Annotated in this window: 55 protein-coding genes and 1 pseudogene (1 of these 56 running past the window's edge); 28 read left to right on the forward strand and 28 right to left on the reverse strand. The window is 53.6% G+C overall.

Annotated elements, in window-relative coordinates; all coding sequences use genetic code 11:
• Positions 1-200 precede the first annotated feature (200 nt).
• The 5 genes from HMPREF3178_RS25610 to deoC form a co-directional block, all read right to left on the reverse strand.
• Positions 201-1,751, reverse strand: a complete 1,551-nt coding sequence (locus tag HMPREF3178_RS25610; RefSeq protein WP_004115211.1) for a peptide MFS transporter — start codon at positions 1,749-1,751, stop codon at positions 201-203.
• Positions 1,752-2,427: 676 nt separating this feature from the next.
• On the reverse strand, positions 2,428-3,159 hold the full coding sequence (locus HMPREF3178_RS25615; RefSeq protein WP_004105407.1) for an arginine ABC transporter substrate-binding protein: 732 nt from the start codon (positions 3,157-3,159) through the stop codon (positions 2,428-2,430).
• A gap of 407 nt (positions 3,160-3,566) precedes the next feature.
• A complete protein-coding gene (locus tag HMPREF3178_RS25620; protein WP_009654966.1) occupies positions 3,567-4,340 on the reverse strand; it encodes a DeoR/GlpR family DNA-binding transcription regulator in 774 nt (257 codons plus the stop codon).
• A gap of 61 nt (positions 4,341-4,401) precedes the next feature.
• Positions 4,402-5,907 carry a xylulokinase gene (locus tag HMPREF3178_RS25625; RefSeq protein ID WP_023321578.1) on the reverse strand — a complete coding sequence of 502 codons (1,506 nt, stop codon included), beginning with the start codon at positions 5,905-5,907 and terminating at the stop codon, positions 4,402-4,404.
• A gap of 53 nt (positions 5,908-5,960) precedes the next feature.
• Entirely contained in the window at positions 5,961-6,710 is a 750-nt protein-coding gene (gene deoC, locus HMPREF3178_RS25630) for a deoxyribose-phosphate aldolase (RefSeq protein WP_032705146.1), read from the reverse strand.
• 54 nt (positions 6,711-6,764) lie between these two features.
• Between deoC and HMPREF3178_RS30485 the strand changes: the two genes are divergently transcribed.
• From HMPREF3178_RS30485 to HMPREF3178_RS25710, 17 genes are all read left to right on the forward strand, one after another.
• Positions 6,765-7,046, forward strand: coding sequence for a hypothetical protein (locus tag HMPREF3178_RS30485; protein ID WP_162098317.1), 282 nt, complete (start codon positions 6,765-6,767; stop codon positions 7,044-7,046).
• A 27-nt stretch (positions 7,047-7,073) separates the two neighbouring features.
• Complete coding sequence (locus HMPREF3178_RS25635) at positions 7,074-7,874, forward strand: DeoR/GlpR family DNA-binding transcription regulator (RefSeq protein ID WP_004105414.1); 801 nt, start codon at positions 7,074-7,076, stop codon at positions 7,872-7,874.
• A gap of 109 nt (positions 7,875-7,983) precedes the next feature.
• Positions 7,984-8,673 carry a D-allulose 6-phosphate 3-epimerase gene (gene alsE / locus HMPREF3178_RS25640; protein ID WP_004115216.1) on the forward strand — a complete coding sequence of 230 codons (690 nt, stop codon included), beginning with the start codon at positions 7,984-7,986 and terminating at the stop codon, positions 8,671-8,673.
• 11 nt (positions 8,674-8,684) lie between these two features.
• The gene (locus HMPREF3178_RS25645; RefSeq protein ID WP_016809705.1) at positions 8,685-9,626 is read left to right on the forward strand and encodes a ribokinase; all 942 of its coding nucleotides are present in this window, start codon (positions 8,685-8,687) and stop codon (positions 9,624-9,626) included.
• Between the two features lie 36 nt (positions 9,627-9,662).
• The gene (fucP, locus tag HMPREF3178_RS25650; RefSeq protein WP_004105419.1) at positions 9,663-10,997 is read left to right on the forward strand and encodes an L-fucose:H+ symporter permease; all 1,335 of its coding nucleotides are present in this window, start codon (positions 9,663-9,665) and stop codon (positions 10,995-10,997) included.
• A 1-nt stretch (position 10,998) separates the two neighbouring features.
• Complete coding sequence (locus HMPREF3178_RS25655) at positions 10,999-11,388, forward strand: VOC family protein (RefSeq protein WP_004105420.1); 390 nt, start codon at positions 10,999-11,001, stop codon at positions 11,386-11,388.
• Between the two features lie 249 nt (positions 11,389-11,637).
• A complete protein-coding gene (locus HMPREF3178_RS25660; RefSeq protein WP_070585598.1) occupies positions 11,638-13,194 on the forward strand; it encodes a class I adenylate-forming enzyme family protein in 1,557 nt (518 codons plus the stop codon).
• Positions 13,191-14,792, forward strand: a complete 1,602-nt coding sequence (locus HMPREF3178_RS25665; RefSeq protein ID WP_004105422.1) for an acyl CoA:acetate/3-ketoacid CoA transferase — start codon at positions 13,191-13,193, stop codon at positions 14,790-14,792. The genes HMPREF3178_RS25660 and HMPREF3178_RS25665 overlap by 4 nt, the downstream gene beginning before the upstream one ends.
• Before the next feature lie 2 nt (positions 14,793-14,794).
• Positions 14,795-15,529, forward strand: coding sequence for a 3-oxoacyl-ACP reductase FabG (gene fabG / locus HMPREF3178_RS25670; RefSeq protein ID WP_004105424.1), 735 nt, complete (start codon positions 14,795-14,797; stop codon positions 15,527-15,529).
• Between the two features lie 11 nt (positions 15,530-15,540).
• Entirely contained in the window at positions 15,541-16,731 is a 1,191-nt protein-coding gene (locus HMPREF3178_RS25675) for a thiolase family protein (RefSeq protein ID WP_004105426.1), read from the forward strand.
• A 135-nt stretch (positions 16,732-16,866) separates the two neighbouring features.
• The gene (locus HMPREF3178_RS25680) at positions 16,867-18,204 is read left to right on the forward strand and encodes an MFS transporter (RefSeq protein WP_004105428.1); all 1,338 of its coding nucleotides are present in this window, start codon (positions 16,867-16,869) and stop codon (positions 18,202-18,204) included.
• A gap of 13 nt (positions 18,205-18,217) precedes the next feature.
• Positions 18,218-19,096 (forward strand): SMP-30/gluconolactonase/LRE family protein, encoded by an 879-nt coding sequence (locus HMPREF3178_RS25685; protein ID WP_004105431.1) that lies wholly within the window; start codon positions 18,218-18,220, stop codon positions 19,094-19,096.
• A 76-nt stretch (positions 19,097-19,172) separates the two neighbouring features.
• Positions 19,173-20,543, forward strand: a complete 1,371-nt coding sequence (locus tag HMPREF3178_RS25690; RefSeq protein WP_004105439.1) for an MFS transporter — start codon at positions 19,173-19,175, stop codon at positions 20,541-20,543.
• 13 nt (positions 20,544-20,556) lie between these two features.
• Positions 20,557-21,732 carry a glycerate kinase gene (locus HMPREF3178_RS25695; RefSeq protein WP_004105441.1) on the forward strand — a complete coding sequence of 392 codons (1,176 nt, stop codon included), beginning with the start codon at positions 20,557-20,559 and terminating at the stop codon, positions 21,730-21,732.
• Positions 21,729-22,886 (forward strand): CdaR family transcriptional regulator, encoded by a 1,158-nt coding sequence (locus HMPREF3178_RS25700; protein ID WP_004105443.1) that lies wholly within the window; start codon positions 21,729-21,731, stop codon positions 22,884-22,886. Before HMPREF3178_RS25695 ends, HMPREF3178_RS25700 begins: the two co-directional genes overlap by 4 nt.
• A gap of 374 nt (positions 22,887-23,260) precedes the next feature.
• Positions 23,261-24,910 (forward strand): OFA family MFS transporter, encoded by a 1,650-nt coding sequence (locus HMPREF3178_RS25705; RefSeq protein WP_004105444.1) that lies wholly within the window; start codon positions 23,261-23,263, stop codon positions 24,908-24,910.
• A gap of 200 nt (positions 24,911-25,110) precedes the next feature.
• The gene (locus HMPREF3178_RS25710) at positions 25,111-25,551 is read left to right on the forward strand and encodes a nucleoside 2-deoxyribosyltransferase (protein WP_004105447.1); all 441 of its coding nucleotides are present in this window, start codon (positions 25,111-25,113) and stop codon (positions 25,549-25,551) included.
• A 58-nt stretch (positions 25,552-25,609) separates the two neighbouring features.
• Here the strand turns inward: HMPREF3178_RS25710 and HMPREF3178_RS25715 are convergent, their stop codons facing one another.
• Positions 25,610-26,122 carry a P-loop nucleotide/nucleoside kinase family protein gene (locus HMPREF3178_RS25715; RefSeq protein WP_004105449.1) on the reverse strand — a complete coding sequence of 171 codons (513 nt, stop codon included), beginning with the start codon at positions 26,120-26,122 and terminating at the stop codon, positions 25,610-25,612.
• 214 nt (positions 26,123-26,336) lie between these two features.
• Here HMPREF3178_RS25715 and HMPREF3178_RS25720 point away from each other — a divergent pair, with 214 nt between their 5' ends.
• Positions 26,337-27,596 (forward strand): MFS transporter, encoded by a 1,260-nt coding sequence (locus HMPREF3178_RS25720; RefSeq protein WP_004105451.1) that lies wholly within the window; start codon positions 26,337-26,339, stop codon positions 27,594-27,596.
• A gap of 66 nt (positions 27,597-27,662) precedes the next feature.
• Here HMPREF3178_RS25720 and HMPREF3178_RS25725 read toward each other — a convergent pair whose 3' ends face one another.
• From HMPREF3178_RS25725 to HMPREF3178_RS25750, 6 genes are all read right to left on the reverse strand, one after another.
• Positions 27,663-28,283: a helix-turn-helix domain-containing protein gene (locus HMPREF3178_RS25725; protein ID WP_004105453.1), complete on the reverse strand. Its 621-nt coding sequence runs from the start codon at positions 28,281-28,283 to the stop codon at positions 27,663-27,665.
• Positions 28,284-28,515: 232 nt separating this feature from the next.
• Complete coding sequence (locus HMPREF3178_RS25730; RefSeq protein WP_004105455.1) at positions 28,516-29,250, reverse strand: fimbrial biogenesis chaperone; 735 nt, start codon at positions 29,248-29,250, stop codon at positions 28,516-28,518.
• Positions 29,247-30,596: a fimbrial protein gene (locus HMPREF3178_RS25735; protein ID WP_224226424.1), complete on the reverse strand. Its 1,350-nt coding sequence runs from the start codon at positions 30,594-30,596 to the stop codon at positions 29,247-29,249. Before HMPREF3178_RS25735 ends, HMPREF3178_RS25730 begins: the two co-directional genes overlap by 4 nt.
• A gap of 11 nt (positions 30,597-30,607) precedes the next feature.
• The gene (locus HMPREF3178_RS25740) at positions 30,608-33,160 is read right to left on the reverse strand and encodes a fimbria/pilus outer membrane usher protein (protein ID WP_004105459.1); all 2,553 of its coding nucleotides are present in this window, start codon (positions 33,158-33,160) and stop codon (positions 30,608-30,610) included.
• A gap of 26 nt (positions 33,161-33,186) precedes the next feature.
• Positions 33,187-33,882, reverse strand: a complete 696-nt coding sequence (locus tag HMPREF3178_RS25745) for a fimbrial biogenesis chaperone (RefSeq protein ID WP_004105460.1) — start codon at positions 33,880-33,882, stop codon at positions 33,187-33,189.
• Positions 33,883-33,971: 89 nt separating this feature from the next.
• A complete protein-coding gene (locus tag HMPREF3178_RS25750; RefSeq protein ID WP_032704745.1) occupies positions 33,972-34,520 on the reverse strand; it encodes a fimbrial protein in 549 nt (182 codons plus the stop codon).
• Between the two features lie 489 nt (positions 34,521-35,009).
• On the opposite strand from HMPREF3178_RS25750, the gene HMPREF3178_RS25755 reads away from it, so the two are divergent.
• Together HMPREF3178_RS25755 and HMPREF3178_RS25760 are read left to right on the forward strand one after the other, a co-directional pair.
• On the forward strand, positions 35,010-35,852 hold the full coding sequence (locus HMPREF3178_RS25755; protein ID WP_224227627.1) for a winged helix-turn-helix domain-containing protein: 843 nt from the start codon (positions 35,010-35,012) through the stop codon (positions 35,850-35,852).
• Positions 35,839-36,294: a hypothetical protein gene (locus HMPREF3178_RS25760; RefSeq protein ID WP_004105463.1), complete on the forward strand. Its 456-nt coding sequence runs from the start codon at positions 35,839-35,841 to the stop codon at positions 36,292-36,294. Before HMPREF3178_RS25755 ends, HMPREF3178_RS25760 begins: the two co-directional genes overlap by 14 nt.
• Before the next feature lie 264 nt (positions 36,295-36,558).
• Here the strand turns inward: HMPREF3178_RS25760 and arsC are convergent, their stop codons facing one another.
• From arsC to HMPREF3178_RS25800, 8 genes are all read right to left on the reverse strand, one after another.
• Positions 36,559-36,984 carry a glutaredoxin-dependent arsenate reductase gene (gene arsC, locus HMPREF3178_RS25765; RefSeq protein WP_004105466.1) on the reverse strand — a complete coding sequence of 142 codons (426 nt, stop codon included), beginning with the start codon at positions 36,982-36,984 and terminating at the stop codon, positions 36,559-36,561.
• A gap of 13 nt (positions 36,985-36,997) precedes the next feature.
• A complete protein-coding gene (gene arsB / locus HMPREF3178_RS25770) occupies positions 36,998-38,290 on the reverse strand; it encodes an arsenite efflux transporter membrane subunit ArsB (RefSeq protein ID WP_053064409.1) in 1,293 nt (430 codons plus the stop codon).
• A gap of 51 nt (positions 38,291-38,341) precedes the next feature.
• Entirely contained in the window at positions 38,342-38,692 is a 351-nt protein-coding gene (locus tag HMPREF3178_RS25775) for a transcriptional regulator (RefSeq protein ID WP_024274679.1), read from the reverse strand.
• Between the two features lie 253 nt (positions 38,693-38,945).
• Complete coding sequence (locus tag HMPREF3178_RS25780; RefSeq protein ID WP_053064410.1) at positions 38,946-39,683, reverse strand: fimbrial assembly chaperone; 738 nt, start codon at positions 39,681-39,683, stop codon at positions 38,946-38,948.
• Positions 39,649-40,983: a fimbrial usher protein StbD gene (stbD, locus tag HMPREF3178_RS25785; RefSeq protein ID WP_004105471.1), complete on the reverse strand. Its 1,335-nt coding sequence runs from the start codon at positions 40,981-40,983 to the stop codon at positions 39,649-39,651. The genes HMPREF3178_RS25780 and stbD overlap by 35 nt, the downstream gene beginning before the upstream one ends.
• Before the next feature lie 4 nt (positions 40,984-40,987).
• Positions 40,988-43,543: a fimbrial outer membrane usher protein gene (locus HMPREF3178_RS25790; protein WP_053064411.1), complete on the reverse strand. Its 2,556-nt coding sequence runs from the start codon at positions 43,541-43,543 to the stop codon at positions 40,988-40,990.
• Complete coding sequence (locus tag HMPREF3178_RS25795) at positions 43,527-44,285, reverse strand: fimbria/pilus periplasmic chaperone (protein WP_004105474.1); 759 nt, start codon at positions 44,283-44,285, stop codon at positions 43,527-43,529. The genes HMPREF3178_RS25790 and HMPREF3178_RS25795 overlap by 17 nt, the downstream gene beginning before the upstream one ends.
• Before the next feature lie 60 nt (positions 44,286-44,345).
• Positions 44,346-44,882 carry a fimbrial protein gene (locus HMPREF3178_RS25800; RefSeq protein WP_004105475.1) on the reverse strand — a complete coding sequence of 179 codons (537 nt, stop codon included), beginning with the start codon at positions 44,880-44,882 and terminating at the stop codon, positions 44,346-44,348.
• Between the two features lie 483 nt (positions 44,883-45,365).
• On the opposite strand from HMPREF3178_RS25800, the gene HMPREF3178_RS25805 reads away from it, so the two are divergent.
• The 8 genes and pseudogenes from HMPREF3178_RS25805 to HMPREF3178_RS31955 all read left to right on the forward strand — a co-directional run.
• On the forward strand, positions 45,366-46,112 hold the full coding sequence (locus HMPREF3178_RS25805) for a winged helix-turn-helix domain-containing protein (RefSeq protein WP_004105476.1): 747 nt from the start codon (positions 45,366-45,368) through the stop codon (positions 46,110-46,112).
• 32 nt (positions 46,113-46,144) lie between these two features.
• Positions 46,145-46,585 carry a hypothetical protein gene (locus HMPREF3178_RS25810; protein WP_023321600.1) on the forward strand — a complete coding sequence of 147 codons (441 nt, stop codon included), beginning with the start codon at positions 46,145-46,147 and terminating at the stop codon, positions 46,583-46,585.
• Positions 46,586-46,643: 58 nt separating this feature from the next.
• The gene (locus HMPREF3178_RS25815; protein WP_024274686.1) at positions 46,644-48,206 is read left to right on the forward strand and encodes an EAL domain-containing protein; all 1,563 of its coding nucleotides are present in this window, start codon (positions 46,644-46,646) and stop codon (positions 48,204-48,206) included.
• 56 nt (positions 48,207-48,262) lie between these two features.
• A complete protein-coding gene (locus tag HMPREF3178_RS25820; protein ID WP_047720695.1) occupies positions 48,263-49,000 on the forward strand; it encodes a winged helix-turn-helix domain-containing protein in 738 nt (245 codons plus the stop codon).
• Entirely contained in the window at positions 48,973-49,461 is a 489-nt protein-coding gene (locus HMPREF3178_RS25825) for a hypothetical protein (protein WP_004105480.1), read from the forward strand. Before HMPREF3178_RS25820 ends, HMPREF3178_RS25825 begins: the two co-directional genes overlap by 28 nt.
• Before the next feature lie 210 nt (positions 49,462-49,671).
• Positions 49,672-50,208: an Ail/Lom family outer membrane beta-barrel protein gene (locus HMPREF3178_RS25830; RefSeq protein ID WP_047720694.1), complete on the forward strand. Its 537-nt coding sequence runs from the start codon at positions 49,672-49,674 to the stop codon at positions 50,206-50,208.
• A gap of 242 nt (positions 50,209-50,450) precedes the next feature.
• On the forward strand, positions 50,451-50,810 hold the full coding sequence (locus HMPREF3178_RS25835) for a DUF4156 domain-containing protein (protein WP_004105483.1): 360 nt from the start codon (positions 50,451-50,453) through the stop codon (positions 50,808-50,810).
• 275 nt (positions 50,811-51,085) lie between these two features.
• Positions 51,086-51,652: pseudogene (locus HMPREF3178_RS31955) on the forward strand (IS5 family transposase); the annotation flags it as partial.
• 83 nt (positions 51,653-51,735) lie between these two features.
• Here HMPREF3178_RS31955 and HMPREF3178_RS25840 read toward each other — a convergent pair.
• The 8 genes from HMPREF3178_RS25840 to HMPREF3178_RS25875 all read right to left on the reverse strand — a co-directional run.
• A complete protein-coding gene (locus HMPREF3178_RS25840) occupies positions 51,736-52,350 on the reverse strand; it encodes a DUF2913 family protein (RefSeq protein WP_024274688.1) in 615 nt (204 codons plus the stop codon).
• A gap of 66 nt (positions 52,351-52,416) precedes the next feature.
• On the reverse strand, positions 52,417-52,977 hold the full coding sequence (gene hxlB, locus HMPREF3178_RS25845; RefSeq protein ID WP_004105486.1) for a 6-phospho-3-hexuloisomerase: 561 nt from the start codon (positions 52,975-52,977) through the stop codon (positions 52,417-52,419).
• Positions 52,978-52,992: 15 nt separating this feature from the next.
• Complete coding sequence (locus tag HMPREF3178_RS25850; RefSeq protein ID WP_004105488.1) at positions 52,993-53,745, reverse strand: SDR family NAD(P)-dependent oxidoreductase; 753 nt, start codon at positions 53,743-53,745, stop codon at positions 52,993-52,995.
• Between the two features lie 122 nt (positions 53,746-53,867).
• Positions 53,868-54,512, reverse strand: coding sequence for a ribulose-phosphate 3-epimerase (gene rpe, locus HMPREF3178_RS25855; protein ID WP_024274689.1), 645 nt, complete (start codon positions 54,510-54,512; stop codon positions 53,868-53,870).
• Between the two features lie 18 nt (positions 54,513-54,530).
• Positions 54,531-55,784 carry a PTS transporter subunit IIC gene (locus HMPREF3178_RS25860; protein ID WP_004105498.1) on the reverse strand — a complete coding sequence of 418 codons (1,254 nt, stop codon included), beginning with the start codon at positions 55,782-55,784 and terminating at the stop codon, positions 54,531-54,533.
• Positions 55,785-55,811: 27 nt separating this feature from the next.
• The gene (locus HMPREF3178_RS25865) at positions 55,812-56,105 is read right to left on the reverse strand and encodes a PTS sugar transporter subunit IIB (protein WP_004105500.1); all 294 of its coding nucleotides are present in this window, start codon (positions 56,103-56,105) and stop codon (positions 55,812-55,814) included.
• Between the two features lie 21 nt (positions 56,106-56,126).
• Positions 56,127-56,576 carry a PTS galactitol transporter subunit IIA gene (gatA, locus tag HMPREF3178_RS25870; RefSeq protein WP_004105503.1) on the reverse strand — a complete coding sequence of 150 codons (450 nt, stop codon included), beginning with the start codon at positions 56,574-56,576 and terminating at the stop codon, positions 56,127-56,129.
• Positions 56,577-56,933: 357 nt separating this feature from the next.
• A protein-coding gene (locus tag HMPREF3178_RS25875) for a DeoR/GlpR family DNA-binding transcription regulator (protein WP_070585600.1) crosses the window boundary here: on the reverse strand, positions 56,934-57,671 show its 3' portion. It continues 18 nt past the right edge of the window; the window shows 738 of its 756 coding nt (coding positions 19-756); its start codon lies off the right edge, out of view; it ends in the stop codon at positions 56,934-56,936.

A 57,671-nucleotide genomic window follows, 5' to 3' on the forward strand; every position in this document is an offset into this window, starting at 1 on the left:
GCTTAACGCGCCTTGCCCGGGCTACAGGTTCACCACCGTCTGCGGACCGGTAACCCCCACCATTCACCGCCGTCTGCGAGCCCCACTCACCGCCGTCTGCAGGTCTGGTAGCCCGGATAAGGCGCTTCGCGCCGCAATCCGGGGTTTGACCAATAAAAAGCCGGCGCAGAGCGCCGGCTTTTTATTTACCGCTTTCGCCGTCAGGCATTCGCCGCCGGTTTTTGCTCGCTGGATTTGGTGTTTTCCAGCATCCGCCGCACCGGAACAATCAGCAGGCACAGCACCGCGGCGCAGATCAGCAGCGCAATGGAGCAGCGTGCGAACAGGTCAGGCAGCATATCCAGCTGATCGGCCTTCACGTGACCGCCAATCAGACCCGCCGCCAGGTTCCCCAGGGCGCTGGCGCAGAACCACAGCCCCATCATCTGGCCGCGCATTCTTTCCGGCGCCAGCAGAGTCATGGTCGCGAGACCAATCGGACTGAGGCACAGCTCGCCCAGCGTCAGCATCAGAATGCTGCCCACCAGCCACATCGGCGAAACGCCCGCGCCGTTGTTGCTCAGGACATTTTGCGCCGCCAGCATCATCAGGCCAAAGCCCGCCGCCGCGCACAAAATACCGATAACAAACTTGGTGATGCTGCTCGGACGTACGTTTTTGCGCGCCAGCGCAGGCCAGGCCCAGCTAAATACCGGCGCCAGCAGAATGATAAACAGGGCGTTAATCGACTGGAACCACACCGCCGGGATCTCGAACGAGCCGATCGTACGGTTGGTATAGTCGTTAGCGAACAGGTTAAACGAGGTCGGTTTCTGCTCAAACGCTGACCAGAAAAAGGCCGCCGAAATCAGCAGGATAAAGCATACCAGCAGGCGGGCGCGCTCTTTACGGCTCAGCCCGGCGAAGACGAACAGGTAGATAAAATAGAGCACCACCGACGCCGCAATCACGTAGACCAGCACGCTGGCCACCGCCACCGGGTTAATCACGATAACGCCCTGGGCAATCAACGCGACAATAACCGCTACGCCTACCGTCAGCGCCAGTAGCCATGCGCCGACGCCGTTTCGTTTCACTACCGGGCTATTCCAGGTGGAATCGAGGCCGACTTCGCTGTCATAGCGTTTCATCGCCGGGACGGCAAAGACGCGGAAGATTATCAGCGCGACCAGCATCCCGATGCCGCCGATGCCAAAGCCCCAGTGCCAGCCGTGGGATTTGATCAGCCAGCCGGAGATCAGCGGGGCGATAAACGAGCCCATGTTGATGCCCATGTAGAACAGCGAGAAGCCGCCATCGCGGCGCGCATCGCCTTTCTTGTACAGCGTACCAACCATCACCGAAATACAGGTTTTGAACAGGCCGGAACCGAGCACGATAAACATCAGGCCGATAAAGAACAGGCTATCGCCCATCACCGCCGACAGCGCGATGGAGAGATGGCCCAGCGCGATCAGTATCGAACCATACCAGACCGCTTTTTGTTGCCCGAGCCAGTTGTCCGCCAGCCAGCCGCCGGGCAGCGCGGCAAGATACATGGTCCCGGCAAAAATCCCGACGATGGCCGAAGCGTTCTCACGCGCCAGCCCCATCCCGCCGTCATAGACGGTGGCCGCCATAAACAGGATCAGTAATGGACGAATGCCGTAAAACGAGAACCGTTCCCACATTTCGGTGAAAAACAGCGAACCGAGCGGGTAAGGATGACCGAAAAAGGTCCGAGATTCATTTTTATTAACAGAGGAATGCATAACTTCTCCCAAAGATGTCCGCAGCGCTTTAGCGCAGCGGAAAGCGTGTTGGCCTTTTATACACAAGGCCAATCATTCACATTTAATGTGACGTTATTTAACCATTTGATAACCTAATAATGGTCCTGTCTAGTCCCTTCCCCCAACTTTTTAGATGAAAAGTCGACAAACGTCTACTTTTACAGATTTAAAGTTGGCGAGAGAGGAAATGTGATTGACATCATAAAACAGAGCATCTTAGATGATATTTTATTTATAAAACAAACAGTTAAATATAATTATTTTTGTAGCTATCCGTGCCGTTCAGCCGACGCTGTTGTCTACCAATAACCTTAATAAATACATGCCTGAGATGCTCAGCGAGGGGAAAGAGCGATAAAATGCACAATTGTCATTGTGAAAAAAACGTTACCCGCAAGAACGGATAAGCCGCTATCCGCTGCCAGCAAGCGAAGGTGGCGCACCGCCCGTCCCCGCGTGGCGAAGAGAAGAATAAATTCGGCTATAAAGTCGCTATTCCGGGCGCCAGAAAGGCGAAGAAGGGATTACGACGTTTTAAGCGACAGAAAGAGGTTTTACTGGCATATAAAACAAATGCGTCACGAATCGCTCCCGCTCCTGGCGAAGAACGGGCGTGACGCAGAATAGTTAAGACTCCCGGTCGCTATCGGCTGGATTATTTAATCCAGCGATCTTTAATTTCGCTGTATTCAGGGGAAGCCATCACTTTCTCCAGCGCCTGGTTGATCTCCGCCAGCAGCGGATTGCTCTTACGCAGCGCAATGCCCAGCCCTTTGCCGTAATACTCCGGGTCGGTGGCGCGCTCATCCATGATGACGAAATCCGGGTTTTCCTTTAACCAGTTTTTCATCGCCGATACGTCGCCAAACACGCCGTCCAGCCGCCCGTTACGCAGATCGACAAGCGCGTTCAGATAGCTGTCATAGGCCTGCGACGCAATCTCACGATGGCGATCCTGAAGGTAGCGCTGATGGGAAGTGCCGTTCTCCAGACCAAGCTTCTTGCCTTTTAAATCGGCAAAGGTGTGGAAGGTATCTTTGCGCACGACCGCCACCGCCGACAGTTCGTTGAAGTACGGCGTCGAAAAATCCACCTGCTTCTCACGCAGCGGCGTGATATCCATCCCGGCGATCGCCGCATCCATTTTCTTAAAACGCAGTGCCGGAATAAGGCTATCAAAACTCTGATTGGTGAAGCTGCAGGTAGCCTGTAGCTCCTTACATACCGCTCTGGCGATATCAATATCAAAACCCGCCACCTGATTATTGCCGTCGACGAATTCAAACGGCGGATAGGTTGCGCTGGTGCCAAAATGGATCACCCGCTCGGCCGCCAGCGCCGAACCGGTAAATAAACCGAGCGCAAGTGCGAGATAAGCGCCTTTCATAGTCATGCTCCCTGTGATGCCCTCACGATAATTCAGCGTTCTGAAAGATGGTCGGGATTGTTATTTATCGTTGGCGATGAATCATATTCTTCGCCTGAATCATTATCCGCAATGATCGACCGCTCGGCGCGCGGCCGGTGAAAATCAGCGCAGCCGCCCGAACGGGGAGAAAAATCATACATGAAGTGGCGCGGGTTCTGTAGATTACCCCCGGCTTTTCGGAGGAAATTCGTTAATCATATCCGTGGGTTACCGCAGGCATCACAGCAGAATATGCCAGAGAAGAGGCGCTGCCCCCAACCCAGACAGGTCGTTACGCATTTAATAAAGAGAAAAGTTTTACCACAGAGGCAACGCGTAAAATAAAACGTCTTCTCCCGCTAAATTAGCGCCGCCGGAACCGCACGCTAGAGATGCGCCTCTTCATCCAGAGAGATCACCTGAATGCCGGCATTACGATACGCCTGAACGTCATCAGGCAGACGATCCACCACCACGGTATCAATACGATCCGCGGCGGTAAACTGGGCAAGCGAGGTATTATTCAGCTTGCTGTAGTCGCAGACGATAATCACCTGACTGGCGTGTTCAACCATGCCGCGTTTCGTTTCTGCCAGCATGATATCGGCCACGCAGGCGCCGTGTTTCAGCGACAGCGAATTGGCGCCCATAAACGCTTTATCGACGTTCAGGGTATCAAGTATGGAACGTCCGTTGATCGCCACCACGCAGTGGTATCCCTTCTTGACGATCCCACCCAGCAGAATGGTTTGAATAGAGGGGCTGGCTTCCAGCTCGCGGGCGATTTGGTAATCATTGGTGACCACCGTAACGTTCTGTCGGTCGCGAATATTGCGCGCGATATGCAGAGTCGTGGTACCGGTATCCAGCACGATAATGTCGCCATCCTCAACCAGCGCCGCCGCGCGCTGGCCGATCCGCTCTTTCGCGCTGAGGTTAACAATTTCGCGCGCGTCCGACGCCTGTTCAAAGCTCGCCCGCGTCCGAAGAACGGCGCCGCCGTGGGTACGGGTCAGCAGCCCCTCCTCTTCCAGCTGGCGGAGATCGGCACGAATGGTGGCGCCAGATACATTAAAGACGTCACACATCTCAGAAACAGCCACTTTGCGTTTTTCCCTGAGAATACTGAGCAACTTCTCCTGTCTTTCTTCTGCAAACATTCTGCCTCTCTCTTATTTACGGCACGTTACGCGCGATGCGGCGCTGGCTTACCTTTGCGTATCAGTCGGGTCCCACGCTGAGCGCATCCAGCCTGTCGTATAAGGCGGCGGATTGCCGGTACAGCGTATCAAAAAGCTCGCTGCAGGCGTGGTAATAATCCCGCAGACGGGGATCTGGCGAAATCAGTTTGTCGAACTGCACCGTCTGCTTCACGCCGCTGGCAAAATCGGCGTACAGCCCCGCGCCAACCCCGGCGATAATACCGCATCCGGTGACGCCATTCTCCTGATTGCGCGTAGATAATATCGGAAGATTGTACGCCGCGGCTTTGATTTCAAGCCACAGCGGGCTGCGCGCGCCGCCGCCGGAAGCGATCATTTGTTGCGGATATTGCCCGCACGCCTGCAGCTGGCGAAGATTGCGCCAGGACGCAAAGGCCACCCCTTCCAGGACCGCGCGGAATAAATGACCGCGGCGATGCTTACGCTGCAGGCCGAAAAACTGCGCCCGCGAGTTCGTGTGTTCGGCCAGGCGTTCTCCGGTCAGATAGGGAAGAAAGAGCAGCCCTTCCGCGCCCGCCGGCACCGCTGCCGCTTCCTGCAAAAGCTGCGGATGCGTAATCTGGTTATCGGCCAGCGCCAGCCGCGCCCAGCGGACGGCATCGCCGCCGGCGTCGAGAATCGTAAATCCGCCCCAGGCCGCGTTAGCCAGATGAAGGTTATTGACCAACGGATGGCGCAACGGCCGCGGCGATACCACCGTAATCAGCGTCGACGTGCCGGTAGAGTCGGACGCCATCCCCGGTTCATACACTCCCGAACCCAGTAAAGAGGCCGCCATATCCGACGTACCGGCAACCACCGGGATACCCGCCGGCAGGCCCGTCAGGCCGGCTGCGCGTGGGGTCACCTGGCCGATTATGTCGCTGGAAAGTTTAAGATCCGGTAGCTGATCGACCCGCAGACCAAACGTTTCGCAGGCTTGCGAAGACCAGGCGCGGGTTTCGCTGTCCATCAGGAAATAGCAGGACGCCTCGCTATAGTCGGTCGCCAGGGCGCCGGTCAGCATGAAATTAATATAGTCCTTCGGCATTAACACTTTGGCGAGCTGCGGCCAGCGCTCCGGATGATGTTCACGCCACCAGGCTAATTTAAAAGCGGGCCACGCCGCCGCGGGTGGATTATTTAAATGCGCCAGCCACTTCTCCCGCCCTTCGCGCGCGCTAAAGGCATCCACCTGCGGCTGGCTACGCTTATCATTCCACAGCAGCGCCCTGTCCTCCACCAGCTCGCCGCGATCGTCCAGTAGAACGGTACCGTGCATTTGCCCGCAGGCGCCAATAACCGCAATCTGCGCAGCCGTTTCAGGATAGCGGTAAAGCACCTCGCGTATGCAGTCGCAGGCGGCCTGCCACCATAGAGAAGGGGCCTGTTCTGACCAGCCCGCACGCGGCGTGGTTTGCTCATACTCTCTTTGCGCAAAGCCGATCATCGCGCCGTCAATGCGCAAAATAGCGGCGCGGGTGCTGCCAGTGCCAACATCAATCGTGAGTATTTTATCTTTCATCACTGACTCCGGTGACGTCTTAAAGCGGGCCATCAGGCCCGCGGTCTCTCAGTTTAATCGGCGTTCAGCTCGGGAAAACGTTCCGGATGCTGCTCCAGTTCAGCCAGCACCTTTGTTACTGCGCCATGGCTCATGCCAAAGCGGCGGACGCCAAGCTGGTAGAGCGCGCGCACCGTGGCCAGATCGCGAATGCCTCCGGCCCCTTTGATATCGATTCGGCCTTTAAGCTGGTCGGCAATGATGCTGACTTTTTCCACCGTGGCGCCGGTGGGCGCCCAGCCGGTAGAGGTTTTGACCCACTTCATCCCCACCTCTACGGCGATATCGCACACGCGGCGAATCTGCTCCTCATTGAGATAGTGCGTTTCGAGGATCACTTTAGCCGGTACCGGGGCGGCGGCTTCCACCACGCGGCGCAAATCTTCGCGCACATAGTCATAATCGCCGGATAACACTTTGCCGATATTCACCACCATATCCACTTCGCGGGCGCCGTCGGCAATCAGCTGGCGCACCTCCTGAACCTTGGTGTCGGTGGCATGCCCGCCGCCGGGAAAACCGACCGGCCCGCCAATCATCACCTCTCCCGTGCCCTGCTGCGGCAGCAACGTACTGAGAAAACGCGTCCAGCAGGGCAGAACGTGGACGGAAATAATGTTGTATCGGGCAGCCAGCTCGGCGCAGGCGCGAACGTCCGCTTCGGTACTGGTGGCCTGGACTGCGCTCAGGTCAACTAAACGTGCAAAACGACGGGTTGTTTCATTCATGGTCTTATCCTGCTCTTTGTTTTTAATTGCTTTCATTTAATGCTGTTATTCGGCTTGAATCCATTTAAAAACGCATCAAATGAAAATAACGTGATCGATTTAGCATTTTTTTATTTTCATTTGTTTTTAATTAGCAGGCAAGAAATGAACAGTGCCCTGGCAGAGCGGGCGCAAACGGTCATAAACGGGCGCAAAGGCAATATTGCATTTATTTTTGTTTGTTTTTGTTTATGCCTGAATAGCGGGCGAGATAGCAAAAACGCTGGCGGCAGTGCAGCCGAAATGCGTGCGCTATCACACTGTCCGGCAGCGAAAAGCTCGCCTTCGCCGGACATTCCCGAGGTCTCAACGCCCTGCGCAAGGGAAAGGTAATCTGATTATGTACTTCAGGAGAGAGCTATGTTGCCGCTGGAACGTCATCGTTTGATTGTTGAACTGCTGGGCCAACGCGGCGTGATGCGGGTAAATGAGATTGCGCAAGCGACTCGGGTCTCAAGGGAAACGATTCGCCGCGATCTGAGCGAGCTGGAACGGAAAGGGATCTTAAATCGGAGCCACGGCGGAGCGCTGGCGGCGGAAAACCCGCTGCCGACGACCCGAGCGGCAGCGTCCGCCCTGCCGGTCGAAGATAGCCAGGGAAGCTTTCAGCAAAGAACGCTGCTGCACAGCGAAGGCAAAATGCGCGTTGCCCGTAAAGCGCTGCAGTTTCTCCAGCCGGGAAAGACCATCGTCCTGGACGGCAGCAGCACCAGCTGGTTTTTGGCCCGGCAGATGCCGGAGATGGCGTTAACGGTTATTACGCCCTCCATCCGCATCTTACAAACCCTGATGAGCCGACGCTCGTTGCATCTCGTGGGGCTGGGGGGCGACTTCTCCCCGACCGAAGAGTCGTTCTTCGGTGAAACTGCCTCACGAACGCTGCGCGAGTATGCCATCGATACGCTCTTTTTCTCCTGCCAGGGTCTGGAGCGCGATAGCGGCTTATATGCGGGTACGGAAGCCCACGCAGCCCTGCTGAAACAGATGATGCTGGCGGCCCGTCAGACCGTGGCATTGGTCGACGGCAGCAAGCTGGGGCGAACAGGCGTCGCGCGCATCGGCGGATTGGGCGAGCTGGACTGTCTGGTGACCGAAAAGTTTGTCGATCCGCTGCTGGAAAAAGAGATGACCTGGCATAACGTCGGCCTACAAATCGCCTGAGTACGCCGTCATGACGTGACGGTTAATACGCGCAATGTCGAAACGCTGCTTCCCGCGGCAGGGCCAGACTTTGCCTGAAATCAGCCACTACCGGAATAAATGAGGCCTTATGCGTTATTACCTTTCTCCCTCGCTCATGTGTATGGACATGATGAAGCTGACGGAACAGCTGCACTTTTTAAACGGCAAAGCCGACAGGCTGCATGTCGACATAATGGACGGCCACTATGTCAAAAATCTGGCGCTATCGGCCAGCTTTGTGGCGCAAATTCGTCCCTACACATCGCTTCCCATCGATGTCCACCTGATGGTCGAAGAGCCCGCCTCGTTTATCCCGTCGCTGATAGAAGCCGGCGCTGACGCTATTTCACTGCATCCGGAAACCATCTGCCGCGAAGCCTTCCGGCTCATCAATATGCTTCGCCAGGCGGGGAAAGAGGTGGGCGTGGTGCTCAATCCCGCCACGCCGGTTGAGAGCATCCAGCACTATCTGCATCTGCTCGATAAGGTGACGGTGATGACCGTCGATCCAGGCTATGCCGGTCAGCCTTTTATTCCCGAAATGCTCGCCAAAATCGCGCAGCTTCATCAGCTAAAAGAGAGCGGCAACCTCAGCTTCTTGCTGGAAGTCGACGGCTCATGCAATCGCAACACCTACCGCGAGCTGCTGGGAGCCGGAGCGCAGATATTGGTCATGGGCAGCAGCGGTTTATTCCGCCCGGATATGCCGCTTGAGCAGGCCTGGGAAAAAATGTCCCGCGATCTGTCCGCCGCGCTGCACTCCCCCGAGCTCGTATAAAGGAGCGAATGATGTCAGGAAAAGTCTGTGTTTTTGGTTCATTCAATTTCGACATGGTTGCCAGGGTGGAGCGCTTTCCGGTACCGGGCGAGTCGTTAGTGGCCTGCGGGAGTATGACCAGCGCCGGGGGGAAAGGGGCGAACCAGGCCACCGCCGCGCTAAAAGCGGGGGCGAATGTCCACTATATCGGCAAGATTGGCAATGATACCTTCGGCCATTTTGCCCGCCGTCATCTGAAAGGCGTGGGCTTCAATGCCGTGACGCTGCTGGTCGCCGAAGACGTCCCCACCGGCAACGCGCTGATTTATGTGGCCGGCAATGATGCCGAAAACATGATTGCCGTCGACCCCGGCGCGAATATGACGGTGACTGATGATGAAATCGCCGGCTGCATTCCCGCTATCGGCTGCGCGGATGTGGTGCTGGTTCAGCTGGAGAACAATCTTTCCGCCATTGAGCAGGTCGTTGACGCCGGCAAAGAGGCCGGGGCCTTCGTGGTGCTCAATCCTGCGCCCTGGCAGCCCGTTGAGCACGCCTTTCTAAGCAAAGTGGATCTGCTCACGCCGAACGCCACGGAGGCCGGGTTAATGACCGGGCGCCGGGTTGACTCTCTGGCGGCCGCGGCCGAGGCCGCCGATGCGCTGCATGCTCAAGGCGCGCGCAACGTCATTATCACCCTCGGCGCAAAGGGCGCCCTGCTGAGCGAGCAGGGCGTGAAATCCCCTATTCCGTGCTTTCCTTCTCATCCCCGCGATACCACCGGCGCGGGCGATGCCTTCAACGGCGCGCTGGCGGCGCGACTGGCCTGCGGCGAGCCGCTGCATGCCGCAGCCCGATTTGCGGCGGCCTACGCCGCCGTCAGCGTCGAAAAGCAGGGCGCATCATCTTTACCTGAGTACCAGGAGGCACGAGAACGGCTTTTGCGTGCCGCCTCTGATTATGAAATGGCATAAACCCTACTGTATAAAAACCATTAAGAGGATAGCTCAATGAGTACGCTAATCACGGATAAGGTCGATAAAGCGGCGGTCCACAATGAAAAACTGGACACCAGCGCGTATTTACCGCATACCCCCTGGCTGCAATTTTTACTGGTCTGTTGCCTGTTTGCGCTATGGGGGATGGCGGGCAACCTGAATGATATTTTGATCGCCCAGTTTAAAAAGGGCTTCGATTTAACGGATACCCAGACGGCGCTGGTGCAGTCGATTTTTTTCCTCGGCTACTTTTTTGTCGCCCTGCCTGCGGCGGCGCTGATAAAGCGTTATTCCTATAAAGCGGCGATCATTATTGGGCTGTGCCTGTACGCCCTCGGCTGCTTCCTGTTCGTTCCGGCCGCGCAGATCATGACCTACGGCGCGTTCCTCGCCTGCCTGGGGGTGATCGCCTGCGGACTCTCTTTTCTGGAAACATCGGCAAACACCTATTCAAGCCTGCTGGGCCCGATTCAATCGTCCACCCAGCGCATTAACTTTTCGCAGATCTTCAACTCGCTGGGCGTGATTTCCGGCGTGCTGATTGGCCAGGTGATGGTGTTTGGCGAGAACGATCCGAGCCATGAACAGCTGCTGGCGATGCCCGCCGCCGCCGCGGACGCTGCGCGCCATCAAATGGTCGGCCAGGTGGTCGGACCCTATCTGATTATCGGCTCCGTGCTGGTGGTGCTGGCGCTGGTGTTCGTGTTTATTAAATTCCCGTCGTGCAAGGGCACGCCCTCTCAGCAGCAGCAACTCCCGACGGAAAGCATGGGACCTACGCTGAAACGCCTGTTTGCTATCCCGCGCTTTCGCCTCGGGATCCTGTCGCAGTTTTTGTACGTCGGCGCCCAGGTTGGCGTATGGAGCTTCACGATTCGCTTTGTGCAGCTCGTGCAGCAGGGCACCAGCGAGCACTCCGCGACCTACTGGCTGCTGGCTTCTCTGGTGATTTACGCGGTGGGTAAAACCGTGGCCACCTGGTTGATGAACCGCCTGAACCCGGCGCTGCTGCTCGGTAGCTTTGCCCTGGCCGCCACTGTCCTTTTATTGGTTGCCGTATTCAGCAGTTCAATGCTGGCGGTCTATGCGCTCATTCTGGTCAGCTTCTGTATGGCGCCATGCTGGCCGACGAACTTTGGTCTGGTCATCAAAGGGATGGGGAAAGATACCCAGACCGCAGGCTCGATCGTGGTGATGTCGATTATCGGCGGGGCCGTTATTCCGCTGGTGATGGGCATTATCTCGGATATGAACGGCGGCAATATGCAAATCGCCTTTATCGCTCCGCTCCTGTGCTTTGTGTATGTCGCTTTCTACGGTTTCTGGTGCGTGCGTAAGGGGGTATAACATGCGCGAACTTATCAACACGATTGCTCATATTGGCTATCAGGTCAGTGACTTAACGCGTTCGCTTGCCTTCTATGAACCGCTGGGCTTTCAGCGCCAGCAGCGGTTTAGCAAGCCGTCGCCGCAGGGCACTATTGAAGTCGCGTTCCTGGAAATGGCGGGCGCCGTCCTCGAGCTGTATCAGCTTCCCGCAGGAACGCCCTTTGACGCTCCTCGCTGCGGTATCGATCATCTGGCGCTGGAAGTCCGCGACCTGGATGCGGTGCAGCAGCGGCTGGCGGCGCTCGGTTATCCGCTCGATGAAGGGCCGATAGAAGAAGACAACGTGCGCTTCCTGCTTATTCGCGGCCCCGATGGCGAACGGCTCGAGTTCGATGCCTTTAAGCGCTAAGCGGCCGGCCTGATCCCCTTCTCCCTTTTAGGCCCGGTTAATACGGGTCTAAAAGCGGGCTTCCTCAGGCTTTACAAAAGCCTGCCTGATTCCAGATTTTCTCCCCCCCACCCGGCCTCTCCTGCCTATTGTGCAATGTTACAAAATTGCTTCTGTTTTGTTGATTTTCTATTGTGAGCCATTCGGCAATTTCCTCTCCTGAATTTCCCCAGACTACTTCCAGTCAATACGCAATATCAGGAGAGACAAATGAGCAGCACCTCCGCCGACTTCCAGAATCTGTACCAGGCCCTGAGCCACAGCGCCGCCCGTAGCCCGGATGCCCTGGCGCTGGCGTTTGAGGATCGGCGCTATCTGTACCGCGATTTTCACCTGCGGGTACAGCGAGCGATGGCGCAGCTTGACCAGGTCTGGTCGCTGCGCAAAGGCGACCGAATCCTGCTGGCCTGGGGGAATCATCCCGCTTTTTGCGAAGTCCTTTTTGCCGCGCTTGGTCTGGGCATCGAAGTGGTGCCTTTCAGCACTAAGCTTAAGCAGGCCGAGAGCGAGGAGCTGGTGGGCCATATCGCCCCGCGGGTCGTGCTGTTCGATGCGACCGTACAGGACTGGCTGAAACACACCCCCGACGCGCGCGCGGTTTCACTCAGCGAATGGCAGGCGCTCTCACTTCCCGAACCGCTGACCCGCCAGCCGGTCCCGATTAACCGCGACGATACGGCGGTGATGATGTTCACCTCCGGTACCACCGGAGAACCGAAAGGGGCGATTATCACGCACAATAACCTGCTCTGCGCGATTGACGCCTATACGCAAAAACTGAATCTCACCGCCGCGGATAGCACCATTCTGGCGGTACCTATCTATCACATCACCGGCCTGTCGGCGCTGCTGGCGCTGTTTATTAGCCTCGGCGCGAGCATCTGGCTTCAGCACCGGTTCAACGCCCCGCAGGTGATCAACACCCTGCGCGAGAAGAACATTACCTTTCTGCACGGCTCGCCAACCATTTTTATCCTGCTGTGCCAGGCCGCGCGCGAGCAGAGCGCCAGCCATCCGGGCGATTTTCCCGCGCTACGCACGATTGCCTGCGGCGCGGGCCACCTGAGCGACGGACTGATCAACGAGTTAAAAACCCTGTTTCCGCATACGGCGATTCAGCCGATCTACGGTCTCACCGAAACGACCTCGCCCGCGACGATTTTTCCGGGCGACGTCTGGGGCAGCGATAAATGCGGCAGTTCGGGCCAGGCGATCCCCGGCCTCGCCATTACGATCCGCAACGATCGCCAGCAGCCCCTCCCCGCCGGGCAAATCGGGCATATCTGGCTAAAAGGCGATGTGGTGATCCGCGAGTACTGGCAGCACAGCGAACGACGCCCGAGCTGCGATGCGCAGGGCTGGTTTTGTACCGGCGATCTGGGCTATCTCGACGACGAAGGCTGGCTGTACATCAAAGACCGCAGCAAGGACATGATCAATCGCGGCGGAGAGAAGATCTACTCGCTGGAGCTGGAGAACATCCTCTCTACCTATCGGGGAGTGCGGGAAGTTGCCGTGATCCCGACCCCCAGCCCGGTCTATGGCGAAGAGCCGGTGGCGTTTATCGTGCCGGACGGCCAGCACCACCTGACCAGCGAAGAGATCCTCGGCTGGCTAAAGATCAAAATCGCCCGCTTTAAGCTGCCGGCGCGCATTATTTTCACCCGCGTTTTACCGCGTACCCATAACGGAAAAGTGAGCAAACAGCAGCTCAAAACGCGCCTCGCGGAATCCATCATCACGCTATCAACGGAGGATAAAAAGTGAGCAGCAAATTTATCGACGCCCATCAAGCGGCGCAGTGGGTCGCCAGCGGCGACACCGTCTGCACCGTCGGGATGACGCTTATCGGCGCGGCGGAGTCCATTTTAAGCGCTATCGAAGCGCGCTTTCTGACCGCGGGCGAACCGCGCGACCTGACGCTGCTGCATGCCGCTGGGCAAAGCGATCGCCAGCGCGGCATCCAGCACTTCGCCCATCCGGGTATGGTGACGCGGCTTATCGGCTCGCACTGGGGCCTGGCGCCGCGCTGGATGGCGATGATCAACAACAACGAAGTGGAAGCCTGGTGCCTGCCGCAGGGGCAGATCGTCCATCTCTATAGCGCGATGGCCGCCGGGCTTACCGGGCGGCTTTCCCCCGTCGGGCTCGGTACCTTTGTCGATCCGCGCATGGAAGGCGGGCGGATGAACGCCCGCACCCGCGAACGGTCCGATCTGATCGAGCACGTGACGTTTCGCGGCGACGAATATCTGTTCTACCCGGCCATTCCGCTGGACGTGGTTATTGTGCGCGGCACCCATGCTGATGAAGAGGGCAACCTCACGACCGATGAAGAGGTGATGAAGCTGGAAGTTCTGCACGCGGTTCTCGCCGCCAGACGCTATGGGGCGAAGGTGCTGGCGCAGGTGAAATATCGCGTGGCGAAAGGCTCGCTGCATCCGAAAAGCATCACCGTTCCCGGCAACCTGATCGACGCCATTGTGGTGTGCGAAGAGCCGCAAGCGGATCATCGCCAGACCTCCAGCTGGGACTTCGATCCGGCGCTGTGCGGCGATATCCAGCTACCCGCCGCGCAGAACGCGCCGCTGCCGCTCGACCTGCGCAAGCTTATCGGACGAATTGCCTGCCGCTACCTGACGCCAGGCTGCGTCATCAATCTCGGCACCGGCATTCCCAATGATGTTATTGGCGCCATCATTCACGAAGAACGGCTCGGCGAGCAGGTCACCATCACCGTGGAATCAGGGATCTACGGCGGGCAGCAGGCGGGCGGCGTTGATTTCGGCATTGGTCGTAACCTGAGCGCGATGATAAGCCACCAGGATCAAATGCTTTATTACAACGGCGCGGGGGTCGATATCACCTTTATGGGCGCCGGCGAGATGGACCCGCACGGCCACGTCAACGCCACGCGGCTCGGCGCATCCTGCCCCGGCGCGGGCGGTTTTATCGATATCACCCAGAATGCCCGCCACGTCGTGTTCTGCTCCTCTTTTACCGCCAAAGGGCTGGAGATCGCCTGTGAACAAGGGGCCCTGCATATCCGGCACGAAGGCGAGGTACGTAAATTCGTCGCCGGGGTTAATCAGATTTCTTACAACGGCGAGCTGGCCCGCGCCAAAGGACAAACTATGCATTACGTCACTGAGCGGGCAGTTTTCGAACTACGCCCGGAGGGGCCGGTGCTGACGGAAATCGCCCCCGGTATCGATCTTGAGCGCGACATCCTGGCGCATATGGATTTTCGTCCGGCGATCGCCGCGGATCTTCAGGTTATGGACAGTCGCTTGTTCACCCCGCAGCCCTGCGGCCTCGCGGAACATCTGTCCCGGAATTCATCCTCTGACTCACAAGGAAATTAGCTATGAAACTTGCCAGTAAAACCGCCATTGTTACCGGCGCCGCGCGCGGTATCGGCTTTGGCATTGCTCAGGTGCTTGCGCGGGAAGGCGCGCGAGTGATCATCGCCGATCGCGACGCGCACGGCGAAGCCGCCGCCGCGTCCCTGCGCGAATCGGGCGCACAGGCGCTGTTTATCAGCTGCAATATCGGTGAAAAAGCGCAGGTCGAAGCGCTGTTTTCCCAGGCCGAAGAGGCGTTTGGCCCGGTGGATATTGTGGTGAATAACGCCGGAATCAACCGCGACGCCATGCTGCACAAACTCTCCGAAGCGGACTGGGACACGGTGATCGATGTCAATCTGAAGGGCACTTTTCTCTGTATGCAGCAGGCCGCCGTCCGCATGCGCGAGCGCGGCGCGGGCCGCATTATCAATATCGCTTCCGCCAGCTGGCTTGGCAACGTCGGACAAACCAACTATTCGGCGTCAAAAGCCGGCGTGGTGGGAATGACCAAAACCGCCTGCCGCGAACTGGCGAAAAAAGGCGTCACGGTTAACGCCATCTGCCCGGGCTTTATCGATACCGATATGACGCGCGGCGTCCCGGAAAACGTCTGGCAAATCATGATCAACAAAATCCCTGCGGGCTACGCCGGGGAGGCGAAAGACGTTGGCGAGTGCGTGGCGTTTCTGGCGTCTGACGGCGCGCGCTATATCAACGGTGAAGTGATTAACGTCGGCGGCGGCATGGTGCTGTAAGGAGAAAAACGATGACACAGGCTAATGATATTGTGGTTGTCAGCGGCGTCCGTACCGCTATTGGCACGTTTAACGGCAGTCTTAAGCATACCCACCAGCATGACCTCGGAGCAGCGGTCATTCGCGAAGCGATCGCCCGCGCCGGACTTGCGCCGCAGGATATCGACGAAACGATCGTCGGCAACGTCGGGCAAATCGCCGAAAGCGGTTTTATCGCCCGCATCTGCCAGCTGCGGGCGGGGATCCCGCAGGAGAGCACCGCGTATTCGGTTAACCGCCAGTGCGGCTCCGGACTTCAGGCCCTGGCGGACGGCATGATGCAGCTGCAAAGCGGCCAAGCCGAGGTGGTCGTCGCCTGCGGAACAGAAAATATGACCCAGCTGCCCTACTACCTGCGCAAAGCGCGCGATGGCTATCGCATGGGCCACGGCGAGCTGGAAGATGGACTGATCTCCATCCTCACCTGGCCGGAAGGGCCTTATCACAACGGCATCACGGCGGAAAACGTTGCGCAACGCTTCGGTATTACCCGTGAAGCGATGGACGATTTCGCCTGGTCGAGCCAGCAGAAGGCGCTGAAGGCGATCGCTGAGGATCGCTTCCGCGAGCAGATTCTGGCCCTTGAGGTGCCGGACGGCAAAAAAGCGACCCGCCTGTTCGCGACCGATGAACACCCGCGCGACACCCCGCGCGAAAAGCTCGCCGCGCTGCGTCCGGCATTTAAAGCCGACGGCGTGGTGACGGCGGCCAACTCCTCCGGCATTAACGACGGCGCGGCCGCGCTGGTGATGATGACCCGCCAGCAGGCGGAACAGCGCGGCTTAACTCCGCGCATGCGCATTCGCGGCTGGGCGGTCGCCGGCTGCGGCGCGGAGATTATGGGGTTTGGCCCCTCTCCCGCGACCCGACGCCTGATGGATCGTCTCAATATGGATGTTCACGCCATCGATTTAATTGAACTCAATGAGGCCTTCGCCGCCCAGGCGCTGGCGGTGATGAACGATCTGCGTCTCGATCCAGCCCGCGTTAACGTCAACGGCGGCGCGATCGCCCTCGGCCACCCGGTGGGCGCCAGCGGTGCGATCCTGCCGGTCAAACTGATGTATGAAATGGCGCGCAGCGGCGCGCGCACCGGTCTGGTCACCATGTGCATCGGCGGCGGCCAGGGGATTTCTATGCTGTTCGAGCGCGAAGGCGCTTAGGAAAAGACGGCCCGAAGTGGGGCTTCGGGCCGGGCGTCGTTCGGGTCAGCACCCGGCGACAACCTGTGAGCTGACGAACGGGATCGTCTCGATCCCGGCAAGGCTTCTGACCACGAATACGGGGAAATAATAACCATGTCCGCAATAAATGAAAAGGCGGTAAACGGGACGCCGCTACAGCGCACCCATAAAAAGATCTACCGCCATTTGATGCCGCTGCTTATCGTGGCGTACATCATCAGCTTTATTGATCGCACCAATATTGGCATGGCGAAAGCGACCATGTCGGTGGATATCGGCCTTTCCGCAACCGCATTCGGCCTCGGGGCCGGGTTGTTTTTTCTCACCTACGCGGTGCTGGAGATCCCCAGCAACCTGTTTTTAACCCGGATTGGCGCGCGGCGCTGGATCGCCCGCATCATGATCACCTGGGGGATCATCTCCTGCGGTATGGCGTTTGTCACCGGGCCTACGTCCTTTTATGTGATGCGCCTTTTGCTCGGCGCCGCCGAAGCGGGGCTCTATCCGGGCATTATTTACTACCTGACCCTCTGGTTTGGCCGCGAAGAGCGCGCTAAAGCCACCGGTCTGTTCCTGCTGGGGGTCTGCCTGGCCAACATTATCGGCGCGCCGCTGGGCGGTTTGTTATTAAGCCTTGATGGAATGTCCGGCTGGCACGGCTGGCAGTGGATGTTCTTTATCGAAGGGCTGCCCGCGATAGCGCTGGCTTTCGTCGTCTGGCGCAGACTGCCGGATAAACCGGCCGACGCCCGCTGGCTGGACAGCGACGACGTGCAGGCTATCAACGCGGTACTGGAGAAAGAAGCCGAGGAGACGCGCCATACGCCAAGCCGATTTTCCCTGAAAACCGCGCTCACCACCCGGGTGTTTTTGTTACTGGTGCTGATTTACTTTACCCATCAGTTTTCGGTTTACGGCCTGAGTTATTTCCTGCCGGGGATCATCGGTAGCTGGGGCCAGCTTACTCCGCTGCAGATCGGTCTGCTGACCGCCATCCCGTGGATCGCAGCCGCCGCTGGCGGGATCCTGCTGCCGCGTTTCGCCCGGACGGAACAGCGTTCGCGCAGCATGCTGATGGCCGGATATCTGGTCATGGCGACCGGCATGGCGATTGGCGCGATTGCCGGCCACGGCGTGGCGCTGCTTGGCTTCTCGCTGGCCGCCTTCATGTTCTTCGCCATGCAATCCATCATTTTTAACTGGCTCCCCTCGATCATGAGCGGGCATATGCTGGCGGGCAGCTTCGGCCTGCTTAACTGTCTCGGGCTGTGCGGGGGCTTTCTCGGGCCGTTTATTCTCGGCGCGTTTGAGGATCGCACCGGCGCGGCAACGTCCGGCTTATGGTTCGCCGTCGCGCTACTGATCATCGGCGCGCTGGTGTCTCTGTTCATCAAAAGTTCGTCATCCCCTGGCAGAGCATCGGCAAAACAAGCCGGCGGCGAAAAAGCGTAATCAGGAGGTCCTTATGCGCATCGAAGTCTTACTGGATTTAAAAACTCGACTCGGCGAAAGCCCGGTCTGGGATGTCGAACAGCAGCGTCTTTGGTGGGTGGACAGCCTCGACGGGCGCCTGTTCGCCTGTAACGCGCAGGGCGGCGCGATTAAGAGCTGGGACGTGCGGCAGAAAATTGGCTCGTTCGCCCTGCGCCAGAACGGCGAAGGCGCGGTGGTGGCGCTACAGAATGGCGTGCATCTGCTCGACTTCGCCAGCGGCGAGCTGACGCTGCTGCACCACCCGGAAGCGGACCGGCCCTTTAACCGGCTCAACGACGGCAAAGTCGATCGTCAGGGACGTTTTCTGTTCGGATCGATGGATATGCGTGAAGAGGAGCCGAGCGGCGCGCTATATCGCCTGGACGCCGATCTGTCACTACACGTGCTGAAGAAAAATATCATCGTCTCTAACGCCCCCTGCTGGAGCCCCTCCGGCGAGACGTTCTATTTTGCCGATACCTGGACGGGCGAAATCTGCGCCTGGGACTACAACACCGCGACCGGCGATCTCTCCGGAGAACGAGTCTTTTGCCGTGTCGATAGCAGCGAAGGCGGCGCGGCGGATGGCGCCACCGTGGACAGCGAAGGCTATCTGTGGAACGCGCTGGTCTACGCGGGCAAGCTGGTGCGCTACACGCCGGAGGGCAAGATCGATCGCATCATTGAGATGCCGGTGAAAAAAGTGACCAGCGTTATGTTCGGCGGCGAAAACCTCGACGTGCTGTACGTCACCTCAATGGCGCAGCCGCCCCTCCCGCGCTTCCCGGAAGATAATCAGCTGCGCGGCAGCCTGTTCGCCCTGTACGACCTGGGCGTGACCGGCGTAGCGGAGCGGCGTTTTGCCGGCTAAGCGAACCTCCGGCTCGCCGCGATAACAATAATACCCGGCGAACTGACTCTGACCCTGACACCAGGCGGCGCGCATCATGCTGTCGCGACGCCGCGGAGTAAACACGACTATGACAACAATCAATCACACACCTGCCGGCGAACAAGGTGGAAAAAAGCGGCTGATACATCGTTTCTCCTGGGTTTCGCTGCTGGTTTGCTGGCTAATCTGGGTGCTTAACGCCTACGATCGCGAGATGATCCTGCGCCTTGGCCCGGTCATTTCTAAAGAGTTTTCGCTCTCGCCGGAACAGTGGGGCAACGTCGTCGCCCTGATTATGGTTGCCCTCGCGGTGCTGGATATCCCCGGCTCCATCTGGAGCGATCGCTACGGTTCAGGCTGGAAACGAGCGCGCTTTCAGGTACCGCTGGTGCTGGGCTATACCGCCCTCTCTTTTCTTTCCGGTATTAAAGCGATCAGCCACGGGCTGACGGCCTTTGTGCTGCTGCGCGTTGGCGTCAACCTCGGGGCCGGCTGGGGCGAGCCCGTCGGCGTCAGCAACACCGCAGAGTGGTGGCCGAAAGAGAAACGCGGCTTCGCGCTGGGGGTGCATCATACCGGCTATCCGATTGGCGCGCTGCTGAGCGGCGTGGTGGCAAGTCTGGTGCTTTCCGCATTTGGCGAAGGCAGCTGGCGCTACTGCTTCCTGCTGGCGCTGATCGTCGCCATCCCGCTGATGATTTTCTGGGCGAAATATTCCACCGCCGATCGCATCAACACGCTTTATCAGCATATCGATAGCCAGGGGATGACGCGCCCGGCGACCCAGGAAAGCAGCCATGTTGCCAAAGGCGAAGGGATGAAGACCTTTTTACGCACCCTGCGCAACCGCAATATTTCGCTAACGGCGGGCAATACCCTGCTGACGCAAATTGTCTATATGGGCATTAACGTTGTGCTGCCGCCGTATCTTTATCACGTCTCCGGCCTGTCGCTGGCAGCATCCGCCGGGCTAAGTATTATCTTCACGCTTACCGGTACCCTGGGCCAGATAATTTGGCCCTGGCTGTCCGATAGCTTTGGCCGTAAACGTACTCTGATCGTCTGCGGTCTGTGGATGAGTATCGGCATTGCGCTGTTCTATTTCGCCACCAATATGCCGCGTCTTATCGCCATTCAGCTATTTTTTGGCCTGGTGGCCAACGCCGTGTGGCCTATTTACTACGCAATGGCTTCGGACTCCGCCGAAGAACGCGCCACCTCTACCGCCAACGGCATTATCACCACGGCGATGTTTATCGGCGGCGGCATTTCGCCATTGCTTATGGGCTGGCTCATCCAGTTCGGTGGGGGATGGGAAAATCCGGCGGGTTATATCTACGCCTTCTTTACCATGGCGGGATGCGCGCTGCTGGGGATGTTATTGCAGCTCATGACCACCGATAAAACGCCGCGCAAAGCGCATTAACGCAGGAGAACGCATGAAGATTGTTATCGCGCTGGATTCGTTTAAGGGTAGCTGTAGCGCGCAGGCCGCTTGCGCAGCGGTAGCACAGGGGTTGCGCCGGGTTGACGAGGGGCTGGAGCTGGTCGAAATGCCCGTGTCGGACGGCGGAGAGGGGCTGCTCTCGGCCCTTGCGGAAAGTCCGCAGCTGAAGGGCGCAAGGTGGCAGCAGCAGCATTGCACCTCGCCTTACGGTCTCTCCGTAGAGGCCGCGTTTCTGATCCTGCCCGGCGAACGGGCCATTATCGAGATGGCGCAAAGCTGTGGGCTGGAGCTCACGCCGAAAGCGCAGCGGGATGTGCGTCTGGCCAGCAGCTTTGGGCTGGGTGAGCAGGTAAAAGCGGCGCTGGATGCCGGATGTCGGCATTTGATTATCGGGCTGGGCGGCAGCGCGACCAACGATGGCGGTATCGGTTTTGCCCAGGCGCTTGGCGCCCGCTTCTGGCGCGAGGACGGCACGCTGCTGCCGGTTCCCGCGGCGGGTCAGGATCTTGCGCATATTCAGCGCATCGATTTAAGCGCCATGGATCCGCGCTTACGACAGGCCGAAATACAGGCCTCCTGCGACGTCACGAATCCTCTGCTTGGGGAAAATGGCGCCACCTGGGTGTATGGCGCGCAGAAAGGCGCGGACGAGGCCGCGCTCAGGGAACTGGAGGCGGGTATGGCGCACTACAGTCGGCAGCTTACGCAAACGCTCGGCTACGACGTCAGCGAACGGCCCGGCGCCGGGGCCGCGGGCGGTATGGGGGCCGCGCTGATCGCTTATGCGGGCGCCACGCTGCGCCCGGGCATTGACCTGGTGCTGGAACTGCTTAACGCCGACCGCCATCTTAGCGATGCCGCGCTGACCATCGTCGGGGAAGGCTGGCTCGATCGTCAGAGCGCCTTTGGTAAAGCCCCGGTGGGCGTGGCGGGCAAAGCGGCGCGCCACGGCGTACCGGTTGTGGCCCTTTGCGGCGGACGCGATGAGAGCAGTCGGCAATTGTATCAACACCATATTGACGCGATGTGGTCTATTTGCCAGCGCCCTATGCCGCTGGCGGAGTCGATGAACACATGCGAACAGCTCCTCGCCGACGCAGCGGAGAATGTTCTACGAACCTTTCTGAGCGGGCGGCGCGGAGAGGCACATAAGCGGATAACTGTATGATTATTACGACGGCGCTGGCTAATGAAATTGTCGCCCGGGCAATGGCGATAATTCATCATAACGTGAACGTGATTGACCATCATGGACAGATCATTGCCTCAGGTGAACGGCATCGTATCGGCGAGCAGCATGAGATCGCCCGTGAGGTGATACGTACCGGTAAACGCATTTGTATTAACAACACCGCGGAAGCCGCGCGTTTCCAGAATGTGCATCCCGGTATTAATCATCCCATTATCTATGACGATCGCGTGGTGATGGTGGTGGGCATCAGCGGCGATCCCGCAGCGATCAGCCGCTATGCTGAACTGGCGGTACTCACCGCCGAGCTGCTGGTCCGCCAGGCCATAGAGATGCGGGAAACCAACTGGCGACAGCGTCTGCGCGATACCCTGTTTGGTCAATATCTTGATCAAGGCGCTTCGCCCGCCGGACAGGAAGCGCTTCATCGCCTGGTTGAGCTTGGCTTCGCTTTTGATGCGCCGCTGGTGCCGGTCGTGGTGACCGTGCAGGTTGAACAGCATCAGCTAAGCGAAATACTGAGTACGCTGCTGCGAGAATTCTCGCAGTTGGCCGGGGTAAGAGACGTCATTTTGCTGGGCAGCAATGAGATCCTGATCCTCAATACGCTGAGCGAATCCCAGGAAACGCTGCTGCGGGGCATCGAGTTTGTCCTCAGCAATCAGATCAGCCATTACCATATCGGCATTGGCGTGCAGGCTGACAGCGCTCCGGATATTCGCGAGGCCATCCGATTCGCCCGTTCGGTGATTGAGGTGGGGAGCAAAGTGCAGCCGCAGCGGCAGATCTACTACTTTCGCGAAATGGCGATGCTCTGCCTGTTCCGGGTGCTGGAAGACAGCTATATGGTCAATTTTTTTATCAATAACGTACGCCAGCTGCTTGAGCATGATTCCGGCGAAGTGCTGCTGGATACCCTCAGCAGCTTTATTGCCAATAACGCCGAGCCGGGAAAAACGTCGCTGCTGTTGGGGATTCATCGCAATACGCTCACCTACCGGCTGCAGCAGATTAAAAAGCATATTCAGCTCGATCCGATGGTTTTCACCGACCTGACGCAGCTGGCGGTGTCGGTACACTGCTATCGTCGGCAGAACCCGCGCCAGAGCGAATGGATTGATACCTTAAGCTAACGTGCGCCGGGCGAGCAGGCCGGTACGCGCCCTCGCCCGCCCTTCACAGCAAACACCGTGCCGGTCGCGTTCTGCTGGCCAGCAGAGGAGAGCGCTGACGTCAAAGACGCTCAGCGCCGCGCGCCATCGCCACCTCGCACCGCGTATCACTCTGAGATCGACGTTTATCAAAATAATAGCGCGCCCGGCGATTTTATCCCGACAGGCGCCTTCGTTGCCGAGGGCTGGCTTTTCGCCTCATCCCTTCAGCGAAGCTTGCTCGCTTCAGTCGCCATTTTTGTACACAAATTAATCAAATGGCACCTTTCTTGCCTTTTATCTACGTTCCCCGACCGCAGCATTCGTCGGCCAATGTAGATAAAAAGGACAGGAAAATGGCGCAAATGAATGAAAACATCGCGACCGCACCGGTCTCTCCCCTACGCGATTTTTTCGCGAAACCACGTATCATCGCCAGGCCCGGTTTTAACCGCTGGCTGGTGCCACCGGCCGCACTGGCCGTTCATCTCTGCATAGGTATGGCCTATGGGTTTTCCGTTTACTGGCTGCCTATGTCGCAGCTCATAGGAGGAAGCGAGTCCCTTCAATGCCCCGTCAATATGTCGTTCTGGCAGCAGCTGTTTACCCGCGATTGCGACTGGAAAATCTCCATGCTCGGCTGGACCTACACGCTGTTTTTTGTTTTTCTCGGCTGTTCGGCGGCGCTGTGGGGCAGCTGGCTTGAGAAGGTTGGACCGCGGCTGGTGAGCTTTATTGCCACCTTATGCTGGTGCGGCGGCCTGCTGCTATCCAGCGTCGCCATCTATTTCCATCAGCTATGGTTGCTGTGGCTGGGGGCCGGGGTCATCGGCGGAATCGGTCTCGGACTGGGCTATATTTCACCGGTTTCGACGCTGTTGCGCTGGTTCCCTGACAAGCGCGGAATGGCGGCCGGGATGGCGATCATGGGTTTTGGCGGGGGAGCGCTGGTGGGGGCGCCGCTGGCAAATGGTCTGATGAATTACTTCGCCGGTCCGACCGGCAACGGGGTATGGCAAAGCATTCTGGCGCTGGCGGCGATTTATGCGCTATTTATGCTTGCCGGTACCTTTGGCTATCGCCTGCCGCCCATGGGCTGGCACCCTTCGGGCGAGAAGGCGCAAAAAACGATCCGCAATAATCCCACGATCCAGGTGCACGTCCGCGTCGCCTGCCGTACCCCACAGTTCTGGCTGCTGTGGATGGTGCTATGGCTCAACGTCACCGCGGGGATCGGTATTCTCGGTATGGCTTCGCCGATGCTGCAGGAGATCTTTGCCGGAAAACTGCTGTCGCTCGATCTCAGCTGGCATGAGCTGAACGGCGAGCAGCTGAAACGCATTGCTACCATGGCCGCAGGATTTACCGGCCTGCTCAGCCTGTTTAACATCCTGGGACGGTTTTTCTGGGCATCGGTATCCGATCTGTGCGGGCGAAAAATGACCTTTGCGATCATTTTCTGCCTGGGCGCCGTGCTGTACGGGACGTTGCCGCTGGTGAATCACGGCGGCTATATCGCGCTTTATGTCTGCGCGATGTGCATTATCATTTCGATGTACGGCGGAGGTTTTGCCAGTATTCCCGCCTATCTGGCTGATGTCTTTGGCTCACAAATGGTGGGCGCGATTCATGGACGCTTGTTAACCGCCTGGTCGGCGGCGGGGATCAGCGGCCCGGTTCTGGTGAACTATCTGCGCGAGTATCAGTTGACGCACGGGGTCCCGCCCGAGCGCGTCTACGATATAACGCTGATGGTCCTGACCGGCCTGCTGGTGTTGGGTTTTATCTGTAATCAGCTGGTGCGTCCGCTGACGGAAGAGCATGCGATGACCGCGGAACAGCAGCAGCAGGCGAAAGGTCTGTATACCATCAATAAGGATGCTCAGCTCACGTGGGAGGCCCGCCCGTCCACGCTGCTGTTAATCGTAAGCTGGTTAGCGGTGAGCGTGCCGCTTTTATGGGGCGTCGGCACCACCCTCCAGCAGGCCGTGAAGTTCTTTATGTAAAGTCTTGCCGCCGATGCCGGGCGGCATCGGCCAGACGAGAGAAAGCGCACTTTGCAGCACGTAACATAGTCAGCATCCATCGATAAAGTTATTCTAACGACTCAGGTGAATAGACTAACTGCCTATCAGGGAAGAAGACTGTCAGGCGAACTTTTACCGGTCGACTGCAGCTTTCAATGAATCTTCAGGAGAATCGATTGATGGTAAATATTTATATTGCGAGTCCTTTTTTCAGCGACGACCAGATTGATCGCGTCCAGCGCGTCGAACAGGCGCTGACCGCCAATAAAACGGTAGATAAATTTTTCTCACCGCGCCTGGCCGATGCGGAGAATCTGGAATACGGCACTTTACCCTGGCGCGATTTCATCTTTAAGAACGATATCAAGCATCTCGACGAAGCCACGGTGGTGGTTGCCGTTGTTGATTTCTTTGACGATCACGTCGATAGCGGTACGGCGTACGAAATCGGCTATGCCCACGCGTTTAAAAAGCCGTTGATTATCGTTCAGGAAAAAGGGAATAAGCTAAACCTGATGATTTCAGAAAGTCTGACTTACTATACCCAAAGCGCTGAAGAGCTGGCGACTTACGACTTTACTCAACTGAAAAAGAATATCTTTACCGGCGACGTTTTCTGATACCACGCGGTCGTCTGAGCGACCGCTTTTTTCCCTCGCCTGGGGAGTGTTCATAGGCTTACCGGCGGTGCGACCCAATATGCGCAACGATCCGCTCTACCGCCTCTTCGGCGCTCAGTACTGAGGTATCCAGCACCAGGCTGGCAGAATGCCAGGGTTCGTAATCACGGGTGATGACCTTTTGCCAGTCCGGCAGGATATGGCCGCGAATGTCCGCTGCGCGGTTTTCCACGCGATACCGATGCTGCGTTTGGTCGGAGCAGGTCACTTCTATCTCCAGATAAGGCGCGGCATTCTCGGTCGCGACCTCTCTCCAGGCCTGGCGGGTAATGGCGATGGGATTCACCGCATCGGCAATCACCACGTTGCCCAGCCTGAGGTTATCCGCAGCAATGGCGTACGCCGCCAGATATCCGGCCGGTCCTATATCGTGCCGGGTGACGGTTTCGGCGCGGATCAGCGCCTGCTCAATCGAATCGATTCGTAACCAGACGGCCCCCAGCCTGGCGGCCAGCAGGCGAGCGATGGTTGATTTCCCGGTACCGGGCAGGCCGCCAAAGATCAGTAACATAGATATCCCGTTATTCAAGAGCCTTTAATGGATGACAATTTCCGCACGTTGATGACAATAGAGCGCCGATCGCCTCACGTCCAGCGCTGATGTGCGCACGTGGTACAAGGCCAAAAAACCACACAAAAAACAGGATTATTTTATCTCCGTTTAGGGTCGGTTGAGTTGGTTTACAGATACTAAGATGCAGGATGGCAGATTCCCCGGAGCCCGCATGAATACCCCGCCACGGCGTTTAATCCAGTACGGCAGCGTCATGTTGTTTCCGCTGGCGATGATTATTTATGATTTTTCGGCTTACCTGACCACGGATCTTATTCAGCCAGGCATTATTCATATCATCAACGAGCTTCAGGCTGATGTCACCCTTGCTCCGGCATCGGTCAGCCTGTATATGGCTGGAGGCCTGGCGCTGCAGTGGCTGCTGGGCCCTCTGTCAGATCGTATCGGCCGCCGCCCCGTTCTGCTCACCGGCGCCCTGGTTTTTGCTCTCTCCTGCCTGAGCATGCTGTTTGTCGCTTCGATCGCGCAATACTTCGTCGCCCGCTTTATCCAGGGAACCAGCATCTGTTTTATCTCGACCGTGGGCTATGTGTCGATTCAGGAAGCGTTTGGGGAAACCGATTCAATCAGAATCATGGCTGCGCTGACCTCTATCGTCCTGCTTGCGCCGGTTATCGGACCGCTGGCCGGCGCGGCGCTAATGACGGTGATGCACTGGAAACTGCTGTTTGCCATTATTGGCGCGCTGGGCCTGGTGGCCTGGGCCCTGCTGCTTTTTAAGATGCCGGAAACCGTTATCTCTCAGGGGCGGGGATTTAAACCGGGGGAAGTGCTGGCTGATTTCATCGCGGCGTTTCGTCATCCCGTGGTGCTGACAGGTTCGCTGGCGGTGGCCTTTGGCAACGTGCCGATGATCACCTGGGTGGCGCTCTCTCCGGTGATTCTGATTGAGCACGGCGGCATGTCTCCCGCGGCATATGCCTGGACTCAGGTGCCGGTGTTCAGTGGGCTGATTATCGCCAGCGCGATCGTGGCGAACGTGGTAAAAGACCCCACTTCGCCGCGCTTTATCTGGCGTACCGTTCCGATACAGCTGACCGGCCTGCTGATCCTGCTGGTCGGTAATCTTCTGTGGCCGCATGTCTGGTTCTGGTCGGTGCTGGGTACCAGCATTTATGCGCTGGGGATTGGGCTACTTTACCCGGTGCTGTTCCGCTTCACGCTCTTTTCCCATCATCTGCCAAAAGGCACCGTGTCCGCCACGCTGAATATTCTGGCCCTGAGCGCGTTTGCCGCTTCCATTGAGGCAACCCGTTGGATCTACTTCCATGCTGGTGGCAGAATCGCCTTCCACTGCGCGGCGCTGATGGCCGGTCTCGCCGTGGTAATACTGGTTTCCCGGCTGCTGAAACTGCGTAAGCGGTATCAGGATAGTTCTGCGCCGCCGCAGACCGACGCTCAGAAACTGTAGTGCAAAACGAGGAGGTCGTATGCCTTCCTGCGAGAGCGGATGCCAGCGATTTGCCGCGCGCAGGCTCTAGGATCTCCTGGCATTCATCGACACAAAGTTCCCGTCTACGATCCTCTTATAGCGCAAGCCTATTTCATTCATTTCTAATAAATCGCGGCAAAGTAAAAAGCCATTCATTTTCGTGGATTTAAAACCAAATTTTTTTATAGTGTGATTCTTAATGGCATAAACAGCTTTTTGCGTGATATTCAAGGTTTCCGCGAGATCCTTCACACTGGCTCCTGCCGACAGTCCTTTAAATATCCTTTTAGACCGCTGCGAGCTTTTTCTATACACGCTTCTCTTTGCTGATTTTATTTTTTGCAAAAACTCTTTTTTCGATAGGAATGAAGGAATGATCATAGGGTCCTTATCATTGTTGCAATCTGATACTTTACAATGCGTAATAACAAACACCTGCAAATTATAAGCCGCAACAAGGCGTAATAATACTCGTCGCTTCCTGATGCAATGAATATATAAAATAACTTTTTGATCGTAGGTAGCAAAAGATCTCACCACCGCTCTCAGTCCCGATGCATTTATGTCATTGTATAACACGGCATGATTTTCTGCCGCCTCATTCAATAAATGCCTGGCCCCCTGCAAAAAATACACATCGTCGGTAATTATGTTGATGATGTTCAAAGCTATTAAACTCCGGTTTAATATTTATTTATAAACAATATAAATCACCGACCACCAGCCTGTTAATCACAGAAGTCAAAAACAAAGTAAAAAACCAATATAAACAAGAGGCTGCATGAGAAACCAAATGGGTAATGCCCTGCAGGTTTAAGAGGTTAAGAAACTTAAATCATATAAAATGGCGGGGGGTACGTCGTTTAAATTTTCAATCGTTCAAGGCCGTGAGCAGACATCATAACCGAGTATGGTCATTTAGAATGGCACCCCGGTCGTCAACATAGTAGAACTGAATCTCGCTGGCGCTCGTCACCGGTATATTCCCCGAAAGAGCATAACGGCGCTGACTAAAAGGCGCGGTCATCATATCCATTTCCCGCTCAACATGCCGTTGCGTTTTTCCGTGACGAACAATAATGTCCGTAAACGATATATGCCAGGGCGTGGGATTGTCACACTCCACGTACCAGCGCCCGCCTTCTTGTACTGCCCGGAATTTAAGACGTGCGGCCGCACTCTCGGGAGCGGGAGAGAGACCTTGTGGACGATAAAATATTTTTAACTGGGTGTTCATTGCCAGCTGCAGCCGGGATTGCTCCGGCATATTTTTACTGACGGGCGGAATTTCATAGAGGTTAATCCAGAACACGCTCTCGCGGTCTCGTGGCAAAGGGGTCTGGTTATAGACAATCCGCAGCCCCTGTATTCCTTCCGGCTGCAGGCGAAACACGGAAGGCAGCACAATAAAAGGCGCCCCCGTATAGGCCGGATTGCCGCTGCCGTCATCAACCCAGCTCTGCACAATGACCGGCCAGGAATTGGTATTAGCCAGCATCAGGCTGATTTCCCGGGTTCCTTCGGTATAGATGACTCGCGTGCCGCTCGCTATCAGTCCGGCATAAACGCGTAATGGCGCGAGAAACATTATCAACAGCACCGATATCCAGCCAACGCGGCGAAATTTGTTCACTGTATTTTCACCAGAACATAGGCTGTGGCATAAACTTTACCGGGGGTGACCGCCTGGCCGTCCAGTTTCTGCAGGGTGGCTAAAAATGTGCTGCTGTAGTGCGTATATCCCGCCATGGTGCTTCCAGCGTTATCGGCCGCCTCCAGTACCGGATACCATCCGGCATTTTCGCCACCGGGCGTGGTCAGGGATACCGTCCCCGGCTGACCCACGAAGTTCATTCTTTTCCCCTGCGCATTCTGCAGGGTAATTCCCACGCCCCGGGCCATGTTTTCGCCAAAATAATCATCAGAGACCAGATGCGTCACGCCGCCGCTGCCGTTCACCAGCCCCAGCGTGCTGGCCGCGCTGTATGACCCCGGGGAAACCTGAATACCAATCGCCGTCTGGCCTGCAGCCGTACCCGACTCGGCTGAATCACTGCACTCTACCTGCACGGTGAAGCTGGCGCTGGCGCTCCCCCCCTGTTCGAGTTCAGCAATAGAAATTGTGCGAAATAAAACCTGCGGGGTGGCATTGCGCGCCACGCAGGTAGGCAGGGAATAGAGGGTGTTCGCCAGCCGCATGCCGTAGCCAAAGCCGTTATCCGCTCCCCAGAAATCGTAGTTATAGGCGCTGTCCTCACCCGGGAAATCGCGTGCGAAACTGAAGCTGACGCTGCTGTCGCCGGACAGCTGGATGTAGGCGTTGGGCTGAGTCATGACGGAATTTTGACAGTAATAGTTACGCCCCGTCGCGGAAGCAAAGCCAATACCAACCCCATCATCATTGTTGTTACCACAATAGGCCGATGCGGCGGAGGTTCCCGGCAGGCTGCTGATCCGGTACAGCTCGGCGACCAGAGGCGGGATATCCTGCAGACGGATCTGAATCTTCCCCGTTGAGCTTGTGGCGTATGATGTGATGGGAACCTTCTGCCAGTGGCGGGTCAGCGTGACGCCGGACATGGTCTGTCTGATTCCGACGTAGGCGAACCAGGTGGCATAGACGTCGCTCAGGCCGTCGACCGTGCCGATATCATAAAAACCGCCGACGCGATCGTCGCCATTCGTGGCGACCAGAAAATAGATATTGGGAAGATCCGCGGCATCACATTCCCAGAGTACCGAAGCGCCGTTAGCCCCGCCGTGAGTGTAATTCGTTGGCGGCACCACGATGCTGGCCAGCATGGTACCGACCGGCTGCAGATAAGTATCCGTCAGGTTAATTTTCCCGAACGGTATCTGCGCGACATAGGAGTCTTCGGTCTGGGTAACCAGGGTCAGGGAACAGCTGGCGCCGGCCCGGAGGCTGAAAAGCGTCAGGCAGGCAAACAGCAAGTTAAGCAGGAAAGTTCGTCTTTTCATCATCATTATCTTCATCGCTGCGCATCAGGCGTCTGTCGGCAGACTGCGCTGAGTTTTGTCAGGTGCCGGGTGGTTTCTTTGGGGTTTATGCGGTAGGCCAGACGGCAGCGATCCCGCTCGTCGTCACCCCAGCGAACGATCAGCTCTCCCTCAGCGTGCTCCGTACGTAAATAGAGCTGTCCGTTCTGTCCGGCCATACCGATAATCGTCCCGTCCGGTTCAGTGACATCCGCCCCGAGCGGGACCGGCTCTCCGTCTGGCAGACGAGCATTAATCAGCATGGCATGGCCCGTCCTGGTGCGGAATACCACCCTGACGGCAGCGCCGGCCACCGGCGCGACCCGCCGCTCGCTGTCAACCAGTTCTGCGTTGCCATCAATTCCCTGGGGATCGAGCGTTACCCTGCTGTAACGATAGGGTGTGACGGAGGGCACCAGGGCGTAACCCTGGCTGTCAATAATCGACTGGCCGGAGTTATATACGCTTGCCCCTGAAGCGCCTTTAGCCTCAACCAGCGCGAAGGTGTCGCTCAGATAAGGTCCGAACGTCACGCCGCCAGAATGAATGGCGAGCGCCCCCTGCGCATTACCCGACGCCTGCCAGTACCCCTCACCCCGGGAGGCATTGAGCCCCACGCTGACGTTGGGCAGCCGTTTTTGCAGGCCGCCGCTTATCGTTGTCTGATGATACTGCTGGTCGCGCATCACCCCCAGGTTATAACTCAGCGTCCGGGCATCATCGATCATGCCTGAGGTATTGCTCTGAAACTGGTCGCCGCCGCCGGAGGCGTGGGTCCAGGAGTTGCTGATAATCTGGGTGTTATTTTTATCGCTGAATCCCAGCGGAAAGGAGACGGATACTGCGGTCACGGTTTCCTTTCTGCCAGCCTCATAGCTCCCGCCTGCGTGCTGGCGGGAAAGGGAAATGTTGAAGCTCATACCGTTATGAAAACTGTTGCTGTAACCCGCCTGCAGCTGCGTATCCCGGCTCCGGCCGTCCCGGTAATTCTGCGTGGAGCCTGAGAGATAAATATTGCCGAAGGAACCAACCCCCTGGTTAAGGGAGATATCAAACCGGGATTGTTGCTGCCAGGAGGTGGAGGTCCAGCGATCGTGGTCGCGCATGGCTTTTCTTACGCCCAGGACGTCACCAAGTTCGCGATAGCCTGAGGTCGAATAGCGATAGCCCGCAAGCGTCACGGTGGTTGCTGTCGGCTGGAATGTTTTACTCCAGGAAATGTGGGCCATGTAGCCCTTCACGTCATCGCCCTCCGGCATCCCCGCACGGGAGGCGGTGATGTCCAGGCCCAGAGCGCCTACAGAAGAGGCGTAGACCCCACCGCCAATGACCGCCTGATAGTCATCCGCGATCCGCAGTCCCGTATTGAGCGTCAGGGCATTGCTCAGCCCGTACTGCCAGGTCAAGTCGCTGAACAGAGAGTTATCGCCAGCGTCATCGGTACGCCCGACAGCCAGTCCATAGCGTGAGATCCCCGGACGCATGGACTCCGGTACGGCGGAGAACGGCACGCTGAACCGGCTTACGCTGCCGTCGGCCCCAGTGACTTCAACATCCAGATCGCCGCTGTAGCTGGTCGGATAGAGATCGTTAATATCAAACGGGCCGGGAGCGACCGTGGTCTGGTAAATCTGTCGTCCATTCTGGGAGACCGTCACCTTCGACGTACTGCCTGCCACTCCGCGAATGGCCGGGGCATACCCTCGCATGGAATCCGGCAACATTCTCTCATCGGTGGCCAGGCTTATCCCCTTATAGCTCAGACCTGAAAACAGACGCCCGGTCGTGCTCAGTTCACCGGCGGTAAGCTGGCTGTTGAATGCCGGCAACGGGCGCTGCAGATACCGGCGGAGGGTATTCCAGTTTGCACCCGAGTCACGATTCCACTGTACATTTGATAGCTGGCGGAACTGCCACATCCCCAGATTTATCCCGCCGTTCATGGACAGCCAGCCGGAGTCCAGGTCCCGGGCGTTATTACCGGAGTAAGAGACGTGATAATAGTTTGTGATGTAGTTAATAAATCCCAGAGAGCTGCCGACTTCCAGTTCGCCTGGATCAACATAGCCGCGCGGCCGGATATTCATGTCAGCCTGCGGTATACTCAGCTCGAGCCGCAGCCGGGATGTGTCAAAATGGCTGCTGCTGCCTTCAATCAGCGAGCTGAGGGAGAGACAGGTATTGCTCTCTTTTGCGCCGGCAGGCAGACCGTTGCGGGGCGCAATCCCGGCTGCCGCAAGCTGACCGGGCGTCAGGCACGGCCGCACCTGCCCGCTTTCTGTTTCACTGAAGGTAATATTATCGCTGCTGACGAATCCACCATTCACGTAAACATCTACTTTGAAGTTGCCGGGGGCAATATTTCCCGGTTTGCTCAGCCGCATCAGCGCGGTTTCACTGAAACGACCGCCGCGAAACAGAGCAGGGTCAAAAGTATAATCATTTTCTTCAGCTATCCCTGCCGCTCCGGTAATACTCGTGCCGGAAGCAAACGTTACGGAAGCGGGGATTAAAAGGGTCAGGAGAAATAACCTGATACCTGCCATGGGATATTCGCTCAAATAAAAACGCATTACAATCGACGCTCAGTCACAATATCCACCCCATAGTCGTTAACAAGCACAAGACGTAAAAGAAGGCCTCTGAGGCTGGTTATTTCTGACGACGGGGTAACGACCAGTCCGGATTTAGGTGAAATCATCACCCCTTCCGCGAGGCGAATATCCTTTCCGTTGCGGACAAGCGTGGCCCGACGAACAGAGGCGTGATATTCGCTCTGGTTTACTATCCTGATCTGCTTACCTTCCATGCTGAGATGGATATGCTCTGACGTTTTTTCCGGATGCCCCGAAAGCGACGCCGGGCGGTAGAAAACTTTCACCCGATTAGTGATGGCGAAAATTAACTTATTCTGTTGCGTCGTTCCGGCTTTTAACGACGGCAGCTGACTGAAATTAAAATAGAATACAGATTCCCGATCGCCTGGCAACGGCTCTCCGGAATAGGTCAAACGGACAGACTGACCGCTATGAGGCTCCATACGAAAAACCGGCGGAGTGACTATAAACGGGGCAAAACCCTCCGGCGTTCCATTGTCAATCTGTACTTGTACAATATAAGACTGAGACTCCTGGTTGGTTAACTGGAGCGTTTTATCTTTGGCGCCTTCCGGATAAATAATTCGCGTACCCGTTAATATCACGCCTGCATTTGCATAGCCGGTAAAACCGAATGTCAACAGAACAAACAATCGCAGTATCAATCGCATCGGGAAAATATTCCGCAAGATTATTTTAATATTAATATCATTTACTTTTTAAAACACAGGCCGGGTATACGGCCTGTGTTTTTATAAACTCAGAGGTAGCTCAGGGTATATTCCGCTACGGCAATAATCGCACCCGGCGTAGCAGAAGCGGCATCAATAACATAATATTGTGCCCCAAAGGAGTGGCTGGTGGAGGTATCTCCCTCGGGTAAAGAGAGGCCTGCAACATCGGTTACTCCTGACAGCACGACAGGCGTCGTTCCGGCATCGGTGGTGGTCAGTTGGATACCATAACCGACCGCAGCATCAGTGACTGCGCGGTTACCCAGCGTACCGCTGGCGCTGTCGACATCAAACCCCAGGAAACGGGTTTTAATCAACTGAGGGCCCTCGCCTGCCGCCGGGGCAGTACAGCCGCTCACCGTCACGGTAAATGGCGTCAGCCCGGCGGTCTGTCCATTCGCCAGGGTTCCGCCAAAGTCAGCGGTAGAGACTGTCGGTAACAGAACAACGGAGTTTGTCTCACCATTGATGCTGACCGAGCAGGTCTGGCTGGTGACTTCGCCCTGGAATGTGACCGTCGGCGTTACCGCAAATGCAGACCCGGATAATGCTGCAAATGAAAATAAAGCCAGCATTGTTTTAATTGAAGTTTTTGTGTTCACTTTTTCCTGTCCTTTGTTTATTGATTGTTTATTGAAATATTTTATGTAGTGCCTAGAATCAATCGTTTCCATGCACTCTGGATTTAGAGTGCCCCCTGGTAGTGACGCCATACTGATGTGATAAAAGTGACTTAAAATTCATAAATCATCTATAATATTCCCTCGTGAAAATCATCAAGAACCCACAATTACCATGGCTGTTCAGGCCTGTGCGCTGGAAGATTCTTATGATGCGGGAAGATTCCTGGTCGGGGTAGTTTATTAACTAAAAATAAACTCAAAATACAAACAAAACAATAAGTTACAAACCAAAACAAAATTATCTTAATAGTTGTCAAAATTATTTTTTTGGCGAATTTTCATATTTTTCCGGGCTCCAGTGAGAGAAAATATTTAAGGTTAAAGGTTTGGAATTTGTTTCATAAATTTTAGTTTTTGGTGATTTTTATGGTTAAATACATCATGAATAAGCAAGTTATTTTCCTTCCCGGTGAGAAACAATTGTTATCGATAAAGGATGGGACCCGATTTACGATACTTAAGAGTAGCGCCCATTGCCTGGAGTTACTTCTGGAACGGCAAGGACAGCTGGTATCGCACTCTGATTTAATGGTCGCAGGTTGGGGTGAGGATGCGAAGCGTACGGTATCAAATTCGGCTTACTATCAGTCCTTTGTTAATTTACGCAATGTATTAAAAAAACTGGGTTGCCCGGATAACATTCTGTTGACTATTCGTGGCAAGGGTGTGCGGCTGAATGCCTACATTGCCGTGGAAAAGTATGAGGATAATCCACAAAATTCGATAGAGCGTATCCACTCAGTCTCAGACGATCGTAATATCTTTCCCGTTACAGATAACCGGTTTCAGGATGACCAGCTAGCGGATAAAAAAGGCATACAAACCGGTGAAATTTTCGCGCAGCCTGACACAGTAGCACCGCTTACGCCTGAAAATAAAAAACCCATCAAAATGATCTCGTATTGTCTGGCAATTTTCCTTCCATTGATAGGTTTGTTCGCCTTTTTTTTATATCGTTTCCCTTTTCATCATGAATTCATTATCGAAGGTTACTCGCATATCAACGGCACGCCACCTTGCTACTTTGCCAATGCCAGAAATATAAATAACGATTTTGCCATTAACTTTATTCATGACGAAGGGTTAGTGTGTAATAAAGACATCAAATATTTCATTTCATATTTTTCAACGTCACCACGGTTAACCGTGTTTACGTGCGGAAAGGAAGCGTCTTTAAAATGTGACTCAACAACTTACATTGTGGCAAAAAATGAAAAAAATTAAATGGCTCGCTTTCTTATTGTTCTTTACAGGGTTACCTCAACAGGTTAACGCCAATGCTAATGACAAAATCGTTTGCGAAGCGAAACACTCTTTATATCATGGCCAATTTGCAATTAAAGCAACTTACCGGTTTATCATGAATGATAACAGCGGCGTTATTTTGATTAATGGTACCGCGCACCTTGGCCCGGAACGATATGCGATAAGTCGCGAAGTCTATTTTAATTATAAAAGACAAAGCGGTGATGACTATCTTCTCACTAGCCAAAGAGTCTATACCAATCCGATTGATACGTTGCCGGAGTTATTAGCACAACAACACTACCCCTCTTTTTTCCTTAAAGAAAATAAAAAGTTAAACTTCCTCATTAATTCCGTTAATCAAACAGACTATATCATCAGCTTTGTCAGCACGCCTTTATTTTATTGCAATGGGGAATAATACAGACAGAAACTCAACGATTTTTTTAAGTTATAGCAGATTCTTACTATTAGATAACCAGGAGTAAACCCAAATATAATTTTATAAAAAACCATATTTGGGTTCGCATCACTCCGAAATGCTCACTCTTGCGCTAACAATGTTGCGCTGGCAGGCTTGATCTGCGGCAGTTTCATCACAGCACACCGCGTCATCCCTCCTGCGGCATGCTGCTCTGCATGCTTCGTCGCCTTTTATTTCTTCCGGGACAGCTCCCAGGAGATTTTATTTCACCCGTTTACCCGCATCATCAACAACTTTCTCGCCATCTTCCTTAGCGAAAGCGCCTTGCTGGGCATCGGGAAGAATATCCAGAACAACTTCAGAAGGACGGCACAGACGCGTCCCCAACGGTGTCACCACAATCGGGCGGTTAATCAGGATCGGATGCTGCAGCATAAAGTCGATTAACCGATCGTCAGTAAATCTATCTTCTGCGAGGCCAAGCTCTTCATAAGGCTCAACATTTTTACGCAGCAGCGCCCGCACCGCGATCCCCATGTCGGCAATGAGTTTGACCAGCTCATCGCGTGACGGTGGATTTTCAAGGTAATGAATAACGGTGGGTTCAGTACCGCTATTGCGGATCATCTCCAGCGTATTACGCGAGGTGCCGCAGGCCGGGTTGTGATAAATGGTGATGTTGCTCATAGATAGCAGTATCTCATGACAAAGTGAAAGAGAGACGTAGCGCCAGCGCGGCCAGCGTGACAAACAGCACAGGCAGAGTCATAACGATCCCGGTGCGGAAATAGTAGCCCCAGGTGATGGTCATATTCTTCTGTGAAAGTACGTGCAGCCAGAGCAGCGTTGCCAGGCTACCAATAGGTGTAATTTTCGGACCCAGATCGCAGCCAATCACATTGGCGTAGATCATCGCCTCTTTAATAACGCCGGTTGCGGTGCTTCCATCGATAGAGAGCGCACCAACCAGCACGGAAGGCATGTTGTTCATGATCGAAGACAGGAAAGCCATCAGGAAGCCAGTACCCAACGTTGCGGCCCAGAGTCCTTTATCCGCCAGTACGTTCAGCACACCTGAAAGGTATTCGGTTAGCCCGGCGTTGCGCAGACCGTAGACCACCAGGTACATCCCCAGTGAGAAGATGACGATCTGCCAGGGTGCGCCACGCAGCACTTTACCGGTGTTAATGGCATGACCTCGTTTCGCCACGGTAAACAGTATTACCGCCCCAACTGCCGCAATTGCGCTAACGGGAATCCCGAGAGGCTCGAGGACGAAAAAACCTACCAGCAGAAGAATCAAAACAATCCAGCCGGTGCGGAACGTAGCCGGATCTTTTACTGCTTTTTCAGGTGCCTTCAGGAGAGCCAGATCGTAAGTCGGCGGGATATCTTTGCGGAAGAACAGATGCAGCATAACCAGCGTGGCGATAATAGCAGCAATATCCACCGGCACCATTATCGACGCATACTCAGTGAAGCCCAGTCCAAAGAAGTCCGCCGAGACTATATTCACCAGGTTCGACACGATAAGCGGCAGGCTGGCCGTATCGGCAATAAATCCGGCTGCCATCACGAAGGCCAGCGTCGTCCCCTTGCTGAACCCTAATGCCAGCAGCATGGCGATGACAATGGGAGTCAGAATCAGTGCCGCACCATCGTTAGCAAACAGCGCCGCCACCGCAGCGCCGAGCAAAACGATCCAGGTAAACAGCAAACGGCCACGACCGTTTCCCCAACGAGAGACATGCAGCGCCGCCCATTCAAAAAAGCCGGACTCGTCGAGCAACAGGCTGATAATAATCACCGCAATAAAGGTCGCCGTCGCGTTCCAGACGATATTCCACACCACCGGAATATCCCCCACATGCACAACGCCAGATATCAGAGCCAGTACTGCGCCAAGCGTCGCGCTCCAGCCGATGCCCAGCCCCTTCGGCTGCCAGATAACCAGAATAATGGTCAGGATAAAAATAGCACCTGCCAGTAACATACCCCCTCCCTGAAAATCATATTTGAAAAAACATATATGTTACGGCAAATTTTAAAGACAAACCGCTTTACCGCTTCCCGAACAGTTTGCTGATGCCAGCTTGCGGGCGATGACCTGTACGATCTCTCGCTGGCTTAACCAGGCCTGTTCAATGACCTGTGCTGCCCATACAGGCATATGCGGTGATAAACGATAGTGCACCCACTTACCCTGCTTGCGATCCAACAACAGTCCGCTTGCCCGAAGCATTGCCAGATGGCGGGAGATCTTGGGCTGCGACTGATCCAGCGCCGTGCAGAGATCGCACACGCACAGTTCCCCCATCTCCTTAAGTATCAGCACAATACCCAGACGGGTTTCATCGGACAGATTTTTGAAAAGCTGTAAGGATGTTAATGACATCATTCCTCCCGATTGTTGACGGACAGGATACTCCACGGAAACGCAATATCAACATTAAATATGAAAAATCATATATGTTTAAAAAAGGAACCGCTACGCCTGGCGGATAAATCAACTCAAGTGATGCCCGGGTCAATCCTGGTCAATATTAAACCACAGCCGTCACGCTTATGCAGCCCGACGTGAGGAAGGGATGCGCGACGGAAACATCCGTTACTGCGGCGCGGGGAGGGATGGGGTAAAAAAACAGGGTTCAACTCTCTTTCTTCGCCATAATGGTTGCGGTATAAGTTCGCCAGTTTCCTGAGTCATTGATCACCGCATAGTTTACCGTCGTTCCCACGGCCGGTGCCTGAGAGAGCACCACATCCCGCCGCTCATACGGCGCGAGCATCATGTAACCGATCCTGATTCCTTTTGTTGCCGTTACTGTCAGGCTCATATACCACGGCGTTGGGTTGGTTATCGTGATGCCCTGCGAAGCGATGCTGAAGCGCAGTTTCTGTTCATCATTGGCGGTGGGCGCCTTTAAACCGGTCGGACGAATAAATACCTTCAACCGCAGCCGTAGGGGTAACACTAGCTTGCGGGTAGCGCTTTTCGTCGCGCTCAGTTCGGGCGGTATCTGGTAAATGTTGAGCCAGAACAGGCTCTCCCGATCCTCTGGCAGACTGCGCCGCGAGCTCAGCATCACGCGAAGTGTTCTCAACTCATCCGGCTGCATTTTAAAGACGGGCGGCAATACCACCAGCGGCGTACGGCTATTATCGGGTGAAGAGGCGGTCTCTCCGGCGTCGGTCCAGACTTGTAACAGCATTGGCGTTACGCTGTCGTTTGCGAGCGTCAGCGACTGGGCAATATCGCTAGCGGCGAATACGAGCCGGGTTCGGTCAACGTTAACCGCAGCAAACGGCGCGGAATTGACGCCTGCCAGCAACAGCAGCGCTAACACCGCCTTACTGAAAACTAACCACTGCCTGTAACTGCGCATTCACGCTCCCTACCGTTACCGGTTGTCCACCGAGCGCCTCAAGGGAGGCGGTAAAATCACCGTGCCAGACCTCTACCGAACCACGGTCTTTTTTGCTCGTTAGTACGGTGAGCTCTTTATATCCATACCAGCCACGGGCGTTGCCCGTCCCGGTACTCACTTTGTCCGGCAAAAGGTTAAGCGGCGCACCGCCCTGATCGTAAATCCGTATTCCTACTCCGGAAGCCACGCCCTTTCCGCCATAATGCGTGTCCAGTAACCAGGTCAATCCACCGCCGGTGGTCGTCAGGCCAAGGCGGCGCGCGGCGGCCACGGCGCCGGGCTGATTGACTAAAAAACCCATGGCTACGTTAGCGACACTAGTGGTGGGATGAGTCGAGGACATCGCGCCAGCTTCGCACTCCAGCGTTATGCTGAAAGGCGCTTCGCTGCTTTCGCCAGAAGAGAGCGCCTCCGCTGTAATGGTAGGAAGCAGCACCGTCGCGGGATAATCTTCAATGGAGCAGGCCGCGCCGCGAATATAGGTGACCTGATTGTAGCTACTCCACGCACCGGGCCAGGATTCGGGCCAGCCATAATAACTTGAAGCATGATCCATACCGGGTTGAATAGCGGAGGTCAGTAAGCCAGGCCCCTTGAATGCGATATAACCGCGCGGCTGGTTATAGGTGTCTTTGTTAATTCTGTCGTTAAAAATATATTGATCCGAGGCGGCGATTTTAAGCATCTCATACAGGACATTACTAAATGCGCCTGCGGGAATATAAATTGCGCGATCGTCCTGAAACCAACTATCCGCAGTGAGCTGACGCTGCTTCCAGAAGCGGCTATAGTATTCGCCGGTACTCAGATTCGTCATGCGTACCGCGACGTTACGTTCCGCGTCATAGTAGGCTCCCTCCACTTCTTTCGCCCGACGCCCGCCAACAAAGTAGTTATCGCCGTTGGTTGAATACAGTTCATACAGCTTCCCGGCGTCCTGCAAATCACAGCGGTAAAGCACCTGCTTTGCCGTATAGGGCGTCTGAACGCCTGCAGTGAGGAAATTACCCACCGTACTGGCAAGCACGGTGCCGGAAGGCTGGAACTTATTATTCGCGCTAACGCTAATGACTGACGGCAGACCAAGATGACCGATATTGTCATCAAAGGCGCCGCGCCAGAAGCGCGCGGTATAGCCTGCTTTAATCGCCGCCTCCGAAAGGAAACTATTATCCGTCACTTTAACGCAGTTAGCCCAGGACGCGGTGCTGAAAAGCAGGGTAGCAGCAAGTAGCAGCGTTTGGCGAAGATAACACATGAGACTATTCCCTCTCGCAGGTCGTTGTAAGATAAATCACGTTTTCAGGCGAATGTAGATCGAACTGGTAGGGCACATGGCAACGTCGATCGGTCCCTTTTCCCCAACGCACCAGCAATGAGCCTGAGGGAGTGCTGATACGGGCATAAACCTGCCCACCCTGCCCGACCATCCCAATGACGGCCCCTTCGCTGTTAATGACCTCGGCCCCCATCGGCGGGATGCCGCCATCCGCCATTTTCACCGCGATAAGCACCGCTTTGCCGGTAATCGTGGAGAAGTTCACCCGCGCGATCGCGCCGGCATAGGGAACAACTTGTTGGCTTCCCCCCGTCAGTTCAGCATCGCTGCGCATCTGGCGAGTATCGAGTGAGACGTTGTTGCGACGATACGGAGATAGCGCAGGTAAAATGGCGTAACCGAAGCTGTCGATTACCGCCCCCTGACCGTTCTGGACGACTGCGCCCTGCGCGCCATCGGCGTGAATTAATGCAAAGGTGTCGCTGGCGTAAGGACCGAGCGTCACGCCACCGGAATGCAGCACCAGGGTTCCGGAGGAGCCCAGCGCCACCTGCCGATAGTCCTTTCCCTGGTCGTAGCCCGCACGCAGCGCGCCAAAACGGGTGTTTTGCTGGAGATTACCGCCGAAAGTCGTCGATGCCCCTTCGTCCCCATTGCGATAGCGCTCATAGCCGCCATAAACAGACCAGGAGAGTTCGCTCTGCTCGCCACGGGTCCCGGTCATCGACAGGGTTGAAGAGTGATTCGCGCGCGACTGGTTATAGTTCATCGCTACGGATGTCGGGCTATCGCCCCAGTCAAATGGAATGGAGAGAGTAAAAGACAGCGTCGTCTCGGTATATTTTTGCCGCTGGCTCAGATCCTGCGGTTCGTTAACGCTGCGGTAGAAGCGGCCATAGTCCCAGGTGGAACGCTGCCTGGCGAGGTTAAATCCATAACTCACTTTTCGCCACTGGTTGCTGTAGCCTAGCTGCAGCTGCGTGATCCGCGACTGATTATTGTAGTAATCGGCGGTACTGGCGCTGAGATTGAGCGTACCTGAATGGCCTAAGGGCTGGCTGACGGTCGCCGAAAGGCGTTGACGTTGATGCAGCGTGTCGGAGTAGTAATCAATGCCGTTTTGCGCCTGTCGGCGTACGCCAAATACATCCTCCAAATCGCGGAATCCACCGGTTGAGTAGCGATAGGCCGCCAGCACCAGATTAGTGCCTGTGGAAAAGGTCTTGCTATAGCTCAGCTCCGCTCGCCAGCCCTGCTGACGGTCATTATGCTCCACTCGCGCGCCAGACCAGGTGGCGTTCATGCCGAATGCGCCAAGGCGGGTCGCCCATACGCCGCCGATCAGCCAGGCCTGGTAATCATGCGCCAACCGCGATCCGAGGTTAAGAGTGAGATTATTATTTACCCCGTGCTGCAGCGTCCCCTCAAGGAAGCGGTTGTCGATGCGGTAGTACTGGCGGACCTTGCCAACAGCAAAAGAGTAGTGCCAGTTGCCTGGTCGCACCGAGTCGGGAACCGCAGAATAGGGCACGGTAAAGCGCGATACTTTTCCGTTAGCCTCAATCACTTCAACCTGCAAATCACCCTGATAGCGGGTGTTGTAAAGATCGTCAATAGCGAACGGTCCGGGCGGAACATGGGTTTCATAGATAACTTTGCCCAGCTGTTTGACGACCACCCGCGCGCTGCTTGCCGCCACGCCGCGTACCTCTGGCGCATAGCCGCGTTTGCCCTGCGGCCACATGCGCTCATCCGTGGCGAGTTTCATACCATTAAACGACAGGCTGCCGAATAAACTGGAGTCAGTGTAGTTATCGCCAAACGTCAGGATGCTGTCGATTGCGGCGAGTGGTCGCTGCACCCAACTGCGTACGCGATTGTAATGCCAGTCGCTACCGCTCTGGTTGCTGTCGGCATAGCGCAGGTTACCCTGATGGCGGAGCTGCCACAGTCCAATGTTGCTGCCAGCGTTGATCCCGCTCCACAAATACTGGTAGCGGAAGTGCTGGCGGGTGTTGTCCGTGTGGGTCCAGTTGGTGTTATGGCGTAAAAACAGAGCCAGCGCGCCGCTGTCCCACTGCGAAGGCGGAAGATAGCCGCGCGGCCTGTGTATCAGCTCGCTCATCGGCAGCGTAAGCCGGAGCTGTAGCATCGCGCTATCAAATTGCCATTCGCCCTGGGATACCCATTCCCTGAGCGGACGACAGCTATTTTGAGGCGCTTTGTCCGGGAGCGATTTTACCCGAGCGGCCTGCATCAGCGACAACGGAAGGCAGGGCTCCGTGCGTTGTTCGCCATTGACTGGAGTAAAGCGGATCTTTACGCCGGATTTTAGCAGCGAGCCATTGACCATAACGTCAACCAGATACTCTCCGGCGGGCGTACCGGGTCCGTTAACGCTCGCCATACCTTGCCCGTAAGCCGTCCCCTGCAGCAGAGAAGGATCAAAATAGTATTCTTCGCCAAAAGCCTGACCGGAGCAGGCTACGGCTAAGAAAACGAAGATGTTTTTGCGACAGAACTTAACCTTCGGCGACATGATAACGCTCGCTTATCCTTGCACCCTGGTCGTTAACCAACGTCACGGTGACGGTACCGTTAAGCGAGTTGGCGCTGAATTTTCCAGGTATCCAGAAAGTACGGCTGGAGAAAGGTGGAACCATTTCGACATTAAGCTGACGTGATACGCCGCTTGCCGTCACGCTCAGGTTGCTGAGGGATGCATACCAGGGCTGCGGGTTGCTGATAACAATACCGGCACCTTTTCGGGCATTACGCACTACGGTAACGTGCAGCTTTTTAGCCAGATTGCCCGGTGAACCAATCCCTTCCGGCCTGTAAAAAAGTTTGATCCGCGTCCGTAACATCACCAGCACTTTATTCTGCTGACGGCCGCCGATATTGGCCGGCGGTACCTGCAATGCATTGAACCAGAAGACAGATTCACGATCGGGCGGCAGCGCTTTACGCTGGCTATACACCACGCGCACCACCTGGCCTGCTTTTGGCTGGATACGAAATACCGGCGGCGTCGAGATAAAAGGAATGCCGCTCGCGTTCTCTGGCCCAATACGCATATCGCCATCGTCAAACCAGGTTTGTACGACATAGGGAAAGTCATCGTTATTTTTTAGCTGTACATCGACAGAGGGTACGGTCGACGGGTAGATAATCCGACTGCCTACAATGGTGACGCTGGCCCATACCGCGGCAGCGGGAAGAAACAGGAGTAGCAGCGCCATCAGATAGCGCAGCCCTGAACGGGTAGCATCCTTTTTCATTGCAACAACTCCATTGCTATCAAAAGGGTCCGACGACAAGCACCGGACCAGGAAGCGTTTTTACAGGTAGGAAACGGCGTACTGGAGAGTGGCTTCGACCGTACCAGCCGAAGCCGCGCCGTTGGCGTAATACTGCGCGGTATAAGTGGCGCTGGCTTCCGTCTCTCCCGGCTTCAGCTGCAGATCGCCTTCACCTTTGAAACCGTTGGTCAGATTGATAACTTTCTCAGCCGTATCGAGAATCTGGACTTCTACGTTGGCGGCGTCCCCGGTATTTCCAAGATTACCGTTGCTGGTCACCTGGTTACCGACAAAAACGGTAGAGATTTTGGTCGGTTTATCGGCATTACCCGTACAGCCGGTGAGACCAATATCAAATGTCACCTGACCTGCGGTATCGCCGCCTTTCGCCAGTTCTTTGGCACTCACCGTCGGCAGAATAACTACCGGTTTTGCCTGATTACCGTTAATGGCTACAGAACAGGTTTCATCGGAAACTTCACCACGAAAGGTAATGGTATTATTGGACATCGCAAATGTACTGGTAGAAATAAAAAGTGAGGCTGTAAGCAAAGCCAGTGTCGTTTTCTTGAACATGGTCGTTTATTCCTTTATTGCTGTTTATTTTCAACTAACGCTACTCGCTCTGCTAATAAAGCAGATAAAGCAAACGTCCTTTGGTTGAGGCCAAACAAAATAGCTTGTCGCCGGGCAAGTTTTATTGTGCGCCCCTCTGAAACAGGGCGTATAGCAACTGGCGTTATAGCCCGCGGCGCTATCATGTTTAAGGCCAATCTTAGAAATAATTTTCGGAAAAGAGCTTCCTGACGTGCTGAATAACCCTTAAATTTTCCTTACTTACCTGGCATGCGGAAATTCATAAATTCAAATGCCGGTAAGAAAAATTCACAAAAACCAAATAACCACATGATTTAAAAGGAAGTAAACTAAATAAAAAACATTTTTAGCATCAGTATGAATGTCGTCACAGAAGGCTACTGATGCAAAGAGGGGTGAAATCCTCCTGCCCCATGTTAATATAGCAAGCGACAGCAAAACGTATTAAAGATCGGGTTTACCATGGATGAGAAATCGTTACTAATAGCTAAAAAGGTGATATTTGACAGCGCTAAAATGACATTAACCAACGGTGATAAAATCATTAAAATTTCAGAATCGGAGACAAATTTACTCCTTGCCTTCTATCGCGGAATATATAAAAAGGAAGATATTATTAATTTTGTCTGGAAGAACCGTGCGGGTTGTGTTTCCGAATCGAGTTATTACAAGCTCATTAACCAGATGCGGAATAACTTTGTTCTTGTTGGCCTGAATGCGGCCGATATTGTTACGCGACCACGAATTGGCGTCTCGTTATCATTGGCGTTAGAACCCATCAAAAAAGAACCTACGCCACGATGCGAAAACGTCAGGGATGCCGGGTGCGAAAAAGATAGCCAACGGGCTCTCACGCCGGACGTTAAAAAGATTTCAGCCAAAATACGCCCTCTCGTCCTGACCATTACACTGTTGTTGTTAACGGGTGTTGCGATGCTATTTCAGCATGCGCCAGCGCAAAATAAACACAACAGTAGCTTCAGGATGCTCGGTAATGAGGATGACTATATCTTCTTTAAGATGGCTACCGATAAAGTGACATTTAAGGAGGTGGTTTCGGCTTATCACACCCTGACGCTGCCGCTATCTCGCCAGAATGGACATTATCTTTATTATCTCCGCGAACCGAATATGAATCTTTTTTTGCAGTGTCTGAACCCTGTTGAAACGGCGGTACCTAAATGCATTACCATCAAAGAACGCTACTAGTCATCCTGTGCGGTCTGCTCTGCGGATGTATCATGCTGGCAACGCTGGTATATCAAGGAGCCAGGCGCGATGCAGACGAAATACATAATCTTATTTGCACTGCCAAATCAACTATTTATATAAAGCCGAGAGAGCTCATACTGAACGGAACTTTGGTGCTGGATCTTAAGTCGAACCGCATTGCTATTCATTATTCCGTGCAGGATCAACGGCGAGAGCAGCGGTTATTCTTTCAGGATGTTGCAATCACCCCGCTTAACCGCACCGGCATGAAAACCTACACCTTTCGGGTTAAAGCCGTGCACAAATTTAATTCTGATACGACGGGTGAGATGTTTTCCTGGCTGCGTCTCCTGCAGCCGGCAACCGAGAATGAGCTGACGATAAATAAAATCGGTCCGAGGGCCTATCTTTTTTCACTGAACCGGCAGATCTATAATTTCTGCACCACCAGCGGCGGCGCTAAAGCATAATGAGTATTGCGACCATCGAGACAGCCGCGCATCCCTTCGTGAATGAGAGACAAAACCAGTGAAACTAAAGCTATCTTTTGTGATTTGTTCAGTGCTTTTGCCGCTGGTCGTGATGATTATATTAGCGCTGCTGGTCAGCGTACTACAGTTTAAACAGGACGTCGCCCTGAGCGCGAATACCTTATTACGTTTCAGTAACGATGTATCAACCGCCTCATGGCGGGTCACCGCAAAAACCGTAAAAATAGCGGACAGACCCTGCGCTGAAATGCTGTCGGAGCTTAACCGAACCCGCGCCTTTACCCCTTATATCCGCGATATCGGTCTGCTGGAAAACGGCAACCTGCTCTGTTCCTTTGTTACCAGGGAGCAGGCGCACCCTTTTCCTTTGCCGCCGGGTAAAACGCTCCCGACGCCGTTACCTGCCAGATGGGTCCGTTCATTTGACTTGATGGCCGGAGGACCAGGCAGACCCGCGGTGGTTTACACGGAGCAGGTGACGGCGCAAAAATCAGCGTTTGTCATCGTCGATTCTCGCTATATTCAGGAACTGATGGATGTCCTCGCAGAGGAAAGAGCCGCCGTATTCAGCCTGCGGTTTGGCGAGGGCGATAGGATTATCAGCCAACCAGCGCAGCGTGACAGAATAGTGATGACCCAGCATTTCGTCACCGCCGACGGTAAGATTTCGCTTACCGTCGGCGCGCCTCTCGCGGCATTGATGGCTCTGTGGATGAAATCTCTGCTTATCTTTATCCCTCTCTCGCTTTGCTTCTCATTTATGACCCTTTTTCTTTACCGACATTGGGCCCAGAAACGGCTATCCATGGCCCGAGAAATCACCCGCGGTATGAAAAACGGGCAGTTCACAGTGCATTATCAACCTGTATTTAACGTCAGCCGCGCTCATTGCGGCGGCGTGGAGGCATTAATGCGCTGGCCCCTTCCGGATGGGAGTTTTATTACTCCCGACATCTTCATCACCGCGGCAGAAAACGAAGGGATGATCGTTCCGCTTTCGCGTCACTTATTTAAGCTCATCGCCCAGGATGTCGAACGGTGGCAGGTTGCCGGGGATTTTTATATCAGCGTAAATATTTCACCTGAACATCTGGTGCATGAGAGTTTTATTGCCGATGTTGAATCGCTACTGGCAAGCTTAGGGAAACTGCGCCTCATGCTGGAGCTCACCGAACGCAGCCTCATTGTTCAACCGGCTTTAGTGTCAGATAAGCTCATGCAGCTGCGTGAGAAAGGCGTACTGATAGCGATTGACGATTTTGGTACCGGCTACTGCTCGCTTTCTTACCTTCAGCAGCTTCCGGCTGATTATCTGAAAATCGATCGTACTTTTGTCGATACGATTGATACCAGCGGCAGCGACGTGCCCATTCTGGATACCATTATTATGCTTAGTCAAAGGCTGGGACTTAATATCGTTGCGGAAGGCGTCAGTTCAGAGCATCAACTACGCTATATCCTCGATCATAACGTAGGTTTTATACAGGGCTATCTTTACGCAAAGCCGATGAATTCAGATGATTTTACGGTCTGGCTTGATACACGGGGCAATGAGCAAAATGAAAGGATTAAAAGTAAAAACCTTTCAATAGTTCGGTAGGTGCTGAGGTAACATAATGGTTAAACCAGAACGACTCATTCTTAGCAGAAGGCCCTATGAGTAAGAATAAGTACCTAATTGATAAGAAAGTCATTCTTGATTGCGAGCGGATGACCTTATCACGCGATCGCGAAAGCTTAAAAATTTCTGAATCTGAATGCAATTTGCTCCTTGCTTTTCATCAGGGACTTTTTAAAAAAGATGATTTAATCGCTTGGGTGTGGGGACGAAAAGGTGTGGTGGTTTCCAGTGCCAGCTATTACAAATTAATCAATCAATTACGCGGTTCGTTTGAAAAAATCGGCCTTTCCAGTTCTGCGGTATTAACGCGCCCTAAGGTTGGTGTGACGCTCTCGGTAACTATCGAACCACTGCCAGATGAATCAACACCCGCAACGCAAAATAGAGCCAGCGACACCGTTGCGCCAGTTGCAGAATCGTTGCCTGAACCAACGCAGTCTTCGCAGGCAGTTTCAAACCGAAAAGAGTGGCTATTTTTAATCTGCGCAACGCTGTTCCTGCTGATGGTCATTTATCTCTACAGCAAACGCCATCCAGACTACTTTTCTGAGCTGGGAACCTATAACGGATATACCTTTTATGGTGTCACTGAAGATAATCGGTCTCTCGAGGATGCGGTGGGGGCTTTTTCCGAACTGAGTCAGCAAGTCTATAAGCAAAACGGCAATTTCATTTATTATATTCGCGTTCCTGACACCAATATTTTTGTTCAGTGTCTGAATCAACTGAATGTTTCGGAGCCCAAATGCATCACTATCAAAGAACGGTATTAAGAGGCATTACGCTACTTATTCTGGCAGCATCTTTTGTGCTGCTGATTTTACAGGCACGCCAGCAGCGCTATCCTCTGTCAGATGCGGATTCATTTCTATGCACCACTAAAACGGTAACTTCAGTCCTGCCTGGCAATTTTCTCGCTAATGGCAATATCGTCCTCGATTTCAAAAACAAACGCATTACATTGCAGTATGACATCACCACTAAAGAGCAAATCAAAAAAGTGTTGTATCGCGATGTGTATATGAAGAACCTGCAAATGCCTGGCCCCGGCATTTATACATTTGATGTCGATTCGGTAAAAGTTTTTTCTACCGACACCGCCGGTGATTTTTTAGCACATTTTCGCGTATTGCACCCCGATGCTGCCAATGAAATTCGCATCACCAGGGTCGGTAACAGCACTTATTTGTACTCAATCAATCGGCAGATATATAACGTATGTACCGCGCAATAAACCAACGCCGCCGTGAAAGAATCGACATAAAACCCATTAATATCAAAGAGTTATAAAACCTTACTTTTTCTGAAAACGTCGGTAAAATTCATGTAAGACTAATTTCATAACTTTTACTCGCTTTTTCTGGTTATATGGCTGCCGCAATCATCCTTCTACGGTTATTGCTTATACATAAGCATTGTTCTTTTCACCAACAAGGAGCTTTACATGCAGCGTGCTTTTTCACCATGGATTATAGCAGCACTATTATTTTCGCCCTCATTAGCGTTGGCGATGGAAAACCATACCCTCTCCCTTGGCTATGCCCAAACGCATCTTAGCGCGTTAAAGAAATCTGCAAGTAAGGATCTTCGCGGGCTCAATCTAAAATATCGCTATGAGTTCAATTCTGACTGGGGTGTATTGACCTCTCTCACGGCAACTCGTCATGAAGTACAACATTACCGTTGGGACGCAGGAAAACTACATAAAGATGGCGATAATACCACTAGCTATAGTTCGTTAATGGTAGGACCGACCTACCGGATTAATGACTATGTTAGTTTATATGGTAATGTAGGTATGGCTGGTATGAAGGTCAAAAACCGTGACAATCAATCTTCCTCAGAAGATGCTTTTGCCTATGGTGCAGGTCTTATTTTTAATCCATTCACTAACCTTTCCCTGGATGTGTCATGGGAAACAGCTAAATTACTTTACGTTGATACAAACACATTTGGTGTGAGCGTAGGTTATCGTTTTTAATAAATAAAGACGCCTCTGTTTATGGCAAGGAATTCATCATCTCTGACAAAAAAAAGAATATCATCAATACGGTAAGAGACGTTATAGCCCTTTTAAGTATTTATGTAAAATTATTCTTATAAGCTATACACCCCTTAAATCCTCCGGGTAGAACATTTTATTGCCAGCACGATGCGCCTCAACATCCGACTGGCTTCGCACCCTATTTGATTATTTTTAGCGATTTTGATTAAGGATTTTACATGAACAAAAAATTAGTCTTTCTCTCCGCTCTTATGCTCACAGCTTGCAGCGCTAATTCCCTCCAGCACGGTGCTGAAGGTGTGCGGGTAACGCATAATGAACCGGACACTTCTTGCACCTATTTAGGCGATGTCACCGGTAGCCAGGGGAATTTTTTCACGGGAGGCTGGACGTCAAACAGCAATCTGGAGACGGGTGCCCGTAACGATCTAAAAAATAAAGCGTGGAAAATGGGGGGGAACGTGGTGGTACTGTTAACCCAAAGGGCTGGCCAAACCGGAAGCGCCTATCATGGCACAGGCTCAAGCCAGCAAACCAATGTGACATTGAGCGGAACAGTTTACCGCTGCCCACGATAAAATACGCCATTCTGGCTCATCATCCGGCGGCCCTGCCAAAGATATCCCTAACGCAGTTGAGATGCTCATCGACCCGTGAGCATCTCAACTGCGATTCTCGCATTGGAGAACGCATCTTGATCCAGCCTGGCTGAAGAATATGCCTAACCCCATAGCAGAAAAGGGATTTTCTCTTACAATTGCACTCCTGCCAAACTACAGATTCTGCGCTTCATATTGTTTTATGTACGGGTTACGCATCCCTCGGGCCTGACGGGACAATAAGGTAGATGGCAGAAATAGCCCATCTCGTGATTGATTCCACAGGATGGAAGGTCTCCGGTGAAGGTGAGTGTAAAGTCAAAAAACACGGCAAAGAATACCGTCGCATCTGACGAAAGTTGCACATTGCTGTAGATGCAAAAACACATGAAATTATCTGCACCGAACGTCACTGAACAACGTCACGGACGCAGCAGCCTTCTCTGGGCTTAATCTGGCAGACACCCCGAAAAATCAGATCAGCCGCAGCGGACGGCGCTGATTATACGCGGTTATATCGTGATGAACTGCGCCGAAAGAAAATCAGCACCCTATACCTTCCCGAAAGGGAGCGGGTTACTGGCCGGGGGAGTATGCAGACCGGAACCATACGGTTGCAAATCAGCGGCTAAGCGGGAGCAATGCCCGTTGAAAATACGCAACAGATTTTAACCGCCATTCGATAGCGGAATCGGTGATGTAGAGAGTAAAACAACTGTTCGGTGGTGCGCTGAAGTCAGGTTGCAGAGGCTCTGGCCATAGTACGTGCGCTGAACAAAATGACGAAGGCAGGAATGCCTGAAAGTGGGCGTATTGCCTGACAACATCCTCGTTTACGGGGATGCTTACCCACAATCTGTTTTTCAACAAAGCCTGACTAAATATACCGTGTTGTGTATCTCCGTCAGGCCATCACTGGCTGTAGCAAAAAAATCGAAGATTTGGTTACAGAGAATTCATTTGAATACGATTCGATTACGTCAAGTTTAAGTCCAAAGCAGTCCAGAAGTGACAGCAGTTTCTCAACTTGACCAAAAACGCGGACATAAAGTGGGGCTATTTGCTTCCCGTTAGCATCAAATCCTTCCTCGACAGCTGTTCTTTCCAGGCAAAACGAATCCATATTCTGGAATTTGCTGATACCAGCCGCCATCTTCTTCTCATCAACAAGGTCATACTGCCAACCGCCGGCTTTTGCCATTTCGATAGCATAGGTCAATCGAAGTAGATCCGGCATATTGTGAAGATCGTCGCTGCTCATAAGCCATAAATAATGCAGTTTCTGATTCAGACGCGCCCGAACGCCAAGTCGACGCCCCTGAGCAAGTAGCCAGTCTATATGCCCAGTTAAATTTCTGGGGAATCTCTTCTGTTTTCTGGCATCGGCCAACCAGCGGATCAGAAATATGTTTTCCTGCGCCTCGGTAACAACAAGCCGATCGTGCCGCTGAAGGCCGAGAGCCACCAAAGCGCACCAGGCTAAATGTCCAATATTGACGAAAGAAGAATCTTTGTTCATGCGCAAAAGAACCAACGACATTAATGCTAAAAAGGAAACGTCCCTTCAAGGGACGTTTTCTGCCGATTACTCAAGGTCAGCGTGTCTCTTAAACATCGTTTCGCTGGTTTCGCCGAGCTGGGCCATCAGCTCAAGCACGATTGCGTCATAGGCGATAAAGCAGAGCTGCTCAAAAGCCGATCCCATAGGCTGTGAAAAAGCATCGTCTTCACGCTCGTTGTCTTCTTTCACGGTTCCAGGCAACACAAGCGTGCTTTTGGCCAGTTTGCCGATTGTGGACTCCGCTTTCATTGTGACAAGCGCCACATCCACGCCACAGGCTACGGCCTTCTGCGCCAGGCTCACCAGACTGCCGGTCTCACCGCTGCCGGAACCAATAATGACCAGATCGCCCGGTTTCGTATGAGGAGAAGAAATTTCGCCGACAACGCTTACTGAAAAACCGAGGTGGAGAAGACGGTTTGCAAAACCGCGGATGGCGATGCCGCTACGACCCGCCCCCTGCAGAAAGATATGTTTAGCATTCTTAATCTGTGCGACGAATTGCGCAGCCTGGGCATCATCAATCTTCATCGCATTTTGCTGCAATTCGCTCAGGATATTTAAAGTGTTTTGTTGAACGCTCATGTGATTCTCTCCCTTTTAAGCGATGGTACGACCACCATCCATCAGAATGGTTTGCCCCTGGATGTACGAATTGTCTTTATCAGCCAAAAAGATTGCCAGGTTAGCCACATCGTCAATGGTGCCAAGGCGGCGTACCGGAATTTTTTCCAGAACAGCATCAAGATCGGCCTGGGTAGGATAATTGACACGCATCATTTCACCGGTATCAATCAGACGTGGAGCGATAGCATTAACGTTGACCCCCTTCGGCCCTAATTCTTTTGCCAGGCCGCGAATCAATCCCTCACCGCCAGCTTTACTGGCCGGGTAACTCACGCCGCCGCCGGTGCCGGAAAGCGCAGAGCCGGATGAAATATAAACGATAGATCCATGATTAGTGGTGAAGTCGTCGTAGAACGCCTTGACGGTGTTAAACAGCCCGGTAAGGTTAATGGCGATTGTTTTATTCCACTCTTCAAAAGTGATGTTATTGACCTTATTAGCAAACGCCACGCCTGCGTTTAATACCAGAATATCAATGCGACCGAAGGTTTTAAAAACCTGCTCGCGAACGTTTTCCAGAGCTTTCGGATCGGATACATCGGTTTTAACGAATAAGGATTTAACATTAGCGAAAGTTAACTCTTCGGCCGTCTTTTTACCATTTTCTTCGTTGTAATCGACAATAACAGTATGAGCCCCACGGTCAGCGAATTGCTTAGCAATACCTTTACCGATGCCATGTGCCCCACCGGTTACTAGCGCGACTTTACCTTCAAAATTACTCATTTCACTATACTCCTCAAAATCTCATGACAAAGGGGAGGACAACTCCCCTTTCAGGTAATTGGTAATTTAATTAATGCTAATAATAGCTTGTAGGGTTACTGGGTTTATTTGGTAGCAAACTGTTATTGGATCGCTGCCCTTAATGCCTGATAGCTTTCTTTCGGAGAACCGTTAAATAGCGCACCACCAACGACAATTAAATCAGCACCCGCATCCTTTACCTTTTTCGCGATTTCAACGTTGACGCCGCCATCGACCTCGATCTGAATATTACGACCGGCAACCATTTTTTTAGTATTCCTGATTTTCTCCAGACTTTTTTCAATAAAAGTCTGGCCGGGCTGACCTGGATTAATGGTCATAATTAAAATGTAATCAATATCATCCAGAAGATACTCAATTACGTTTTCTGGCGTCCCCGGATTAAGCACTACGCCAGCTTTGCGCCCGGCTTTCTTGATCTTCTGGATAATATAATGCACGTGCGGCGTTGATTCATAATGAACCGAGATCATTTCCGCACCGGTTTTAATAACATCATCAATATGTCTTTCCGGGTTTGCCAGCATCATATGCACGTCAAATGTCATTGAGCTGGCTTTTTTCATTGCCGCGATTTGGTTCGGACCGAATGCGATATTACTTACATAAGTACCATCCATTAAATCAACATGCAGAATTTCTGTTTTTTCTGTTTCCAGAAACTGAATCTCTTCCTGCAAACGTAATATGTTTGCACCAAATACTGATGGTAAAATTTGTGCCATTTTAGTCAACTCCGTAAATTAATGAGTAACTGTGCTCAACCAGTAGGTCAAAAGTTCCCATGGGCCGGTTAATACGAAGTCCGTACCCTGGCCATTCAAGCCGACGCCAGCACCGTTGAGGAACTGAGTTGCACCGGGCGCGACATATCCCCCCAGGTACATAACCACCACACAGAACAGTAAGGTTGAGATAATCGATCGAATAACGTTGCCGTTACTGACCATAACCGTCATGGTCGTCATGTAGATGATTGACATCAGCACGCCGATTGGGAATATCTGAATACCCGGTAAAACCAGCGCGCAAAGCATCGTCAGAGGGATAGTAATAACGGTGACAGTCACCGTTGCTGGATCGCCAAGCGCCAGGGCACAGTCCATCCCGATATTCAGTTCAGCATCTTTACCCATCTGCTTTTGCATGATTTCTTTAGCACTCTTACCTATCGGGTTAAGCCCTTCCATAAGGACCCCAACCACTTTTGGCAACAGCACCATGACGCCTGCCACGCCCATCGCCATTGGCACGATGGTTGTAATGGGTTGTTTGGTTAACAATCCCAGGAGACAACCGACGATCACGCCGATGATGGCGGGTTCACCGAATACACCCAGTCGCTTCTGAACGCTCTCTAAATCCACATCCAGCTTGTTTAAACCCGGAATGAAATCGATAATTTTGTTAACCACCCATGCAAATGGAAGTGTCCATCCGATGTGGATCATTGTGGTACAGGTCGTTCCCTCCAGGCCGTAGTATTTCTGCCATCTTGGCGCAATAAGATCGCCAATAAACAGTGCGGCTACGCTCAGAGCCACGGCAACACCCAACCCGAGGAAAAAGCTGTCAAAGACGAAGTACGCAAGAGCACCAGGAACCAGGAAATGCATATAGTTCCAGATGTCAACGTTCAGCGTTTTAGTCAGTTTCAGGCGAACCAGGATCAGGTTCAGAATGATACCAATTGGGATAACCATTGCCGCAAACGGTGCAACCCACGCAGCTGCGCCAACGGCAGGCCATCCAATATCAGCCACGGTGAACCCGCTGCCAATTTTTGAGTAATACGCAATTGCTGGCTGCAGGGCTGTGTTTAGCAGCCCAACAACCAGTCCCAGGCCGATGAAACCGATACCTACGGTGATGCCAGATTTAATGGCAGCACCAACTTTCATTCGAAAAACCAGACCTAAAAGGAAAATAACAAGCGGCAATATTGCTGTAGCGCCCATGCTTGTAATAGTAAACATGATGCTTTTTAACATTTCCATTTAACCATCCCCCGTCTTTTTTAGACTTTAGCCTTTGGAAATTTCGCTTAACAGTTCACCTAATTTTTTACGCAGCGCGGCTTCGTTAATACCGGTAATAAAACCTGCGACGCTCATGTGCGGCTTACCAATATCACCTTTATAATTATTCGTTGTCAGAACCACATCAGCACTTTGCATTTCGGAGGCCAGTTCGGACATACTACATTTATTAATTTTTACGTTGGCAATGCCGTATTCAGCACAAACCGATTTAACTTCATCAGCGGCAAGTGTGGAGGTTGCTACACCGCTTCCGCAGGCTACGAGGATAGTAATCATGGTAAAATCTCCGGATAATTGTTATTTAATTATCGTGTTAATAAACAATGCTCTTGCTCCTTCAGCAGGAAGTTCCAGCATCTGGTGGTAAAAATCAGCTAGCTGAAGATGGTTAAACAACGCCTTCAACAACTGCAATTGATCTGCTGGTTGAGTAACAACCAGGTTAACAACCAGGCGAACCCACAATTTCTCGTCACCATCTGCCTGATTAACTTCAATTTCCTGTGGCAAACGGATGATGTAAATCGCCGGGCTGACGGCATGCTGGCTATCGCAATGTGGGATAGCGACAGCATAGCCATCAAGTAAAATTCCGGTTGGGTAGTCGGCTTCACGTTCACGCAGCGCCTGGAGGTAAGTGTCTCTTACTATCCCATCAGCCAGATGTTTCTGGTGAATATGCTCCAGCACTTCATCATAATTTTTGTATGCCGCACCATCAGCGACATTGATAGAAATTGTGCCCACTGGCTTCTCCTCATTCCGTTAAATGCTCATGTGAGCATCTATGTAATCACATGAGCAGTTATAGCACATCAGTGATTTGCTGAAATGGGAAGCTTGCAAAAGTTATATCTTGATCACACAAATTCACATAAGCGCATTAAGAAAAATGCTCATATGAGCAAAACTAACGATTAATTAATGCGCCACGAATGATTAACTGATTGATTTTTAATAAATTGAATTAAATTGGCTTATTCTGGGGACTTTTACAATGGCAATACTTCAAACGCTCTTATGAGCGGAGTGTTCTGATTGCAATTGTTTCTACAGGACAACGGCACATGAGAAGTACCGTTATTGAAATTATTAATTTTAAAATCAACAAGTTACCACTGTTGTATATTTCGAAACTTCGGCAATACCGTCTTTATCCGCAATATCATTAGTGATCAGCGCGGTAATCTCAGACCAGTCGCAGATCTTAAATAAGCTGCTTCGCTGGAACTTAGTGTAATCGCCCAGGATATATTTCTTCTCGGAATGGACAATGATCGTTCGATCCAGAAAGGCATCCGAGGAGGACGGCGTGGAGGGACCTGTCATATTGTTGAAGCCATCGGTGCCGATAAAGCAGAGATCAACGTTAATATCATTAATCATTGACACAGCCCACCCGCCAAAGACAGAAGAGCTTTTCTTCCTCAGTTCTCCGCCGAACAAAAAGACCTGGTTATCAGATTCGATCAGCACACTGGCCACCGGCAAAGAATCGGTAAAAATTTTAAAGCCAGATTTCATGCACAACAGATTAGCCAGTTCATAGTTAGAACTCCCAGTGCCAATGATCATTGAGCTGTTGGGGGGGATAAAGTCCAGCGCTTTTCTGGCGATAGCTTGTTTGAAGGTACTATTTTCTTTTTCCCTGACCTGGAAAGGATGTTCGACAGCCCCCTGCTTTAAGGTTGCCCCTCCATGGCTTTTAACCAACAGTCCTTTTTTTTCCAGATGAGTGAGATCTTTGCGGATAGTTTCATAAGTGACCTCGTACTTTTTCGCAAGGTCACTAACGTAAACGGTACCAGCCGAAATAATCTCTTCCAGGATCAATTTTCTCCT

It is taken from the genome of Klebsiella sp. HMSC09D12, assembly GCF_001808475.1.
GTDB classification, from domain to species: domain Bacteria; phylum Pseudomonadota; class Gammaproteobacteria; order Enterobacterales; family Enterobacteriaceae; genus Klebsiella; species Klebsiella oxytoca.

Coding starts and splice junctions, on each gene's coding strand:
- HMPREF3178_RS25610 (WP_004115211.1), bottom strand. CDS start 1,751: ATGCATTCCTCTGTTAATAAAAATGAATCTCGGACCTTTTTCGGTCAT.
- HMPREF3178_RS25615 (WP_004105407.1), bottom strand. CDS start 3,159: ATGAAAGGCGCTTATCTCGCACTTGCGCTCGGTTTATTTACCGGTTCG.
- HMPREF3178_RS25620 (WP_009654966.1), bottom strand. CDS start 4,340: ATGTTTGCAGAAGAAAGACAGGAGAAGTTGCTCAGTATTCTCAGGGAA.
- HMPREF3178_RS25625 (WP_023321578.1), bottom strand. CDS start 5,907: ATGAAAGATAAAATACTCACGATTGATGTTGGCACTGGCAGCACCCGC.
- deoC (WP_032705146.1), bottom strand. CDS start 6,710: ATGAAAGCAATTAAAAACAAAGAGCAGGATAAGACCATGAATGAAACA.
- HMPREF3178_RS25635 (WP_004105414.1), top strand. CDS start 7,074: ATGTTGCCGCTGGAACGTCATCGTTTGATTGTTGAACTGCTGGGCCAA.
- alsE (WP_004115216.1), top strand. CDS start 7,984: ATGCGTTATTACCTTTCTCCCTCGCTCATGTGTATGGACATGATGAAG.
- HMPREF3178_RS25645 (WP_016809705.1), top strand. CDS start 8,685: ATGTCAGGAAAAGTCTGTGTTTTTGGTTCATTCAATTTCGACATGGTT.
- fucP (WP_004105419.1), top strand. CDS start 9,663: ATGAGTACGCTAATCACGGATAAGGTCGATAAAGCGGCGGTCCACAAT.
- HMPREF3178_RS25655 (WP_004105420.1), top strand. CDS start 10,999: ATGCGCGAACTTATCAACACGATTGCTCATATTGGCTATCAGGTCAGT.
- HMPREF3178_RS25660 (WP_070585598.1), top strand. CDS start 11,638: ATGAGCAGCACCTCCGCCGACTTCCAGAATCTGTACCAGGCCCTGAGC.
- fabG (WP_004105424.1), top strand. CDS start 14,795: ATGAAACTTGCCAGTAAAACCGCCATTGTTACCGGCGCCGCGCGCGGT.
- HMPREF3178_RS25675 (WP_004105426.1), top strand. CDS start 15,541: ATGACACAGGCTAATGATATTGTGGTTGTCAGCGGCGTCCGTACCGCT.
- HMPREF3178_RS25680 (WP_004105428.1), top strand. CDS start 16,867: ATGTCCGCAATAAATGAAAAGGCGGTAAACGGGACGCCGCTACAGCGC.
- HMPREF3178_RS25685 (WP_004105431.1), top strand. CDS start 18,218: ATGCGCATCGAAGTCTTACTGGATTTAAAAACTCGACTCGGCGAAAGC.
- HMPREF3178_RS25690 (WP_004105439.1), top strand. CDS start 19,173: ATGCTGTCGCGACGCCGCGGAGTAAACACGACTATGACAACAATCAAT.
- HMPREF3178_RS25695 (WP_004105441.1), top strand. CDS start 20,557: ATGAAGATTGTTATCGCGCTGGATTCGTTTAAGGGTAGCTGTAGCGCG.
- HMPREF3178_RS25700 (WP_004105443.1), top strand. CDS start 21,729: ATGATTATTACGACGGCGCTGGCTAATGAAATTGTCGCCCGGGCAATG.
- HMPREF3178_RS25705 (WP_004105444.1), top strand. CDS start 23,261: ATGGCGCAAATGAATGAAAACATCGCGACCGCACCGGTCTCTCCCCTA.
- HMPREF3178_RS25710 (WP_004105447.1), top strand. CDS start 25,111: ATGGTAAATATTTATATTGCGAGTCCTTTTTTCAGCGACGACCAGATT.
- HMPREF3178_RS25715 (WP_004105449.1), bottom strand. CDS start 26,122: ATGTTACTGATCTTTGGCGGCCTGCCCGGTACCGGGAAATCAACCATC.
- HMPREF3178_RS25720 (WP_004105451.1), top strand. CDS start 26,337: ATGAATACCCCGCCACGGCGTTTAATCCAGTACGGCAGCGTCATGTTG.
- HMPREF3178_RS25735 (WP_224226424.1), bottom strand. CDS start 30,596: ATGAAAAGACGAACTTTCCTGCTTAACTTGCTGTTTGCCTGCCTGACG.
- HMPREF3178_RS25740 (WP_004105459.1), bottom strand. CDS start 33,160: ATGGCAGGTATCAGGTTATTTCTCCTGACCCTTTTAATCCCCGCTTCC.
- HMPREF3178_RS25745 (WP_004105460.1), bottom strand. CDS start 33,882: ATGCGATTGATACTGCGATTGTTTGTTCTGTTGACATTCGGTTTTACC.
- HMPREF3178_RS25750 (WP_032704745.1), bottom strand. CDS start 34,520: ATGCTGGCTTTATTTTCATTTGCAGCATTATCCGGGTCTGCATTTGCG.
- HMPREF3178_RS25755 (WP_224227627.1), top strand. CDS start 35,010: ATGAATAAGCAAGTTATTTTCCTTCCCGGTGAGAAACAATTGTTATCG.
- HMPREF3178_RS25760 (WP_004105463.1), top strand. CDS start 35,839: ATGAAAAAAATTAAATGGCTCGCTTTCTTATTGTTCTTTACAGGGTTA.
- arsC (WP_004105466.1), bottom strand. CDS start 36,984: ATGAGCAACATCACCATTTATCACAACCCGGCCTGCGGCACCTCGCGT.
- arsB (WP_053064409.1), bottom strand. CDS start 38,290: ATGTTACTGGCAGGTGCTATTTTTATCCTGACCATTATTCTGGTTATC.
- HMPREF3178_RS25775 (WP_024274679.1), bottom strand. CDS start 38,692: ATGTCATTAACATCCTTACAGCTTTTCAAAAATCTGTCCGATGAAACC.
- HMPREF3178_RS25780 (WP_053064410.1), bottom strand. CDS start 39,683: ATGCGCAGTTACAGGCAGTGGTTAGTTTTCAGTAAGGCGGTGTTAGCG.
- stbD (WP_004105471.1), bottom strand. CDS start 40,983: ATGTGTTATCTTCGCCAAACGCTGCTACTTGCTGCTACCCTGCTTTTC.
- HMPREF3178_RS25790 (WP_053064411.1), bottom strand. CDS start 43,543: ATGTCGCCGAAGGTTAAGTTCTGTCGCAAAAACATCTTCGTTTTCTTA.
- HMPREF3178_RS25795 (WP_004105474.1), bottom strand. CDS start 44,285: ATGAAAAAGGATGCTACCCGTTCAGGGCTGCGCTATCTGATGGCGCTG.
- HMPREF3178_RS25800 (WP_004105475.1), bottom strand. CDS start 44,882: ATGTTCAAGAAAACGACACTGGCTTTGCTTACAGCCTCACTTTTTATT.
- HMPREF3178_RS25805 (WP_004105476.1), top strand. CDS start 45,366: ATGGATGAGAAATCGTTACTAATAGCTAAAAAGGTGATATTTGACAGC.
- HMPREF3178_RS25810 (WP_023321600.1), top strand. CDS start 46,145: ATGCTGGCAACGCTGGTATATCAAGGAGCCAGGCGCGATGCAGACGAA.
- HMPREF3178_RS25820 (WP_047720695.1), top strand. CDS start 48,263: ATGAGTAAGAATAAGTACCTAATTGATAAGAAAGTCATTCTTGATTGC.
- HMPREF3178_RS25825 (WP_004105480.1), top strand. CDS start 48,973: ATGCATCACTATCAAAGAACGGTATTAAGAGGCATTACGCTACTTATT.
- HMPREF3178_RS25830 (WP_047720694.1), top strand. CDS start 49,672: ATGCAGCGTGCTTTTTCACCATGGATTATAGCAGCACTATTATTTTCG.
- HMPREF3178_RS25835 (WP_004105483.1), top strand. CDS start 50,451: ATGAACAAAAAATTAGTCTTTCTCTCCGCTCTTATGCTCACAGCTTGC.
- HMPREF3178_RS25840 (WP_024274688.1), bottom strand. CDS start 52,350: ATGAACAAAGATTCTTCTTTCGTCAATATTGGACATTTAGCCTGGTGC.
- hxlB (WP_004105486.1), bottom strand. CDS start 52,977: ATGAGCGTTCAACAAAACACTTTAAATATCCTGAGCGAATTGCAGCAA.
- HMPREF3178_RS25850 (WP_004105488.1), bottom strand. CDS start 53,745: ATGAGTAATTTTGAAGGTAAAGTCGCGCTAGTAACCGGTGGGGCACAT.
- rpe (WP_024274689.1), bottom strand. CDS start 54,512: ATGGCACAAATTTTACCATCAGTATTTGGTGCAAACATATTACGTTTG.
- HMPREF3178_RS25860 (WP_004105498.1), bottom strand. CDS start 55,784: ATGGAAATGTTAAAAAGCATCATGTTTACTATTACAAGCATGGGCGCT.
- HMPREF3178_RS25865 (WP_004105500.1), bottom strand. CDS start 56,105: ATGATTACTATCCTCGTAGCCTGCGGAAGCGGTGTAGCAACCTCCACA.